We start from the raw sequence: 57,671 nt of genomic DNA, 5'->3' as shown, positions 1-57,671 counted from the left end.
CCGAGCTGGTGTACGCCACGCTATGGGTAAAACCGCAGATCCCGCAAACCCGATCGGACAGGAAGGTGACTTCGTTGTAACCCATGCGCGTTTCTGCCAGCTTCTCCATACCGCGGTGGACATAAAACAGGCGATAGTCGGCATCAATAATGTCTTCACCGTCGACGAACAGGCGGAAATGGCCGGGTTCATCGGAGGTAATGTGCAACGGGCCAATCGGTACCACGTTGGCCTTGTCGCCCGCTTCACTGACGAATGGATAGGTTTCAACATCAGTGGTGGGTGCCGGGCGCTGCCGATAATCCATCGCGTCTTTCCGCAGCGGGTAGAGATCGTCTGGCCAGTCATCGGGTAACACTAACCGCCGTTCATCCGGCAACCCCACCGGGCGCAGGCCATACATATCACGCACCTCACGCTCGCCCCAGACCGCGGCCGGGACACGCGGCGTAACCGAAGGGAACTCCAACGTTTGGGCATCCACTTCGGCTCGAACCGTGACCCAGCATTTCACCCCTTGCTCCATCGACAGCACGTAATACAACGCATAGTTGCCGCACAGTGTGCGTTCATCGTTGCCAAACAGCACCGAAAGCCAGCCACCTTGCTGGTAATACAGCCATTCCACCACCTCCGGTAGCGCATTCAGTTTCACCGTTACCGTCAGTTGATCGGCGGTTTGCCATTCGGCGCACAGCACGGCCGTGGGGAATTGCTGTTGCAGCGCCGCCAGATAATCTCCGCCCAAATGTTCAGTCATCATGTTGTTCCTTTAGTTGATTTAGCCGACGACCAGCCAGGACACCAGCGCCAGAAAAGCCAGACTGAAGCCCGCCCACGTGGTGCGAGGGGTGTTGAGAAAACGCAGACGCGCTACGCTGTTTTCAATGAGGGCGATCGCCACCACGGCCAGCAGCAGTTTGCACAGTGCTAGCAGCAACGCTGTCGCTAACGCAGGGAAGGTCAAACTACTGGCTTGCCCCCAGGGCACAAACACCCCGATAAACAGTTGCAATACCACCAGTTGTTTCAGGCTGATGCCCCATTTAACAATGCCGAGTGCCGCACCGGCGTATTCGGTTAGCGGGCCTTCTTGCAGCTCCTGCTCGGCCTCGGCCATGTCAAAGGGCAGTTTGCCCATTTCGATAAAGGTGGCGAAACCACAGGCCAGCATGGCGAATAGCAGCGGGACGCTGGCCGATATCGGCCATGTGGCGACGCATTGGCTGATGCCGCCAAGTTGGGTGGTGCCGGCAACCAGCGCCGCTACCCACAGGCCTAGCAGCAAGATGGGCTCCACCAGGATGCCCAATACCGCTTCGCGGCTGGCACCGATTGCGGTGAAAGGGCTGCCGGTATCCAGCCCGGCGATAGCAAACACGAAACGCACCACGGCAAACAGATAAATGAGCGTGATGACATCACCGATTGCCGGTAGCGGAGAAGCACGCAGCAACATCGGCAACGCGCAGGCAATCACCAACAGAACGGCGGTTAACAGATAAGGCATGGCGCGGAAGGCCAAGCCTGCCCCCGCAGGCACCAGCGACTGACGTTTGAGTAATTTGGCTATATCACGGTATTCCTGTAATACGCCGGGGCCTCGTCGACTGTGGATGCGGGCGCGTAACTGGCGACTGACACCAGCCAACAGTGGTGCGACAGCCAGCAGCAGCAACGCTTGCAGAATGCCGAGTAATAAAGTGGCAATAGTCATTGGGGTCTCCTTAGGCTAGCGCCACGATCAACAGCACGGCTAACTCGATGGCGGCAATGCGGCGACAAAAAGTGGTGATGGGGGCCCGGTGTAAGGCGCGTTGTAATACCTCGGGTTGCCATGTCTTTCTCAGTGCAAACAGCGGGGCAAACATCACCCGCAGCGGTTGTGCAAAACCGCTGGCGGTGATCGCCATGGACGCTTCGTAGTTATAACCACAGGCCCAAGCAGAGCCCGCCGAGCGAGTTGCCAGACGCTTGCCGTGGTAAACGGAGGCAATCAACAGCGGCAATAACGGCATTGCCAATAACAAAATGGCGAACAGCGGTGGTGAAACCAGCGGGGTGGGCAGTGGAGCATTGGGGGTAAACGACGCCGCCAACTTAGCGAACACAGGGATCAGCCACGGTGCGCCGATACCGCATAACAGGCAGAGCAAAGCCGGCAAGCCGTGACTGAGTGTGGGCGACAACCTGGCCGGACGGGCGGTAGCGGCGGCCTCACTGCGTGGTGCACCGAGGCAGGCTACGCCAAACACTTTGCTGACGCACATCACCGCCAATGCGCCGGTGATGGCCAATACCACCGCCAAAAGAGGGCCTAACAGGCGACCGAGAAAGGCTGGTGCGGCGCTAAATTGGAACAAACCTTGATAGATCAACCACTCGCTGGCGAAACCGTTAAGCGGCGGTAACGCCGCCATCGACACCAGACCGATCAGCAACGCAATCGCAGTCCACGGCATTTGGCGTGCTAGCCCGCCCATTTTTTCTATGTCCTTCAGCCCGGTTTGCTGTTCGATAACGCCGGCGGAAAGCATGAGCGCAGATTTGAACAGGCTGTGATTGAACAAATGGAATAGGCCGCCCACCAAGGCCAGGGTGGTCAAAGTGGGTAATTGCAATGTCAGCCCAACCATCGCGCCGCCGATACCCAGCAAAATGATGCCGATATTCTCCAGCGTGTGGTAAGCCAACAGCCGTCGCAGATCATGCTCCATCAACGCGTACAGCCCGCCGAATAACGCGGTAACGGCCGCCAGCAGCAAGACCAGCAATCCCCACCACAGTGGCGGTGCTCCCAGCACATCCATGCCGATTTTGATCACGCCGAGCAGCCCAACCTTCATCAATGCGCAAGAGAGCAGTGAAGCAGCGGGCGCGGGCGCACTGCTATGCGCCTGCGGAACCCAGCCATGTAACGGCATGATGCCGGCATAAATGCCGAAACCGGCCAGCGCCAGCAAAAATACGCCGTCGCGCAGGGCGGCGGGCAGCACCGTTGTGCGCATTGCGCTAAATTGCAGGCTATGAATTTGGCTGTAGATCAATGCGAAAGCGGCGACCAACAGCAGCGTACCGAGCCGCATCAGCACATAGTGGCTGTGGCTTGCCTGCTGGTTTTTCGCGTCGTGCCGCCCGGCTATCAGAAAGTAACTACACAAGGCGGCCAGTTCGAGTAATAACACCATAGCCAGCGCGTTATCCGCCATGACGGCAGCGTTCAGTGTCGCCGGTAATAATAGGATCAGGCTGCCCTGACGGGCGCGGGATCGTGTCTTGAGCGTTGCTAGCCATGGGCAAAGGTACAGGCTAACGAACAGGTTACTGAGTGACAGAGTGAGTAGCAGCAACGCATTCAGGCCACTGATCTCTACCGCGTAAAGCAACCCCGGCAGGTTGGCATGATGAGGGGGGCTGAACAACCACGGTAGCGCCGCCGCGCTGGCGGCCAGTGACACCAGCACGCTGCCACAGGCACATACGCGGGCGCACAGGCGTGGCCAGATCGCCAGCAACCAACACAGCGCGGCCAGCAGTAGTGACCCGCACAGTGATAGCGTCAGCAACAGTAAAGGATCGGGCAGAAACGCGATGATCATCAGTTTGGTTCCTTGTGGTCGGCGGGAGTGCGGATAAACGGAATATCGGCGGCTAATGCCTGCATCGCATGGCGGCGTTTCTGTTCGCTGGCGTGCTGTATATCCTCATCGGCAACCAAGCGGATAGCCTGGGTTGGGCAGGTGCGAATACAGGCGGGGCCGTCTGGGCTGAATGCGCACAGATCGCACTTCACCGCGACCGCCCGCACGCCCGGCTGCCAATCAATAAACGCGCTAACGGAACGTGCCGCGGTCGGCGGTGGCGGGGCTAGAGCCGTTTGGCAATCGCTGGGGATCGCCAGCGGCGCGCTGCCGCTAAAACCAATCGCGCCAAACGGGCAGGCGATACCGCACAGTTTGCAACTGATGCATAAACTTTCGTTTAGCACGATCGCGTCATCCTGATGGCGAATCGCGTTTACCGGGCAAACCTGCGCGCAGGGCGCGTCTTCACATTGGTGGCACATGACCGGTGCAGAATCGCGCGCATTGCGCATTACCTGCAAACGCGGTAACGCCTGCAAACCGACGCGGCGATGTTCCTCTGCACAGCTGGCCATACAGGTGTTACACCCAATGCATAATTTGGCATCCGCAATAAGAAAGCGGTTCATGCAGACTCCTTGTGATTTCGTCACTTTTGACGAAATCGACAGTAAAAGTGACGTTTCGACAGTGAATGTCATTAATCAAATCGCGTTATTCAGGCGGGAAGAGTAATTTTCTTCAATGCGTCATAAATGGCGCGATCGCCCTTTAAGGAATCGAACAGGCATTGATAAATAACGGCGAGGATATTCAGGTAATGCTCCAGCACGGCCGCCCGGTCACGATTATTTATTTGCCCATCAATCAGGCCGGTTTCATCCAATGTGGCGTGAGCAAACGGGGCAAAGTTTTCTTCTTCATTTGCCGCCGCCAAATTAATGCTGTAGCAAATATCGCGGCTGTAGAAACCCTCACTTAACTGGATGCGAATAATGAAATGATTAAATAACAGGAAACGAATGTCCTGCTCTTGCCCGCAGATAAACTCATGATTAATCTTCTGTTTGGTGGTGGTCACCGCTTTAATCAATGTGCTGTGGTAATTCTGCCACTGCATCATTAAACGGTTATTTTTGCTGGCGATATAATCCGCCTGACTTGTCAGTTCATTTATTGTGCTCATGTGTGTCACCCGGTATGTCGAAATAACCTACGTGACGCCAATAGGGCATAAATCGTGCCAAGCTTGTTTCCGCTGCGCTTAATTCCTTTAAATTCAATTAACAATAAATGTCATGACGGCGTAAGCGTTGGGCGTTATTAGCGCGCTGACTGTCGATGTCATCGTCAGTCGTCACATTTGACGCCAGATTGCTGGCATCGTATTTGCAAGGATGTTTCCAGTTGGGCGTTTTATTGTCGTTATCGGAGACAACATGCACGAAATAACACTGTGCCATTACGCGTTGGAAATTATGCAGCAACATGCGCAACAGCAGCAGGCGCGGCGCATTACCGCCGTGTGGCTGGAGGTGGGCGCTTATTCTTGCGTTGAAGCACAGGCGCTGCAGTTTTGTTTCGACATGGTGTGCCGCGGCACCTTGGCAGAAGGTTGCAGGCTGCATTTACAGCAACAGCAGGCGCAAAGCTGGTGCCATGATTGCCAGTGTGAGGTGACGCTATTGCTGCCGCAGGTGCGCATTTGCCCGCATTGCGAAGGGCATAACTTGCGGATACAGGCCGATGACGGCATTCAGATAAAACGCTTGGAAATCGAATAGCTAACGAGGGAAATACTATGTGTAGCACTTGCGGTTGCGCTCACGGCGAGTTGACCATTGAGGGGGAAGTATCCTCCACCCGCATCCCATTTCGCCCACGTCACACGGTTACCGGCGATCTGCATTACGGCTTTGGTGTGGCTGGTACCCACGCGCCGGGGCTTAGCCAGCGAAGGATGCTGGAAATTGAAACCAATGTACTGGCGAAGAATGACCATTTGGCGGCGCATAACCGCGAGCAGTTCTGTGCGCAACAGATAGTGGCGTTGAATCTGGTGTCGAGCCCCGGCTCCGGTAAAACTACCTTACTGACGCAAACGCTGTTGCGTTTGCGTGACAGTGTAACTTATGCCGTCATTGAGGGTGACCAGCAAACCACCCGTGATGCTGAGCGTATCCGCGCCACCGGTGTGGCGGCGATTCAGGTTAACACCGGCAAAGGCTGTCATCTGGATGCGCAAATGGTGCATGACGCCGCGCACCGGCTGGCGTTGCAACCGCACAGCCTGCTGTTTATTGAAAACGTCGGCAATCTGGTGTGCCCGGCCGGGTTTGACCTCGGCGAGCGGCATAAAGTTGCGGTATTGTCGGTGACCGAAGGGGAAGATAAACCTTTGAAATACCCACATATGTTCGCTGCTGCCCGGCTGATGTTGTTGAATAAAATCGATCTGCTGCCGTATCTGGACTTCGATGTCGATGCCTGCATTGCCAATGCCCGGCGGGTGAATCCCAATATAGAGGTCATCACGCTGTCTGCCACCCACGGCGACGGCATGGAGGACTGGTTGAGTTGGTTGGAGGCGCAGCGATGTGCATAGGCATTCCGGGTCGGATTGTCGCATTGGATGCTCAGCAACCGCAGCACGCGTGGGCGGAGGTCTGTGGTGCACGGCGCGAAATCAATATTGCATTAGTGTGCCCATGTGACCAACCGCGTGACGCGCTCATGGGAAGTTGGGTCTTGATCCATGTCGGGTTCGCCATGAGCCGGTTAGATGAACAGGAAGCGGCCGATATGCTAGCGACACTGCAAGCGATGGGTGAAGTAGAAAATGATGTCGCCATGTTTATGGCTGGAGAAGGTCATCATGAAATACGTTGATGAATATCGCGATCCGCAGCGGGTGAAAACGCTGTTGCAACACATCGCACGCCGGGCGGCCATGCTACCGTTCAGCGCAGCACGTCCGTTGCAACTGATGGAGGTATGCGGTGGTCACACTCACGCTATTTTTCGTTTTGGGCTGGATAAACTATTGCCACCGCAGGTGGAGTTTATTCATGGGCCCGGCTGCCCGGTGTGCGTGTTGCCGATGGGGCGAATCGATGCCTGCCATGAAATTGCCGCTAGACCCAACGTGATATTTTGCACGTTTGGCGATGCGCTGCGGGTGCCTGGCAAACAGGGTTCACTGCTGCAAGCGCGTGAGCAGGGTGCCGATGTGCGGGTGGTGTATTCCCCGTTGGATGCGTTACATCTGGCGCGGATGAATCCGCAGCGGCAGGTGGTGTTCTTCGCGCTGGGTTTTGAAACCACCATGCCGGTGACCGCGGTTACGCTACAACAGGCGCGGCTGGAAGGCATTGAGAATTTCAGCGTGTTCTGCCAACACATCAGCCTGATCCCCACGCTGCGCAGCCTGTTACAACAGCCGGAGGTACGCATTGACGGCTTCTTGGCACCGGGCCACGTCAGCATGGTGATAGGTACCGAACCGTATGGTTTTATCAGCGAGATACATCAAAAACCGGTGGTCGTGACAGGTTTTGAACCGCTGGATATTTTGCAGGGCGTAATGATGTTGATTGAACAGTTTTGTGACGATCGGCGCTGCACAGAAAACCAATACCGCCGGGTGGTACCGCATCATGGCAACCCGTTAGCGCAGCAGGCCATGGAGGAGGTGTTTGTGGTTGGCGGTGGTAGCGAATGGCGCGGGTTAGGCACCATTGCCGACTCCGCGATTACGCTAACCGCCGACTATGCCGATTTTGACGCCGAGCGGCGCTTTCACCCACGACAACAGCAAGTGGCGGACGATCCGCGCGCCTGTTGTGGCTCGGTGCTAACCGGCCGCTGTAAGCCGCGGGAGTGCCCGCTGTTTGGCACCACCTGCACCCCACAGAATGCATTTGGCGCGCTGATGGTCTCCTCCGAAGGGGCCTGCGCCGCGTGGTATCAATATCGTCGAGAAACAGAGGAAACCGCCGCATGAATCAGGTGATCACCATGGCACATGGCAGCGGCGGTAGAGCAACCCAGCAGCTGCTGGAATCGCTTTTTTTGCCCGCTTTCGCTAACCCTCAGTTGGCGCAACGTGAAGATCAGGCGCGCATCCCGCTGGCGGCGTTAATCCCGCAGGGCGATCGGCTGGCCTTTACCACCGACAGCTACGTCATCGACCCGCTGTTTTTCCCCGGTGGCGACATTGGCAAGCTCGCGGTGTGCGGCACCGCCAATGATTTGGCTGTCAGCGGCGCCACACCGCGTTACTTATCCTGCGGCTTTATTCTGGAAGAAGGATTGCCGCTGCCGATATTACAGCGCGTGGTAGCGTCAATGGCGGCCACGGCGCGTCAGGCCAACATACAGATCGTCACCGGCGATACCAAAGTCGTGCAGCGCGGTGCCGCAGATAAGCTGTTTATTAACACCGCGGGCATTGGCGTGATCCCACAAACCGTGTCATGGGCGGCCCAATCTATCCAGCCTGATGACGCGATCATCGTCAGCGGCACCCTCGGCGACCATGGGGCGACGCTGCTTAATTTACGTGAACAGCTCGGTATGGCGATGGGCATTACCAGCGATTGCGCGGTGTTAACGCCGTTAATTGCCCCGTTGCGGAATATTGACGGCGTTCATGCGTTACGTGATGCCACGCGCGGCGGGGTAAATGCCATTTTACATGAATACGCTGCCGCCAGCGGCTTAGGCATCGACGTCGACGAACAGTGCTTACCGGTCAAGGCAGAAGTGCGTGGCGTCTGCGAACTGCTGGGGTTAGATGCCATTAACTTCGCCAATGAGGGCAAATTGGTGTTGGCCGTGACGCAGGCCGCGGTGCCTGCGGTATTGGCCGCATTGCGGGCTCACCCATTGGGAACCGATGCTGCGGTGATTGGACGGGTCACGCAAGCAGGGAAGCCGGTGCGGTTACGCGGCGCGTTTGGTGTCACGCGGCTACTTGATCTGCCCCATGCCGAGCCTTTACCGCGAATTTGTTGATCCGAACGGGGGAAGCAGCCGCCAACCGGCGTTAAACTTTGCGATACAGCTCACATAAAAATATAAAACGCCATCCTCTCCTCCAACGCGGCCGAATTGCACTGAGGCAACCGATAGACATCACTCACGTCTATCGGTTGCCAGTAAGCAAGGCGCTGTGACGCAGCTAGGAGAGATAACCCGATGCTTTAACCGGCAGAGTGATAGCCAATGTCGAACGCAAGTAGAGAAAAACAGCAACTGTTAGAAATTACCCGTTTATTACTCAGCCAGCACAGCTTTAGCGATCTATTGGTACAGTTGAAAGACATCGTACAGCGCTGGCGGCTAGCGGAGGAGGTTACGTTACTGCTGTTGCATCCGCACAGCGCACGGGTCAGTTACCACGGCCAGGATGTGCATGGGCAGCCGTTAACTTATCAAGACGAGACGCTGTTGGCGAACGGGCCAATCGCCCATTTACGCACCCAACCGCAACCGTTGCGCATGACATCCCTCGAATTGCAGCAGAGATATCCGCAGATGACGGCGCTGGCCTTGCATCCGCCATTGAGCCATTACTGCCTTGCACCGCTGTATACCGGCGGGCAGCTGCTCGGTGGCTGTGAACTGCTGCGCAATAATGACAAACCGTTCAGTGACGCAGCGCTTAGCCAGTTGACTGGTCTGATGGAGTTGACCTCGCTGGCGGTAGAGCAGATCCAACTGCGTGAAACCGCAGAGCAGCAGCAACGCCAGCTACGCCACGAGCGAGATGACTATCGCGTACTGGTGGATGTGACCAACGCGGTTTTGTCCAAGCTGGATCTGGATGACCTGATCGGCGAGATTTCAACCGAGATCCACCGTTTTTTCAAAACGGATGCCATCAGCATTGTCTTGCCGGGGGATCGTGACGATCGGGTGACGATCTACGCCACCCATTACCTGAAGAACAACGTTGCTGAACGCCAGCAATATAATGTTCCGCTAGCTGGAACGCTGTCGGAGAAAGTGATGCAGAGTGGCGAAATGTTGCTGCTGAATCTAAAACATTCCGATTCGCTGGCAGAGTATGAACGGCAACTGTTTGATTTATGGCATGAACAGATCCAAACGCTATGCGTGCTGCCCCTGACTTTCGGCCAAAAAACGCTGGGCGTGCTGAAATTGGCGCAATGTCAGCCTGATAATTTTAATGCTGCAAATTTGCGTGTCTTGCAACAGATTGCCGAGCGTATCGCCATCGCGGTGGATAATGCCTTGGTTTACCAGGAAATCAACCGACTGAAAGAGAGTCTGGTGCATGAGAATCTCTATCTCACCGAGCAAATTAACGATAATAGTCCTGATTTTAGCGAGATTGTTGGCCGCAGTCTGGTGATGTCTAGCGTGCTGAAACAGGTGGAAATGGTCGCGAAAAGCGATTGCTCCGTGCTGATCCTTGGCGAAACCGGTACGGGCAAGGAGTTGATCGCTCGCGCTATTCACAACTTGAGTGAGCGACGCGATCAGCGAATGGTGAAGATGAATTGTGCGGTGATGCCTGCCGGGCTGCTGGAAAGTGACCTCTTCGGTCATGAGAAAGGGGCGTTCACCGGGGCGACGGCCCAGCGCATGGGGCGTTTTGAACTGGCTGATAAAGGGTCACTGTTTTTGGATGAAGTCGGGGAAATCCCGGTCGAGTTACAACCCAAATTACTTCGGGTGCTGCAAGAGCGGGAATTTGAACGGGTAGGCGGCAATAAACTGATCTCCGTCGACGTACGTTTGATTGCGGCAACGAACCGCGATCTGCAACAAATGGTTGCTGACCGTGAGTTTCGTAGCGATCTCTATTATCGGCTGAATGTGTTCCCGATCGTGATTCCGCCATTACGCGAGCGACCGGAAGATATTCCGCAGTTGGTGAAGTTTCTCACTTATAAAATTGCGCGCCGCATGAAGCGCACCATCGACAGTATTCCGGCAGAAACGCTGCGCCAGCTCAGCCAAATGCCGTGGCCGGGCAACGTACGTGAGTTGGAAAATGTGATTGAACGTGCGGTGTTACTGACGCGCGGTACGGTGCTTAATCTGCAACTGCCAGAACTGCATTATTCACAACCCACCACGCCCTTGATGACCGCGCCGCCATCGCAGCCGACGCAAGAGGATGAATATCACCGTATTGTGCGCGTGTTGAAAGAAACCAACGGCGTGGTGGCCGGCCCGCGTGGCGCAGCGCAAAAGTTGGGATTAAAGCGCACCACCTTACTTTCGCGGATGAAGAAAATGGGGATCGCCGCCCGCTGATTTACGGGCGGGTGCGATGTATTGCCGGATCTATAAGGATCAAAAAATAGTGGTAGGGCGCATTAATGCCGGGGGCAGTATCAGTGCGATCACCGGGGAATGTAATACCTCCCGGCAAACCCTACTCCGGGTAAAAGCAGAACAGCAATAATCCTGAATGTAAATACAGCGCCAAAGCATTTTGGCCGAGCAGTCCGTTGTGTGCCAGGAGCGGACATTACACCTGTTAAGCTGTATCAATTTAATTTGGTAGACATACCCAATAAATGACATTTAGATTACAAGATACAAACTTGCCTAGTTTCTTTTAACATTAAATAAACGTTGAGATATAGAATACATGCTCAATCCTTTGAAAGGGTGGCTTGACCGGCGTCAGCCTATACCAGAGCGTTTTTATACCCCGGGACACATAGATGTCCCCACCCCAGATTGGTCCTGTTGGATTTCAATCGAGGAATGCGAACCCCTTCACTTGGTAATGAGTATGCAGTGGTTGAGCCTTAAAGACGCCAGAGCAAATACCCAGTCCTACTTAGATAGTGCTAGTGAACTCATTAGGGGACTTGAAGGCGGATGGCTTGACAGATGGGAGCAGGAAGAAATCTTAACTGAATTGGGTGAAGCCCCCTTACCATCACTACCCATCTACCTGATATCTTGTGGTGATGGAGATGATGAAGAACTGGTCTATGTTGGAAAGACAAAAAATACATCGCGCTTCAATGGTGGTCATAGCGCAGCATTGAAGTTACATGCACCTGAGTACCAAAGTAAGTCAAAACATATCTACAGATGCACCGCTTGGTTTTATATTGATAACGAATATATTTCTCTTGATTGGATACAGCCTGAACATGTAGCACTTGATATTTTAGATAGTATTGAGTCACAGTTGATTTATTGGCTGCAGCCTTCACTTAATACGCACAAAAAAAAGAGAAATCTTGCAAGGTGGGAATTTTACATCCACATGCAAAATTTAATATGCGGTGGATTCATGAACGATAAGTTCATTTAATTTAATACTCTACCATTGATTTTGTGGGCAACTGAGAACTATCACGATGATTATAATCGGAAATTGCGTACATGGCTGGAATAGGAGATAATCACTTCTTGGGATGATTTTAGAGAACTGTGATGCGTAACCTGAATTTTCGCTCTGCAACAGACTTTGAAGATTTTTGTTGTTGGTGGATGACAGAAATCGTAAGTAAAAGTGTAGGTAGCAACGTGAGTTTCGCTTGTTTTGGTTCACCAGGCCAGGCGCAGGGCGGAGTTGATATTATAAGTTGGCCTATAAACACACTACCAGTGGTGGCACAATGCAAATGGTATTCACGCCCTTTTACCTTGGAAAACTTAGGAGTTGAGCTGAAAAAAACTGATACTTATCCTCACCCGATACGGCACTATTTTTTACTGACGACTGCGAGTCCACATACTTCAATTCAGAATGCAATGCCTGATGGCTATCTGACACATACTCGTAAAGATGGCACCTCATTTAAAGTTCATATTCGTTACTGGAGCCAGCTAGAGAATATTAATTTTTTGCCGCTCTTTGCACGGCAGCGTTATTTCCCTGAAGTACAATTTACGTCAGTAATTCAGTTAGATCCAAACGCTATGGGGGAACAGTTTGCCCATCTAAAACAGCTTTTAGAACAGAAACTGCCTGTAGCTCATTTAGACTGGCTAGAGAAATGGGATTTCAGTAGTGGCTATGTGAATAGCACTGATTTTGATCCGTTCCACGAACTGGTATATGACTATCATTTGGTTAAGTCATCTTTTGACAATAGTGATAACGTTTTTCTGGATACACCCCTACGACTGAAAATGTATCAATGCCTACCAGCAGGGAACGGTTTCTTTCAAGCACTTGTCGCGTTTCGTGACAGCGTCTCATCGCACGTAATCGGTGATTCAATTAATGGGAATCAATCTCTGTCCGTTCTCGGCCTGCCAAACAGACATACAATTACTCGGCAGTGGATAAGCAATGCAGAGTATCTCGCAAAAAAATATCGGGACATAGCCCTCTAACAAAAGTCCAACGTGATCTCTTCCCTGATTTCTGATTATTGGGAAGAGACCAAAACCCGGAAGTCCCAAAAAGTGAGGGACTACTGTGAGTAACCCGGTAAACCGAACAATTCTCTTTTAGAGATCCTCTGGCATGTGGATTAGGTTACCCTGTAAGCGAACTTCTGCTCCTCGCTCAAAGCAGCCACCAACTCTCCATGTATGTGAAGCTGCGGCAGTATTACCGAGCGGATGCGGTTATATCGATATTGAACTCATCAGTTCGGCTAGCAGGAATGTCAAATATCATTACTCTCCCCGTCGTCTAAGGCTGGGGGAGACAAGCAACGCCTTACAAAATCCCCTTTTGGCTAAACGTGATGCGGGTTGCCTCATTCAAATCCATGTTTTTCATTTCCTCCGGCGTTACCCAGGCGATTTCCTGGAACTCCTCATTGAACGTCACGTCACGGTTAGCACTGATACAGTCAAAGATGAGGTAAATCATGTAAATTTCTTCGGTAGTTTTATCGGCATAGGTCTTCACCCGGATGTCATCACGAAACGTCCATGGCTTGATGTCGATAATCTCCAGATTGCCGCCCAATTCTTCGGTCAGTTCACGTTTCAAGGCTGCTTCCATCGTTTCTCCGGGTTCCATTCCGCCGCCAGATAGCGCCCATTGCCCGGGAAAAACGCCGCGATCGGACGCCATCTTACACAGCAAGTAGGCCCCTTCATTTTGAATGATTGGGCATACAATAATCCGTTGACGCATATGGCCTCCGATACCTTTAATTAATGGGTGAAACGCTGATGGTGCTCGACTGACGATTGATTAAGCCCTTATGCTAGCGTAACCGCGTCACCCGTGGTGTGAGCGAGTGATAAATATTGTGGTATCAGACAACGTTCTGCCAGGAGAGAGACTGATGTTGCAGGAAATCACCTTACGGCCGATGGCCGAAAGCGATTTGCCCGGCGCTTTTGCGTTATCGCAGCAGGTTGGTTGGCCTCATCGTTTGGATGATTGGCGACAAGCTTGGCGCTTAGGGGAAGGCGTAGTAGCAATGAAGGCAGGGAAGGTGATCGGCAGCACATTGTGTTGGCGTTGGGGCGCGACACGTGCCACGATTGGGCTGGTCATCGTTGATCGTGCTAGCCAGGGGCAGGGAATAGGCAAACGTTTAATGACCACGCTGCTGTCGTCGTTGAAGGGCTACCATGTTCGCTTAAATGCCACGGCAGAAGGGCGTGCGCTCTATTCTGGGTTAGGGTTTAACAAAATTGGCACGGTTTATCAGCATCAAAGCCGAGCGCTACCGGCGATCGCGCCGTTGCCGTTAGCTCCGGGTTGCCATCTGCGAATGGCTGATCAAGCGGATAGGGAAATGCTGCTGGCGTTAGACAGCGCGGCGAATGGTGTGCATCGCCCGGCGTTGCTGCAAGCATTGTTGAATGAGGGAGAAAACACGCAACTGCTGATGCGTGATGATCGGCCGCTGGGGTTTGCCAGCGTACGCCGTTTTGGACATGGTTATACCATCGGGCCGGTGGTGGCCGATACGGTTGAAAGCGCGCAGTGCCTGATTAATCACCTGCTGTTGCCGTTGAGCGGTCAGTTTGTACGTATTGACGTCGACGCGCGTAGCGGGCTGAGCGAAGGGTTAATTACCGCAGGCTTGCTTCAGGTGGATGCGCCGGTCGCCATGATACGTGGTACGCAGTTTACCCCGCAGGCCGCGCAGCCTCGCGGTTTTGCCCTGGTTTCGCAGGCTATGGGGTAAGTTGATGACGTCATACAGCAAAGCTGGTGGCTGAATCTGGCCGGTTCGACACGGCGCTGCCATAATAGCGAGTAAGTGATTCACATCCTGATACGGGGCGATAAAATGAAATTAGCACTGCTGGGCGGCGCGCTGTTATTAGCAACAACGTCTGCGGCATTAGCGCAAGAAGATTGTGGCGCTAAAAACAATCAGATGGAAATGAACCAGTGCGCCAGCGAGGCGTATAAACACGCGGATGCGGAATTAAACCGCGTATATAAACAAGTACAAGCGCGGCTGAAAACAGATGCATCAACGGGTAAGTTGTTGATCAACGCGCAACGTGCCTGGATTGGTTACCGTGATGCGGAGTGTAAACTTTCTGCGTCTGGCACCGAGGGCGGCTCGATTTATTCCTTTCTGCTTAGTTCATGCCTGACCGATGCCACCCAGCGCCGCATTGACGATCTCAAAGGGTATCTAAAATGCGAAGAGGGCGATCTTGCTTGCCCGGTTCCGTCGGCAGATTAGTATCATTGAGTATATATAAAATAGTAGCTCGCAATTTAAAATTGCGAGCATGGTGCTTGTTTTTTTATGGCTCGTTCTTTCAAATAAAGCCTGGTTTATTTTTTGATAACGCAGCTAAAACATCGGGTAAGCACAATTTAAACCAAGGTGCATAGTAACCGGGTTCGGTCTTAATCGATGATAAAAGACCATCCAGCGGCATATGGATGAAAGCATCGACTTCTTCAACATTAGGTATCGGATTAGCGTTACTAAAACCAATGAATATATGCGTCAATTCATGTTCGCTTAATCCACCACCGACATCTACGCAATAGCGTAAAGTTAGAATTTTTTGGAGTGGACATGACATGCCCATTTCTTCTTGTAACCTACGGGAGGCAGCCTTGTGACTCTCTTCTCCAGGATAGGGATGGCTGCAGCAGGTATTACCCCATAAACCAGCTGCGTGATATTTATTTAAAGCACGCCGTTGCAGAAGTAATTCTCCTTGGGTATTAAAAATATAGACAGAAATAGCACGGTGTAGTCGAGCTTGCTGATGTGCAGCCAATTTCTCCATCGTGCCTTGTGGTATATCATTTTCATCAACGAGTATTACTTCAATCATTTTATTGCCTTGTTGAAGATATAATAGGGTTTTATTTTATAAGTTTACTGATGTCGAGTTAACGGTGTTAATGGTAACTGGTATGTTACAAGAGAAAAAAGACCACGTACGGCAGGTTCATATCTACTGATAAGTTTAGTCAGGGCGATGGTACCAGTAACAGCAAAATGTGACACTTTTACCTCAGAACCAGAGGTGAAATGGAGACGGCTTTGCAGATTGCGCAGTGTTAGTACGGCTAATCCTATACTCCATAGGCAAAAAAGCCGTATGCCGACATGTCTGGATGACACAATCAGCGCATAATCAATAGCACGCCTCAAGTGTGCATGGGCAATCCCGATGAGTTCGGACATTGCTAATGTATAATTATTCTTTTGCGTACCCGAATGGAGTTCTTCAAGTTTAATGCCATAACGAATGAATATTTCACGTGGTAGCCAACAAACACCATGAGCGCGGTCTTCCCACTGATCTTTTAGAATATTTGTCATTTGTAGCCCTTGGCCAAATGATATGGCAAGAGACATAAGCTTTTTGCAATGGCATGAGAGTAAAGGATCATAGTCAATAAACAATTTGGTGAGCATTTCACCAACCACGCCAGCGACACAGTAGCAATACTGATCTAAATCCTGCAGGGTCTTTAGCCCAGTTAAACCAACCACGGACTGGAATTCATGCATGCCTTTAGACATGATTGTCAGGCATTCAATAATAGCAGCGTGTTGAGTGGGATTGAGATGTTGCGTAACCTCCAATATTAATGGAAGTCGTGACAACAGTTCCTTTTCACTTTGCGAAGTAGCCGATGTTAATTGGTTTTTTAGTTTGTTGATAAATTCTGTTGCATCAGCTTTTCCGGTTACTACATCGATAAAATTTTCCTCATAAATAATTTTTTGTTCGATAGATAATCCTGGTTCATCCTCGATCGTATCAGCAATTCGGCATAACAGGTAAGCATTGGTTACTACTGTACGTAAGGGGGTAGGCAATTGAGGAATAGTTAGAGCAAAGGTTCGCGATACTCTTGGTAATATATCTTGTTGATAACGGTACATATCAATATGAGAGGTTTTCAGATTATCAATTAGCGTCATAGGAATACCTCATAATCTTCAGGCTATAAAGTCGCAAACTAGCCTGTCAAAGGCTTGGTTACGTATTTGGTTTGACATATTCGAAGTATTATAATTCGGAGCGAAGAGGCTCAGGGTTTAAAGACACCAAAACCTCGTTCAGGTTTACGCCCCAATCGTGCCATCATTCCTTCTTTTAAAAACTGTGCTACGGCTTGTATTAGATTTGTCATAAGATGGAACCGTTCACGTCTAGGCATCGCTTTAAAAAGCGACAATATACTGAGGTCTCGCGAAAGAACCCGTGCAAAGGTGAGTAGGTCATGCGGTTCGGCTCGTAAGGTAAAAATACGCTCGCAAATGATGGGATCTATTTTACGAAACAGGCCAATGAATCCATCAAGCTGTTCCACCGTACCGTAAGAAAGGAAGCGCGTTACAACAGTATTCATGAAAAACTCCGCGTGTTTGGAATGTTTCTTGGCTAAACTGCGTAGTGATGCTTTATCAAGACGATTTTCATCAAGAAGCCGACTGAGTTGCTGGGCATAAGACGCATAGTTTTTAAGCACAAAGCTTGCTCCCCAGCCGCATGGTGTTGTCCATAACCCAGCATCGCCGATAAAATCAACATGATTCTGAGCCCGGCTACGGAAAAGATCACCAGAAGGATAACAACCAAATTTGAGTTCCTTAATCTGAACATTCTTGAATGCTTGAGCAGCAGGTTCATGCTTTAATATATTGAGGAACTCTGCTTTTGCGCGTTCCAATGAGATTTTATAGGGGCGTAAATAAAGCACTAAAGGAAAACTGGTTCGTTCATCAAAAATTTCATACTCAAAAATAGGACGACCACGATGTACTGGCGTAGAAGGATCGGCATTACTATCGGCAAATGTTTGCCAGAGCATGTAATCGCCAACTACCAGCGGATGTCCAGCTGTTGGTTCGCGAACGATATCTCCTTCAGGATGTTGGCAGATAGCGCCAAACACCGTCCACCAGTAAACATGTTTTTGTTTTTCGTTATAAGCTTTTAGAATATCAGAATCATGACCACTGGCATCCAGTAGTAACCTACTTTTGTATAATTTACTGCTGTAGCCTGAGGGATCTTTAATCAAAAATCGCACTTCTACGCCATCATCAATAACACGATGATCTTGATAGATATGCCCATTTTTAATATGTGAGCCATTCTTCTGGTCGATAATTTTTTGTTCCCAGTGGGCAATAAGCTTATATTCGTCAAGGTAAGGATAACGATCTGCCAAGGGTACTTTGGCAAACTGCTTGCTTTGCCAGTTTAAATCATATTTCTCGGGTTCATTGGCATTTGGCCCACTATAAGTTTTGGCTAAAAAACGCATGACTCCATTTGCTTTACGGCAGTGAACAATATCTGGGTTGTCATAGAGACAGTCATGAGGACAAAACCATGACTTCCTGATCTTACCTGGAGTATTCTTTGTTGTAATTTCTTCCTCCGTTGATTTTTGCATTCGAGCTTGACCGCGTTCTGGTTCGATTCGCGCATCCACTAACAGTACGCGATATTTTTTAGCAAGCTCGGAAGCAACAGATAACCCTGCAGGCCCAGCGCCAACGATAATGACATCATATATTGATTTCTGTGATTTTGTATCAGCGTTGACATGTTGCAGAGTTAATTTTTCTTTCATGCTTATCTCGCGATTCTTATTCAACTGATGAACAATAAACTATAGAATCTAATATGCTCATTGCCAAATACAACGTGCATTTTTTCTTTTAAGATAAATTGTAGATACCAGTACTTGAGTAAAATATTTATTTACTGATATTTTAGTTGGTTAGCTCTTATCCTGTAAGGTATCGACATTTTTAAACATGCTGAAACATTTCTGCCACATCATTAGCAACCTTTTCATGGGGCGCATGCCGCAATCGCGTTATCCTTGACCACTTTCCAATCCCTTGTTTTTTATTTGGGGAAGGTGCAGTCAGACAGGTAACTCTCCACCCATGGCATTATTAAAAGAAAAATTTCGTGACCATCCCGCCGAGGAAATGCTGTTTATCCGCCGCGCGAGCGTCGCGTTACTGCTGGTGGTGGTGTGCTTTAGTATTCTGATTTATAACTTGTATCGCTTGCAGATTAAGCAGCACGATTTTTACCAAACGCGCTCTAATCAGAACGACATCAAAATGTTACCGATTGCACCGAGCCGGGGGCTAATTTTCGATCGCAACGGTATACCGTTGGTGCGCAATATCACGCTCTACCGGATTAAGGTCACGCCAAGCAAAATTGCTGACATGAGCGGGTTGCTTAGCGCATTAACGCCGATTGTCGACTTGACCCCCGACGATATCACCGCTTTCCGTGATGAAATGCGTCACACCAGCCGCTATAAGCCGGTTACGTTAAAAGAGGAATTGAGTGAAGCCGAAGTGGCACGTTTCTCTGTCAACCAATTCCATTTTAACGGTGTCAGCGTCGAGGGCTATCAGCAGCGGCAATATCCCTATGGGGCGCAGTTAGCGCACGTCGTCGGTTATGTTTCCAAAATCAATGATAGCGACCTAAAGCGACTGAATGACGCGGGTGAGCGAGAAAACTACGCGGCCGATCGCAATATTGGTAAGCAAGGTATTGAGCGTTACTATGAGTCGGCGTTGCACGGTAGTACGGGGTATCAAGAAGTCGAAGTGGATAATCACGGTCGTATTATACGGCTGCTAAAAGAGCAGCCGCCTCGCGCCGGTAAAAACATCTACCTGACGTTAGATCTGCATTTACAACAATACATCGAATCACTACTGAAGGGGCAACGCGCCGCGGTGGTGGTGGAAGACCCACGTGATGGCAGCATACTGGCGATGGTGTCCAGCCCAAGCTATGATCCGAATCCATTCGTTAAAGGTATCAGCTACAAAGCCTATAACGCGCTGCTGGCGAATCCTAATCTTCCTTTGATCAATCGCGCGACGCAAGGGTTATATCCGCCCGCCTCGACGGTGAAACCGTATATGGCGTTATCGGCACTGTTCGCCGGGGTGATCACACCCGACACCACGTTCTTTGGCGCACCGAGTTGGACGCTACCCGGCACTCATCGCCGCTATCGTGATTGGTTGAAGAGCGGTCACGGTATGCTTAATGTCACCAAAGCGATAGAAGAGTCTGCCGATACTTTCTTCTACCAGGTGGCATTCGATCTGGGTATTGACCGTATACATTCATGGCTCAGCCAGTTCGGTTATGGTCAACCGACCGGTATTGATCTGCATGAAGAGTACAACGGTGTTCTGCCAAGCCGCGATTGGAAAAAGCGCGTTCACAAGCAGGTCTGGTATCAAGGCGATACCATTTCTGTCGGGATTGGTCAGGGCTACTGGATCGCGACCCCCATTCAGATGGTGAAAGCGCTAACGACGCTACTTAATAACGGCCACGTAAAAAACCCGCACCTGTTGTACTCCATGCAGCGCGGCAAGCGGATCAGTCGCTATCAGCCACCGATACAGACTCCGCAAGTTGGCGATCCCCAATCGCCGTATTGGGATATTGTGCGTGACGGTATGTATGGCATGGCCAACCGACCCAACGGCACCGGTTATAAATTATTCCACACGGCGCCTTATCAAATCGCGGCTAAATCCGGCACCTCTCAGGTATTTGGCTTGAAAGAAAATCAAGTTTATAACGCCAAAAAAATCCCTGTACGTTTGCGGGACCATATTTTCTACACCTTATTTGCCCCTTATCAGCACCCGAGAGTGGCGATGTCGTTGATTTTGGAAAACGGCGGGGGGAATGGCGTGGTGGCTGGGCCAACGGCGCGCGCGATCCTCGATTACATTTTTGATCCGGCCAATGCGCCTCCGGCAGGTGAACCGGAAAAAGTGAAAGTTTCATTGAGTGAGAGTGCCGATGTGCAACCGTAAACGTGTTTGGTGGTACTTTCTTACAAACTGCAATGATACGCCAGACTTTGTACGGGTAGACTTTATCGACCAATAATCACAATAAAAACGAAAGGTTAATAGTGGCACCATCATCTAAAAAAAGCGGTAAAAACTATTCTTCGCTGCGATTTGGTTGGATCTGCGCCGGGATCATTGCGTGTTTGCTGCTGCTGATGCTGAGAGTGGGTTATCTACAACTGATGGAGCATCAGCAATTAGCCAATCAGGCGGATCAGCGTTCGGTTCGCACGCAGGTGCTCCGAAGTAATCGCGGAATGATTACCGATCGCAATAATCAAGCCTTGGCGGTCAGCGTTTCCTCGAAAGACATCATACTTGACCCGAAACATATTATTGCCAGCCATACTCATACCGGCGATGAGCGTTGGCAACGCTTGGCAAATGTGCTGGAAATGCCGTTGGCTGATATCCAGCTCTTGATCCAGCACAATGCGCGCAAACGGTTCGTCTATCTGGCCCGTAAAGTGGAGGACGATAAAGCCGATTACATCAAAAAACTGCATCTGACGGGTGTCAGTAGCGAGCAAGATTTTAGCCGCTTTTACCCAATGGGGCAGGATGCCGCGGGGCTGATTGGCATCGTTGGTCAAGATAATCAGGGTTTAGAAGGTATCGAGCGGGGATTCAATCCTCTGTTACAAGGCAAGAACGGCGTACGGGTTTATCAAAAAGACGCTAACGGTGCGGTGATCAATGTTCTAAAGAATATCGAACCGGTACAGCCGCCCAATATCACGCTGAGTATCGACAAGTTTATCCAGTATGTCCTGTTTGCCCATATCCGTGATGGCGTGGTGGCTAATCAGGCCGATTCCGGCTGCGCGGTATTAGTGAAAATCGACACGGGTGAGGTGCTGGGTATGGCGAGCTATCCCACATTTAACCCCAACAACTACAGCAATACGCCGTCGAAAAATATCCGCAACGTGTGCAGCAGCGACAGTTTTGAGCCGGGTTCTACCGTTAAACCAATCGTGGTGATGGTGGGATTGAATCGTCATCTTATTCAGCCAGATACCGTTCTGGATACCACGCCATACCGCGTGAATGGTCATCTGATCCGAGATGTGGGGCACTGGTCGAAGTTGAGCATTACCGGCGTGCTACAAAAATCCAGTGACATTGCGGTATCGCATATCGCCTTGGCGATGCCTGCAACGGTGTTGCCTGAAGTCTATCAACGCTTTGGCCTGGGTAAACCGACCGAACTGGGTATTGGCAATGAAAGTAGCGGTTATCTGCCGCAGCATCGGCAACGTTGGGCTGACATCGAACGTGCGACTTTCTCGTTTGGATATGGCCTGCGGGTGACACCGCTACAAATGGCGCGTGAATATGCTGCGATCGGCGCGTTGGGTATTTACCGCCCGTTATCGATCACCAAAGTGACGCCGCCGGTGGTTGGGCAACGCGTTATGCCAGAAGCGGTGGTGAAATCCGTCGTGCACATGATGGAAAGTGATGCCTTACCAGGGGGAAGCGGGGTGAGCGCCGCCGTGCCGGGTTACCGTTTAGCGATTAAAACCGGTACTGCCGAAAAACTGGGCGACAGCGGTAAATATGACGGTGGTTACGTCAATTACACCGCCGGTGTTGCGCCAGCCAGCGATCCACAAGTCGCGCTGGTGGTAATGATCAATAACCCGAAAGCGGGTAAACACTTTGGCGGCTCGGTGGCGGGGCCGGTATTTGGAAAAATCATGGCACAAGTGCTTGAACATATGAATATTTTGCCGGATGCGCAGCCGCTGAATGTCATATCACGCATTAAAGGTTAACGTGATAAGCAAGCGGGGGCATGCATGCTAGCGCATGGCGGTGTTTATCTTTTAGCCCGCATGTGCAAAAAATGATAGCCATAAAATTCGACTAACCGTTTTAATTGAAGGGATATTTATGAAAATAGGGAATAAAACCAACGTTCGCATACTGATGTGGTCAACGATAGTTGGCGGATTCATTAGCTCGTTAGTTAAGTCGGGGACGGAAGCCAATATGCCACCGCGGGTGGCGGGGGAAATGTCGCCCCCTGCGCTGAATATTGACGCCTGGCTCGGATGGCTAGGGGTTAATTCCCACTCGCTGGATTACGTTTACCAAGGCATAACCATCCCCGGTGCAGTGATGCTTTATCACTGGCTGTTCAGCTTCGCCTTTGCGTTCTTATACGTGTTTATCTCTGCGCTGACACCTAAAATCAGGCTTTGGTACGGTGCGGCATACGGTATTGTTATTACGCTGGTCATGCATGGCCTGTTAATTCCCGCCTTGGGGTTCCGGCATCCTGCCTACCTTAGCGAGGGGAATGGATGGTTGTGGAACTTAAATGGGTATGAGTTTTGGAGTGAACTTATCGGCCATATTTGTTGGTCTGTATCCATTGAAATCAGTCTTATCGCGGTGCTGGCGATATTTTCAAAACCCATAAAGGGCGTATGGGCAAAATAATTCATGTATAGCCCCGGTTTTTCGCGGCTATACATGATCTTGAAATTACCGGAGCGGACATAACAGGCCGAAGGGTTAGCGGCCTGTTTGGTGACCAATAACGCCGCCCAATGCAGCGCCGCCTAATGTGCCCAACGTGCTGCCATCGGTTAATACTGCGCCACCCAGCGCACCGATACCGGCACCTACAGCGGTATTACGTTCGCGGTGAGACATATGGCCACAGGCCGTCACCGATAACGTTGCAATAATTAACACAGCCATGCCAGCGGTACGTTTAATGTTCATATTTTTTTCCTGGTAGTATTGAGGCATTAATCAATAATGCATCGTTGCGACGGACTTGATAAAAGTTGTGATGAATGTATTTCGCCGCACAGAAATAACATAGGGTAATAGTCTTAATTTTCTGTTTCGTCTGGTGCAACGGGGTATAAAGATAGCAGTCGCACGAAAAGCTTACGCTATGTGGCCTGTTGATTGACTTTCATCGCGCCCCTATTCACTATGTGTCTGTTCCGTCACAAAAGTGTCATTCTCAAGCGCTAACAAAAACCCCTTTTAGCAGGTGCCGACGTGTCTAGCTCAACCCGTTTTGCCGTTGCGATTCACATACTGACCCATATTACGTTGTTCCGTGGGCAGGCGGTGCGCTCGGAAGATATTGCGCGAAGTGTGAATACCAACCCGACAGTCGTGCGACGCATTCTTGGTGCACTGGCAGACGCGGGTCTAACCCATTCGCAAATGGGGCAAGGTGGCGGGGCATTATTAGCAAAATCAGCCGGTGATATTAGCCTACTTGATATCTATCACGCGGTGGAGGAACAGCCGTACTTTCCGTTGCATCGCTCGAAACCTAACGACGCCTGCTATATCGGCCATGCCATTATCCCCGTATTGAAGCATGAATTTGCGTGCATTAGCCAACAGATGGAGGCCACTCTGGCACAAACGTCAATGGCGGATATTGTCAGCCAAGTTGAAACCTGTGCGGGTTATCCCTTTGTGCCGTGTGAGTTTGCTAATCTGCCTGATCATCACCATTAATTCACGCACTGAATACGCTGCTATTAAAAAGCATTTTTTTGCATTGATCTAATGTGACTGTGTCAGTTACATTGTTCCACGCTTATTTGTGACCACTTTAGTCACAGATAAGCCAGGCTTAATCTATCAAGAAAAATCTCAGAGATGATTGTCTCTACGGGAGGGGATTTTTCAGCGCTAAATGCGGAGTGAACAGTGATTGAAATAGTAGAAAGCATAGCCATGGTGCTTATTATGGTGCCGGTGATGGTTGCCGTATTGCTTGGCGCAATTTATGGTCTCGGCGAAGTGTTTAACCTGATTTCAAATGTAGGTAAGAAGAAACACGACCGTGCGGCTAACACTGCGACGGCACAGCCTAAACCGGCCGAGCTGGCGAATAAATAATAAAAAAGTCTAATCGTTGCAAGAAGGGCGGCGTCCTTTTTGCAACCCGGTGGACTCTCAACCCGTCACATGATTTGACGCTACTCATTAATTTCCCACGTTGTCGTATTTGTACCAAAAGGGAATGGTGAAGCATTAACGTTTTTATATCGTCATACAGCCTCTCGTACGGCACGCCACCGAAAGAATTGAACGGATTATGGCATAGGCATCCGGCGTATCGTGGTGCATATTGTTGGTAAACTCGTTGTACATACACAACCCGACAGACCATTTTCAGCCGAAAACGATCAATTTTTGCTGTTCAGGGGCTGCCTTCTGGGGGCTTCAACCCGCCATAATATTTTGTTGGATAAAATCGTCGATATCCTCTTTCGTCTGCTTCACTAAACTTTCAGAGGGTAAGGTTAACAGGTGTTCCCCGTAACCGAATAGCATGGCGTCCAGCTGCCGCGCTACGCGTTGCGCATCAACAATGCGAAACGTATGCTCGTCCATACCAGACTGGATAATGTTCGTCAGCACCTGATGCCACTCATCCAGAAAAGTCTGCAGTAGACTCGCGTAGGCGTCGTCATAAGTTGAAAGTAGCCATAAAGAACCATATAGCTTTCGGGTTGGGTCAGGGGCGTCGGAAATCATGCCATCAATAAATTCCTGTAGTTTCTGGCTGGCGGATAAAGGCGCAATAATGGTGCGAAACTCTTCCAGCTCGTCGTTCATAAAGTTTGTTACTGCCGTGAGACTCAAGGACCGCCAGTCTTTAAAATAGTGATAAATATGGCTGCGAGATAGGCCTAAATATTCTGTCAGATCGCGCGTTGTGACCTTTTCAATACCTTTCTCGATAAACAATTCAACAACAGCCTTAAGAATTTTATCTCTCATTAACTCAGACTTGGTTTTCATCCTTCACCTCCATTGACTTTGAGCGATTGCTCAAATAGCATGTGTTGATTGTTGAGCGATTGCTCTATTTTAACAGAAGTGTCACTGATGAACACTGAAAGAATACCGGTGCCTTCCACAAGCGGAAGAGCCTCTGGCACCTTGAAACTACTGGCCAGTCGCTACCGCAAAAAACTGTTCTTTACTTTTTTGCTGGTGGTTGCTGAAAACGTCACCTATTTGTTGTACCCGATTCTTGCCGGCGTCTCCATTAACGCCATACTGTCCGGCCAGACATTAAACGCCGTGCTTTATGGGGTGATGATCCTCTTTATCTGGTGCCTGGGGGCGGTGCGCAGAAGTGTGGATACCCGAACTTTTGCCAAAATTTATGCTGCCTTGGCTGTCTCTGTGACCATGTCGCAACGTAAAAATAATCTTAATCATTCAACCGTTGCAGCACGCGTGGTGTTATCGAGAGAGTTCGTTGATTTCTTTGAATTGCACTTACCTATGCTCATCACTTCGCTAGTTTCGTTGATCGGTGCGGCGGTGATGTTACTGGTTCTCGAATTCTGGGCGGGTATTGCCTGCCTGGCCATTCTGGCTTTCTTGGCTTGTTTCTTGCCCGGCTTTGCCCGGAAAAACGAAACGCTATATAACAAGCTCAATAATCGTCTTGAAAAGGAGGTTGATTTTGTTACTAAGGCTACAACGTTATCTTTAAAGCGACATTATTCTACTCTCGCTAAATTACGTATACGCCTCTCTGATCGTGAAGCTATCGGGTATCTGTCGATTGGTGTGCTGGTCGCCATGTTGTTTAGCCTGACTATTATCTGGATGACGCAGTCGACCACGATCAGTGCTGGGCATATTTACGCTGTGATGACCTATATGTGGATGTTTGCTACCAGCCTTGATGATGGCCCACAGCTGCTGGAGAAATATTCGCAGCTTAAGGATATAGGCAAACGGGTAAGCACTGAAACAGAGGATGAAGAGTGATGGCTCCCTGCCTGTCACTGGCGGAAGCCATGCTGTCTGTTTTTTAACCATTCAGAAAACAATACGGATTAACTCTAATGTCTCAGTTTTTTATCGAGAGACCCGTCTTCGCCTGGGTTATCGCATTATTTATTATTCTCACTGGCGTTCTGGCAATTCCTAAACTCCCGGTGGCTCAATATCCCGCGGTGGCACCGCCTACCGTGTCGATATCGGTGAGTTATCCCGGCGCCACGCCGGAAACGATGAACACATCGGTTGTCTCTTTACTTGAACGTGAAATTTCAGGTGTTGATGACTTGCTGTATTTTGAGTCAACCAGCGATACGTCGGGCTCGGCATCTATTACGGTGACATTTAAGCCAGGAACCGACATCAAACTTGCCCAGATGGATATTCAAAACCAAATCAAAGTGGTTGAACCGCGGCTTCCACAAGCGGTGCGGCAGAATGGCGTGAGCGTAGAAGCGGCAAACTCAGGCTTTCTGATGATGGTAGGATTGAAATCGCCTTCCAGGACGTATCAAGAAGCTGATTTGAGCGATTATTTTTCCCGCAATGTTAGCGATGAACTACGTCGTGTTCCTGGCGTAGGTAAAGTCCAGTTGTTCGGTGCGGAAAAAGCCATGCGCATCTGGCTAGATCCGCTCAAAATGTACACTTTTAAGCTGTCAGTTAATGAGGTGATCGCTGCACTCAGCCAGCAAAATGTGCGGGTTTCACCAGGGCGTATTGGCGATGAGCCTGCGGCATCTGGTCAGCAGGTGACTTATCCACTGATGGTGAAAGGACAGCTCGCGTCGATAGAGGAGTTCCGCAATATTACAATTAGAGCGGATAGCAGCGGTGCTCGATTAAAGCTGGCGGATATCGCCCGGATCGAGTCCGGTCTGCAAAGTTATGCCTTTGCGATACGTGAAAATGGTTTGCCCGCGACGGCGGCGGCGATCCAGCTCGCACCAGGGGCTAATGCAATCAGTACGGCAGCAGGCATTCATGCACGGCTTGCCGAGCTTTCTGCCAACTTGCCGCAAGGAATGGCGTTCTCGGTACCCTTTGATACGGCCCCCTTTGTCAAATTGTCGATTGAGAAAGTCATCCATACTTTTATTGAAGCGATGGTTTTGGTCTTCTTGGTGATGCTGCTATTCCTGCACAAAATCCGCTGTACGCTGATCCCCGCTATTGTGGCACCCGTGGCGTTACTGGGCACCTTCACCGTCATGCTGCTATGCGGTTTTTCTATCAACGTACTGACCATGTTTGGCATGGTGTTAGCTATCGGCATCATTGTCGATGATGCGATCGTAGTGGTGGAAAATGTCGAACACCTGATGGAAGAGAACAAATTATTACCCCAGCAGGCTACGCGTGAGGCAATGAAAGAAATTACCCCAGCCATTATCGGTATTACTCTGGTGTTGACTGCCGTATTTATCCCTATGGGGTTCGCCAGTGGATCGGTGGGTGTTATTTATCGGCAGTTTACACTCTCTATGGCCGTGTCGATCCTATTTTCGGCATTTTTGGCACTGACGCTGACCCCGGCACTCTGTGCTTCTTTACTAAAGCCACAGAGTCATAAAGAGGGGCACAAAAAAGGTTTTCCACGTTGGTTCAACCGTCATTTCAATGCCTTCTCAATCCGTTATGAATCAGGGCTGCGATATGTGCTGAAGCGTTCTGGAAGGATGCTACTGCTGTACATTGCTCTTTGCGGTTTACTGCTGATTGCTCTGAAAAATCTGCCTTCATCATTTTTGCCGGATGAAGACCAAGGCTACTTTATGTCCTCCATTCAGTTGCCTTCGGATGCCACGATGGAGCGGACACGCAAAGTCGTGCAGCACGTAGAGGATGTCATCGCGACGCGTAAAGCTGTTGAGAGCAACGTTACGATCCTTGGGTTTGGTTTTTCCGGATCGGGACCCAACACGGCAATGGCGTTTACTACATTAAAGGATTGGCAACACCGAAACGGCGCGACGGCTCAGAGTGAGGCAAATTTTGTGCAAACTGCTTTGGAGGCGGTCTCTGACGCCACTACGCTGAGCCTGTTACCCCCTGCGATCTCTGATATGGGAACGTCATCAGGCTTTACGCTGTATATCGAAGACCGGGCAGGGAAAGGTTACCCTGCGTTGAAAGCGGCAACCGAAAAGCTCATCGCACTTGCTAGCAAAAGTTCAGTGTTAGCGGATGTCTACATTGACGGACTTCCAGAGGGGGTAAGTGTGTCGCTGGATGTAGACAGGGAAAAAGCCGAAGCCTTCGGCGTGTCATTTGATGAAATTAATCAGACGCTCTCTACCGCTTCGGGTTCTTATTATGTCAATGACTACACGGACAACGGCCGCGTTCGGCAGGTTATCGTCCAGGCTGACACCGCTTACAGAATGCAACTGACTGACTTACTGAAAGTGTCAGTCAAAAACAAAACGGGTGGAATGGTACCTCTTTCTGCTTTCGTAACACCGTCTTGGGTTCAGGCCCCACAACAATTAAATCGCTATCAAGGCTATCCCGCAATAAGGGTGACGGGCAGCGCCGCGCCGGGGCTGTCGAGCGGCAGCGCTATGGCGGAAATGGATCGCCTTGTGAGCGTATTACCCCAAGGATTCATCGCCGAGTGGGCGGGCAGTTCACTACAGGAAAGAGAATCCGCTTCTCAACTTCCAGCGCTTATTTTGTTATCTATCTTGGTGGTGTTTATGGTGCTGGCAGCACTCTATGAAAGCTGGTCAATCCCCTTTGCGGTCATGTTAGTCGTTCCGTTGGGGCTGATAGGGTCGGTGTGTGCGGTAATGGTTGCCGGTATGTCGAATGACATTTTTTTAGGGTAGGAATGATAACCATCATTGGGCTTTCGACCAAAAATGCCATATTGATCGTCGAATTCGCCCGACAATTACGCTCACAGGGTATGGATATGGTCACCGCGACCTTGCAGGCAGCGAGACAACGCTTACGGCCAATTATGATGACTTCGCTGGCCTTTACGCTGGGAGTGGTGCCTCTAATGCTTGCCAGTGGAGCCAGTGACAGAACCCAGCATGCCATTGGAACCGGGGTCTTTGGCGGTATGATAAGCGGGACTTTATTGGCAATATTTTTTGTGCCTGTATTTTTTGTTTTGGTCACCCGTATGTGTAAGAAATAAGGGCTTAGGCTAGTCCAAAGGGTCAGGGCACTAATCAGGTTAGTGCCCATAGCACTATTTTAAGTAGCGACGAGTCAGCCAAAGGCGTACGGGCACAACAAAACGCTCTTGGAACAGAAGACAAATCAATATGGTCAATGTCAGGTACAGTAGATAACCAGGCGTGGATAATTGCACGTTGCCAGCGGCGGCGATGCAAGCTTGCCAATCGTTCACACACAGGGAAGGTGCGCCGCGTATCAATTGCTCTACGGTACGGAACAGATTAAATAAAGGGACGTGCAGAGCAAATATTGACAGTGACGTAGCACCAAGCCGTGGCGACCAGTGTTCTAACCAGCGATTATTCTGCGGTAAGTGCAACAGTGCACATAACACCACCAAAATACACTGGGCTGGCAGCAGTAACCCATTGTGCAGTAAGAAATACCAGTGGCGTCCTTCGGTGCGAGTGATCAACAACATCGCCACCACAAAACAGCCTGCCACAAACAGGGCGGCGGCAGTCCGCCAGAAGATGCGTTGGCAAATCGCGGTATGGCGATAACGGGTAAATAACGCGTAACTGATAATACCGGCAAGAAATTCAGGCAAACGTAATAACGGGTTACGTTGTAACAAACCGGTATAAGGCATACCGTAAAGATGTTGCCAAACGGCCCAGACGGGTGGAAGCAAATAGAGTGCCCACAGTAGCATAAAGATTAATTTCGGCCAGCGTGACGACATCAGCCGTGGCGCTAACACCGGGAAAGTAAGATAGAAAAAGAAGAGGGTAGAGATAGACCAAAGCGGTGCATTAAATGTCAGGAAGTAGGGATTCCAAGCCTGCAACATAAACACCTGGAGCACCAAATTAAGTATCAGCTCTGGGTTGGTCATATAGTGTCGTAAAAGTTCACGCGCTTCAGACGACAATTGTTCATTAGTGTCATAAATCACGAAGCGCGGGCTGGCTGCCGCGCCTTCCGGCGGAATGGCCAACCATTGCATCAAAGCAACGACACCGATGGCTGATAAAAGAGCAACAATATGAATTGGATAGAGGTTGAACAACCGTTTTGCCCAAAAACGCTTGGTCGACTCGCGCATTTTACCGTCACGACTGTAGACGTGAGTCAGCAAAAAGCCGGATAACACAAAGAAAGTACTGGTCGCGAAGAATCCCATCCCACTGAGTTCAGACAAGAAAGGGATTGATTTAGCCTGCGGATAGACATGCAACGTATGATAAATCATGATGTAACATCCCAACAGGAAACGTAGCCACTCCAGGCCGATAAAATGTTCTGTCCTTTGGGTGGTTTTATCCATCTTTTCACCGAGTTATCTAGTACGTAGTTAGTGACCGATAGTATACCTGAACGATAATGATTTACAGATTGGAACATTTACCGCGCAAAGTTTAATTCAAATAGCGGGCAACATTACGGCGATAGCACAGCGGGCATTTGGAAAGTGTAAAAGGTCGCCCGCTCATCCTGAGCGAGAATCGAAAGTAGGCGTTGCGCTTTTAGGTATGGCGTACGAACGCCGCTTCGGCGCAGACGTCCGTAAGGGATGGGCGTAGAACCCCACACTGTCAGTGCAGAAAGCGCTCATACAGTCGATCGCCGAATAACATGATGGCGATCCCGCTCAGCATGACCAGCATGCCACATAATTTCAGCACAGAAACCGGCCGCCGGATGGCGCCCATTAGACCAAAGGCGCTGGGCGGTGTGGACCTCACCAGCCCTGCCGGGAAAATGACCATGTAGGTGATCTCGGCGGTGGCAGAGTTTGAGCGCGACCTGCTCATTGAGCGCACACACTTTGGTATTGCACGGGCCAGAGCATCAGGGAAACGCTTTGGACGCCCCTCCGCACTGAATGATGAACAGAAGCAATTAGTCCTGAACGCCTCAATATGGGGATGACTGTGAGTGCTGTGGCTCGTGAATTCAGCACCACCCAACAGACTATTCTCAGGGTAAAAGCAGCCGGTTCAGAGAGTTAGATCGCCGCATCTTACAAAATTTTACTTTTGTGTTCCCTTCCGGAAACGGCGATAAAATGTCCGCCAGTGTATGATAGCCCCGTATTTAACCCGATAAACCAAAAGGATTTGCTATGTCGAAGCCGGAAAACGGCCCGCAGCTCCCGGCCATCCGCTGGCCGGTACCGAAAAACAACCGGGGCGGGGAGTTCAGTAATCTCGAAGAAATGCTCGCGCATCTGGAGGGCGAGGCCGCCGGGCACTGGCTTATTGGCCGCAATGGTATGTGGCACGGAGGCATTCACATCAGTGATACCACCACGCCATGGTGTGCGCTCAGCGGTCAGGCGATGAATGAGGCCGTGGATTTTCCGGTGCCGTTTAAGGGGGAGCAGGCCGTGCGCTGCATGGCGGACGGTGAGGTAGTGGCGTACCGGATTAACCGGGATTACCTCAGCGTGCCGTGGTACTGGGGGGATTTACGCTACTCAGGGTCTTTTGTGCTTATTCACCACCGTGTTCAGCCAGGGGAAACGGCAGAGAGTGGGCTGACTTTTTACACCCTGTATATGCACCTCGCGCCCTGGCTGGCCTACCCGGAGCAGGACAGTACGGCGCTCAGGGTGGCAGAAGGAGAGCACCTGAAGGCGTATGTAGATGAATCCCGGCAGTGGGTGGCGACAGAGCTGCCGCCCGGCACGCGGGTGACATGGGACAGGGCGGTGAGCGCCGACACGATGACCGGGAGCAACGGGCGGCAATATGCGCACGTCACGCTGGCCGAGCCGGTTGCGGGCAGCATGAGCCTGAAAGCCGGAGACCGGGTATGGACTGTATGCGATAAAGGGAATCTGATTCCAGTCCGCGACAGCGCCACCCGTCCGGCGTGGTGGTCGCCGTTCCTGCCGCCGTCACGTGAAACCATGCAGTTTGATACGGTGGTGTGTCCGACGCCTTACCCGATTAAGGCCGGGGATCCGGTGGGGCATCTGGGCTGGTTTCAGGTCCCCAGCGAGGACGGGCATGAAAAACGCTATCAGGTGCATATTGAATGTCTGACCACGGACGACCTGCCGCACTTCCTGAGCAACTCGGAAGGCGTGGGGCGCGACAAGCCTGCCTTTGCCCGCTGCCCGAAGGGGATCCCGGTATACCTGCAATTCAGCGGCGGGGAAATACAGAAGGGGCTGATAACCACGCAGACCGAAACGGTGATGGCGCTGTCCGGTCAGGCTGTGACGGACAAAGAGGGTAAACGCTACTGCCCGGATGGGGCGTCGCGCGGGCTGCTGGCGGAGTCGGATGTGCAGCTGCTGTCTCGGTATGACCTAGCGGGTCGGGGTTTTGAGAGCACGGAGGACAGCCCGGCGAGCTTTGATCATCTCGACGGGAAGACGCAGCCGAAAGGGCTGGTGAAGACGATTTTTGAGCGTTTTTTCAGCGTGGCGGACAACGACGGGAAACCCTACAGCAAGGCGGTGGCGTTCAACTACCAGCAACTGCTGGACAAGATTGACGGCACTAAATACACCTGGTATTACCCGGAACAGTACCGGCGGGCGGTGCAGACCCCGTCAATGCGCGATCATCTGTACAGATTGTGCGTGAAGCACCCCAGTGACTGGTATTACTCATCGGAGGCTCCGATCTGGAAATCGTTCTTATCCCCCACGATGAAGAAGGAATCACCGGAATGGTATGCCTACACGGTGAAGGTTCTTACGGACACGCGCTGGATGAACCGTGTGGCGGGGATGGTGGAAAATCCGTGGCATATGCACCCGCTGGTTTTTCTCGATGCTATTAAATCTCAAGTTAAAACTTTAGAAGGTAAGTTGACTTACAACGCTGAAGGAAATGATATTTCATCATCTATATATTATAGCCGGGTTATTCACTGGCCTGGAAATGATCTTTCAGGGGTAACTCTTGGCCGTGGTTATGATATGGGGGATCGTTCTGAGAGTGATATTTATAATGATATGATTGCATCAGGAATACCTAATATTCAGGCCGTTAAAATATCAAAATGCGCAGGACTTAAAGGATTTTCTGCTCGTGATTATGTAAGTGCTCATAAAAAGGATATAGGGGAGATAACATTGCAGCAGCAAGAGTCTCTCTTTTCTATTATTTACCCTAAATATGTTGAGCGGGCTATTGCTAATTATAAAAAGTGGACTAGTGGTGTTTCCAGTGCGAAACAATGGGAAAGCTTGGATACATCTATCCAAGAAGTGTTGGTCGACTTCGTTTACCAAGGTTTTACCAAAGGACCTAAGCCTATGCTTGCAGGTTCAAATGATAGTAAACAAGAGTTAATTGATTACATACAAAACACACCTGCAATTTCACAATACGAACTAGGTAGACATAGAGTTGATTATTTGGAGGGTAGATAATGAAACGAGCCTTAGCTATTATTTTACTGTATTCGTCATTTTCACATAGTGCAAATGTTTGTCATAATGTAACAACATCTGATCAGGTTGCTTTGTGCTCGAAAAGTAAAAAGGATTCAGCTGATAAATATTTAAACGAACAATATTCAATGTTGCTATCTAAAGTTAATTCTGCATATATGAATGATGAATATTTAAAGCAGGAGCTCGTAAATAGCATTAAAATTTCCCAAAGGGATTGGATCAAATTTAGGGATTCTAATTGTAAGTTATACTCATTCCAAATAGATAACAAAAGCTCGGCATATCAAACGACCGTGAATGAGTGTGTTGCAAAAATGTCAGAAACCAGAGGGAAGGAGTTGGCTGAGCTTTCTGGCAACATGTAAGGAATGAAAATAAAATTTAAAAGGATCTTCTTGAGATCCTTTTTTTTACGCTGTGACCCTGATCCGTCCTAAATAGCGTTGACACGTTTTCCCCTCTCAATCAGGAGAACGTGATGAGCCAATATGTTAAACGTACGCAACGCGACCACTCTCTATCCTTTAAATTGGCCGTTGTTGAGCAGGTCGAAAAAGGCGAAATGACTTGCCGTCAGGCTACGGACCGTTATGGTATCCAGGGCAACGCAACTGTGTTTAACTGGCTGCGCAAGTACGGCCAACTTGATTGGCTTGCTTCCCCTGCGATTAAAAAGAGAGGAGTTGCCATAAGGCGGCTGGTTACATCATCGACGTAAACCAGTGCGGTGCAGGCAGGGGCACGATCCTCAAACCAGCGGTGATCACAGCCGTCAATCTGTATCAATTCGCCGGTACAAGCTCGGCGATAACGAGGTTGCTGGATCTTTGATGCTCTATGTCTGCGGGGGATCCAGAAACCAGCATTAACCATCAATTTTCTGACGGTTTCTTTAGCAAGATGAACGTTGTGTACTTCTGAGAGTTTTTCACAAGCTAGCGTAGGCCCGAAATCCACGTAATGTTCACGAATGATATTCAGCGCGTGAGCAGCGAGTCCTTCAGATAGCTGATTATTGCTTGGCTTTCCGCGCCGACGACTGGTGAGTCCAAGAGGCCCATCATTATGATAACGTGACACTGTCTATCGGATAAACCAAGCCGCTTTGCGGCCATTTGCGTTGTGAGGCGACGATTAACAACGTCCTGAATAATTTTGAGTCTATTGACTTCGTCCAAGGTGAAAAAATCCGCTTTGTGTGTCGCCATGAGGATCCCTTAATGATGAGACTGCACGCCGGACATCTTAACTTAGCCATAAGCGGACATTACAACTTTACCACTACAACTTTGGTGCGCATAATGTATATTATGTTAAATAGAATTAAGTACGCCGTTACCTTATCAAACCGCCATCTCCCCGCGTGGATTATCCAGTACTGGTTTAACAAGATGCAGTTTTTTCTCTACCTTCCCTCGCCTAGTCCACCGATTTTTTGCGTACGTTACTGAGGGCAAACTCACCACATACCCGCTCGATAAAAAACGTATTCACTCGGCCTTTTTTTCGCAGAGTGATGATCTCGCCAATCTCGCTAAGTTGTTGGCAGCCTGCGTTGGATTGAGGGTCTAAGCAATGACAAATGTTTTGTGCAGATTCTAACAAACCTTGGGGTGACGTTTAGTCGTTGATTTCGCCTTTCACCTGACATTGGCGGTGACACTTTAACGAAAACAAACCCGTACACGTATGTGTATGGGCTGAACGGTTAACCAGCGAGTTTGCTTATCTGGCTAAACCACCGTTCTGATCAGATTGCGCTACGTAAAATCTGATAAATGTTGGCACCGTTTACCTTACAGAATTCACCAAAATGCACCAGTGAACGATACTAAAAGGAATAAAAATCCATCATTATTGATGATGGCTGACGAAAAATTTAGTCTGAGTCCTCTTTCTACGGTAATTCGGTTCACTCACTCATTCAGATGAGCCTGGAAAACTGACTGTTCGCTTGATTCGCATGGTGCCAAAAAAGTTTACATGCAGCCTTCTGGCTGCATGTAAGTAGCTGAATAATTGCTATTTATTATCAACCTGAATGATTGCGCCGCTGCTATCCGCCGATATCAAGGTAATAAGCTTACCAGAAAGCGAATCGTACAAAGAATGGCCTGGCATCAGTGGCGCATCTTTCATACCTAAAGCACTATTTGGTGTGGCATCGATCAACGTATTCGTAAGAGTATTGCCCGTGCTTTTCGCAATACGCACAGTTATCCCATTAACGAATGGACTCTCTTTTGCCCAGTTTTCAAAACCAGACTGAGGCTGCCTGAACTCGAGTACCAGCACTGAACCATCAGATCGTTGAATACGATAACCTTGCGGACCGCCTTGCTGCCAAAGAGGCATTAACTTATATGTTCCTGGCGTTCTAATCAGCGGAACATCATTATTTTCCAACCAGCCAGCAAAAAGTTGGTAACTTACAGGGTATAATTTTCCGCCGCCACCGCCCATCGTATCTGTGGCATCCTCCCCGCCACCTGAAACACAGTGATTATTGATTTCTACGACGCCATTGTTTATTGGGCATTTACGTAAGGTTGTTGAGTGCTTCAGCCCAATATTGTGTCCAAATTCGTGCGACCACATCCAGTATTTATACCCTACACTGTTGGAGAGTATCCAATTGCCAGGTGTAGCTGCATGCCCTTCCCACTTGCACGCGGAAGATCGGGTGATATCAACAAACAGATAATCATAATTATTAGGTTCAATGCCCTTTTCTCGTGCAGCGTGACGTGCATTTTCAAGAATAGTACCAGCATTACATGAAGAAGGACGTGCACCAATATTAATATTGCTTAGGAATGTACCGTCGATAGTCAGCTTTTCATTTGATGCCAGTTTCAAATAATGCTGTAAAGATGAAGAATCATCGCCATCACCGAATACTGCTTTTCTAATGCGCTCTGGTTCTGTAGGTGATTCGCCATTGAAGTGGGTGGCCATTAATAGTACTTTTTTATTACCAATTAATGGTTTTTTTAACGATGATGGCTCACCGCTAAAATTCCATCGGGATCTCGGTTCATTATTTTTCGCCGACATTTTAATGGCATCAGTATTTACATCAAAGTCTAATGTTTCATATTTCCCCAGATCATTATTGTATTTATTACCTAATTTTATACTTCCATCAGCATTATAATTAATCGTCCAAAGCCTCATCGAGGTATAGCCATCACCACTGCATGTACTAAGCTTTACCATTCGTGCACCGTCGTGGCTGAATGTGCGTAAGCAACTGTTTTTAAATTCTTGATTATGAATAAAGTAGTGATTGGCCGGTGATGCAACAATACTCCAATTTTGTGATGTAGAACCGTCGCAAGCCAAAAGCGCCACCTCAGCGCTATCTTTCACCGGAGTTAAACAGTAACTCTCACCTTTACTCTGATTTTTTAATGTTCCGTAGTCGATTGCCTGTGATGCAATAGAACCATATGATAAAAGAGCCAATGCTGTTGATAGTGTAATTTGTGAAGTTTTCATCAAAACATCCTTATGTAATTAAATTTTACTAGCAATATTAATCCCAAAAAACAATATGGTTTTTCCATAAATAATAAAATGGGCGAGTTTGCATAATGCCATTATAATTTTTTCAAAAAATTAAATAATATAAAGTAAATATGAAAGCCATGTACTTGACTATAAATGGCCGCTAAATACGAAGTGAAATCTATACTGAAAAAATAATGATGTCAAAGCGTGGTGATTCTTATTTGTTGTGTGAGGATATAAACAACGCGAGAAAATAATTTTGATAACAGCCGTCTCAAATAGTGGGCTGCGGAACCCGTAGAATCAATCGTGGATTGTATTGTGAATCCTTTGCAATGCCCATAAATATTGCTACGAACCAGATTTAAGTGACGGCGTCACGCAGTTTCCTAGGTCAGCGCCCTGCCGAAAATGTATCCATATCAGCCTAATCACCTAATTTGTAAGCAAAAAAATCAAGTATCGGTTTGAGAAATTAATCATTGAGTACAAACTCAAAAAGTCCTATATTGGCCGCGCTTTTTACATAGTACTTACTTTCTTTTATTAAATTATTCAACTATGGCGTAACCCCGTCTTAGTTGTAGGAGAGATATGATGACGGATAAAGTCCGTATTGATACTTTAGGTGCAGATACATTAAACGAAAGCAATGAAACCTATTTGGCAAGACAAGCTGAATTTGAATCAAACGTAAGAAGTTACCCGCGAAAGTTGCCATTAGCCATTGCAAAAGCGCAAGGTGTTTGGATCTCCGATGTTGAGAATAATCAATACCTTGACTGTCTTGCTGGTGCAGGCACGCTCGCGTTGGGTCACAATCATCCTGACGTCATAAAAAGCATCCAAAATGTCATTACTAGCGGCTTGCCGTTACATACTCTTGATCTGACCACTCCACTTAAAGATCGCTTCTCTGATTACCTGTTGTCTCTGTTACCTGGTCAAGGCAAAGAATATTGCCTGCAGTTCTGCGGCCCATCCGGCGCAGATGCGGTTGAGGCCGCGCTCAAACTGGCAAAAAAACACACGGGTCGCACTGGCGTAATCAGTTTCTCCGGTGGTTACCACGGCATGACGCATGGCGCACTGGCAGTCACGGGGAATCTGTCCCCTAAAGACGCCATCAACGGTATCATGCCGGAAGTGCAATTTATGCCCTATCCTCATCAGTATCGCTGCCCGCTGGGTATCGGTGGCGAAGCCGGTGTAAAAGCGTTGACCTATTACTTTGAAAATCTGATTAATGATGTTGAAAGCGGCGTTCGCAAGCCTGCTGCGGTCATTCTTGAAGCGGTTCAAGGTGAAGGGGGCGTTAACCCTGCGCCGGCAGAATGGCTACAACGCATTCGTAAGGTGACTCAAGAGCACGGGATTTTACTGATCATTGATGAAGTTCAGGCTGGTTTTGCCCGAACGGGTAAACTGTTTGCCTTTGAACACGCGGGTATTGAGCCGGATATTATTGTGATGTCCAAAGCGGTTGGTGGTGGTTTGCCATTAGCGGTATTGGGCATCAAAAAGCAATTTGACGCGTGGGAACCCGGCCATCACACAGGTACTTTCCGTGGTAATCAATTGGCGATGGCTACCGGCCTGACCACCTTGCAGTATCTTAAACAGTACCAAATTGCGGATAAAGTGGCGTCACAAGGCGAATGGTTGAAAAATCAACTCGCCAATTTACAACAGCGCTATCCGGTGATTGGCCATGTACGTGGTCTGGGGTTGATGATCGGTATTGAGATTGTAAATCCTCATGGGGCTCAGGATCACATGGGCTGCTATCCTGCAGACGGTGAACTTTCCGCGCTATTGCAGAAAAAATGCTTTGAAGCCGGTCTCATTCTCGAGCGCGGAGGCCGTCATGGTTGCGTACTGCGCCTGCTGCCATCTTTGCTGATCACCAATGAAGAGCTACATATCTTCTTAGACAAGTTTGAAACCGCCCTGCTTTCTGCTGGCGTTAAACCTGTCAACGTGGAGTAATTAATGTCCAAGTTTAACCCTATTCTGTCAGGCTCGCCGCAAAGCGCCGAAGCCTATCAGCAAGCAATCGCTCAGAGTAGCCAGGCTGTGGTGCAATGGTTGCAGCAGCCGCAAATGTATCAGGGCAAAACCGTGGCGGAGCTACGCGAACGTATACGTCTGGAATTTAATCCTCAAGGATTAGGTAACGAGGCGGCGATTGAGCGTGCAGTGGAATATTTCTTGAAAGACAGCCTGTCGGTGCATCACCCGCAGTGTGTCGCGCATTTGCACTGCCCGAGCCTGGTTATCAGTCAGGCGGCAGAGGTGCTGATCAATGCCACCAACCAAAGTATGGACTCTTGGGATCAAAGCCCGTCGGCTACCCTGATTGAGATGAAACTGATCGAATGGTTGCGTACTCAAGTGGGCTATCAGCCGGGCGATGCGGGCGTCTTCACTAGCGGTGGCACCCAAAGTAACCTGATGGGGTTGATGCTGGCGCGCGATGCGTTCTTCGCCCGTCAGGGGCACTCTGTCCAACAAGATGGTTTGGTCGGTAATCTGCGGAAAATCAAAGTACTGTGTTCCGAAAATGCCCACTTCTCGGTGCAAAAGAACATGGCGCTGCTGGGCTTAGGTTACCAATCTGTCACGCTGGTCAAAACCGATCGCTTTGCCCGCATGGATGTGCATGATTTGGCAGAAAAAGTGGCACAGGCACAGGCCAATGGTGAGCAGATTCTGGCTATCGTCGCCACCGCCGGTACCACCGATGCTGGCGCAATCGACCCATTACGAGCGATTGCCAGCGTGGCCGCGGAACATCAGATCTGGTTACATGTTGATGCTGCCTGGGGTGGTGCCCTGTTATTGTCAGAAAAATATCGTGATTATTTGGATGGCATTGAGTTGGTTGATTCCGTCACGCTGGATTTCCATAAGCAGTTTTTCCAGACTATTAGCTGTGGCGCTTTCTTATTGAAAGAAGCACGTCATTACGAGCTCATGCGTTATCAGGCGGCTTACTTAAACTCTGAATTTGATGAAGCCCAAGGTGTCCCCAACCTGGTATCTAAATCGTTACAAACCACGCGCCGGTTTGATGCATTAAAACTGTGGATGGGATTGGAAGCGTTAGGGCAAAAACACTACGCAGAGATCATTGATCATGGCGTGACGTTGTCACGCGAAGTGGCCGCCTATGTCACCGATCAGGCTGATTTTGAATTAGTGATGCAACCGCAATTAGCCAGTGTTCTGTTCCGCTATCGTCCAGAACAGCCGACCCAACACAGTGAAGGCGCCGTCGCTTTGCTCAATCAAAAGATTGGCGATGCCTTATTAGCATCGGGGCGTGCCAACGTTGGCGTCACTGAGTTTAACGGCGTGACCTGTTTGAAACTGACGTTATTGAACCCAACGGTGAGCCTGGAAGATGTTAAAGTCTTGCTGATGTTGGTTGAGCGCACGGCTAAAGAGATTTTAGCGGCGTAACCGCATCGTTACCGTGAAAAAGCCGATAACCATTTACGTTATCGGCTTTTTTTGTATGCAGTTAAAAACCGTCGGCTATGCCGGAGGATCTTGACTTGCTGATATCACCGTTACGCGGCAGGTAATGAAACCCAATAGCCCGGCCGGTAAGGTAACGGTAGGAAGCGCTCATGGAATTCGCGGAAAGTCGCATCGGGATCCAAGTCTTTGAATAACTCCGGATGTAACCATTTAGCGATCGCCTGAATGGCGATAAACTGATACGGACTGTCGTAAAACTGGTGCCAAATAGCATGTACGTTGCCATTATGTGCGACGGCTAAGGTTTTGAATACAGCGCGTTGCATCAGTGCCTGCAAACGGCTTTTCGCTTTCACCACATCGGCTCCTGGGCCCACTCCAACCCATTTTCCCACGGTATTATAGTTTTTCCAGTTAGCGCCGGTGACGATGACCACCTCTGGATTACTGGCGATGATTTGCTCTGGATTGAGCGAGCCAAACGTACCGGGAATTAATCCTTTGGCGATATTTTGCCCACCGGTTATTTCAACCATGCGGCCAAAGTTCTCATCGCCAAATGACATGCAGCATTCCTCGTCATAGCCCCCGGCACGGTCAATCATCACGCGCGGGCGGTGCCCGTGAAAATTCGCCAAACGCGACGTTACAATATCAATCTGCTGTTGCCGAAAGCGGATAATCTGCTCAGCACGCTGTGGCTTGCCGACTATCTGCCCCATAATATGGATACTTTTTTCTGCGTTTTCGAACGGTTTTTCCCGAAAATCGATAAAAACGACGGGTATGCCCAATTTGTCTAGCTTCTCGATTAACCCGCCTTCATCGGTGGCCGCTTTGGATTCCAAGTTCATCAGCACCAAATCCGGCTTCAAAGTTAATGCTTGTTCCACATTAAACGTGCCGTCTTTGGCTCCACCAAACGTCGGTAGCTGTTTTATTTGCGGGTATTTGTCCTCATAGGCTTTATAACCGTCATAATCCGCTTTGTGGAAATCGTCACGCCAACCGACTACGCGTTTGAAAGGTGCATCAGTATCAAATGCCGCGAGTAGATACATTTGTCGCCCTTCGCCCAAAATAATGCGTTGTGCGACCCCGGGCAGTGTGACCTTACGGCCACTAACGTCAGTTATCTCGATCGGAGCTGCCGTTGCAGAAAACAACGTCAGCACACCAATCATCCCCAAAAATATCCGCCATACCTTCATTATTGTCACCCTTACAAATGATAATGATTTTTTTTATCATAAAGCGCGAACAATATGGCGTAACTCACGGCATTTGAAAAGGGACAAATTTACGCAGCCGCTTACCAAATGCGATAAACATGACCATTGTCGATACCTTCAATACTGCGCCGGTAGGCCAACGCGACTCGATTAACCGGAGCGCTTTCAAAACCTGGGAAGTAAGCGGCATATTTATCAAGTGACTCCGTCAATACCGTTGGGCTAACCGCATTGATCCGTAAACCTGGCAATTCACTGGCTGCTGCCAACACAAAACTTTCCAACGCGCCATTCACCACCGTGGCATTCACACCGCTACGGATTGGCTGTTGTGCCAAAATACCGGTCGTCAGCGTGAACGATCCGCCGGCGGTAAGATAATCTTTGCCGATCAACACCAGTTGAACCTGCCCCATTAGCTTGTCTTGCAGACCAGAATTAAATTGAGTTGATGTCATGTCAGCTAGAGGGCCAAAATGTACCCCTCCGGTGGCTGCGACAATAGCATCAACTTTGCCACTGCGAGCAAATAGCGTGCGAATGCTGCTTTCTTGGGTTAAATCAACCTGTAGGTCTCCCCGCGTTTTACCGACGCAGATAATTTCGTGGTCGCTCTTCAGTTCTTTCACAATCCCGCGACCGAGGGTGCCACTGGCACCAATCACCATTATTTTCATTTTTTCTCTCCAATGCAGTTAAACTCCATCGCATAATGATACTGTTCAATCAGCTGATAAATGGCTAAATAATTCGCTCATTCCAAACTAAAAGTTAGCAATTATGAATAAATTACGCTGTATGGAAGTTTTCCTTGTCGTTGTTGAAAGTGGAAATTTCACTGACGCGGCCAAACGGCTGGATATTTCAGCCGTTATGGTCGGTAAGTTAATCGCTCAACTTGAAAGCGAGCTACAAACGCGTTTACTTCAGCGTAATACGCGGCGTCAGCACCTGACAGAAGCAGGGAAAGTTTGGTATCAGGAAAGCGCTGCGGTGATTGCTGGGTTACGCAACGCCGAAAGCCGCATCGAGAGTTTGCGGCAATTTCCAGCAGGCAGTCTGCGCATCACGGCACCCAAAACTTTGGGCAGTTGTGTGATGGCGACATTGTGCAGCGAATTCCAACGACAATTTCCTGACGTTTATCTCGAATTGGAGTTGAGCGATCATTTCGCGGATGTGATCGCAGAAGGATTTGATTTTGCTGTCCGTGTCGGCCAACTGCCCCCAGACAGCCCACTTGTCGCCCATCGGCTTGGCAGTTATCACATGGTCATTGCCGCAGCCCCGAGCTATTTGGCCACGCATCCGGCTCCGCAACACATCAATGAGCTGCCACTACATCGCTGTCTGCGCAATACGTTATGGAATAAACAAAATAATTGGCGTAGTGGTGATCTCCCTTTATGGCCGGAAAATACGGTGTTCAATTGTAATGATGGCCAGGCATTGAGAAAAGCGGCGCTGGCCGGCGCCGGACTGATTATGCAACCACACTTGCTATTAGCAGAGGATATAGCGCAAGGCAGATTGGTCAGCCTGCTAGAGCATGTTTTACCCTCACCACGCCCTATCCACTTGCTATGGCGGCAGGATTTACGTACCAGTGCCAAGCATCGTAGTTTTATCGATTGGATGCGCCAACACGCGCCGGAACAATTAGCCTAGCGCTCAGGCCGAGTGACTCCGGCCTGAAACCTTATTCAACGTCAATGGTGAACGCCCCTCTTTCCGGGCCTGCTCCCACAACGAGCACGGCGATGCGATCGCCAGAATGGAGCCGATTCTGTTGCAGATCATCATGAATCAGTTTCAAGGTGCTCGGAATCACCAGATTGCCATAGCGACGGGCGTTGGTGCTGAACTTGGCGCGATCAACATCATTTTCCTGGCAGTATTGTTCAATATAATTTTCGACCATATTGGGGCTGGCTTGATGCGTATAAATTCGTGCGACTTCCTGGTGATAATGACGGTTGTATTGTGCTAAACCCAAGTGGTTTAGTTTCATGCCCTTCGCGTAGTAGCGCTTGGTTTGGTCGCCCGCCATGGCATAGCACGCCAACTCCTCGTTATTATCGATCCCTGGGGGGTTGAGTGCTCCGCCGCCAGGATAGTGAATCAGGGGATCGTCAAACCCGGCCTCATCACCAAATGACAACGAATCGCGGCTATACAGGCTATAGCCTTCGGCTTCTTCGTGGTGTCGTAATACGACTGCGGCAATACCATCAGAAAACAGCGCTGGCGAAGCCCATAGCGAGTCGCGCAGCGGATGCGTTTTGTTATAACGATAAATCGGCGAAACCATGTACAGGCTAGATACTTCATAGGTCACGACCAGAATATTTTTTGCTTTCAAACGGGCGGCTAACGATAAGGCGCGCGCCATACCCGCGCAACCCGCGGCCAACTGTAAAGGTGGGATATGATCGGGAATACCTAACGCACGCAATAAGCGAAAGGAGTCATAATCCAGTTGAACTTCATAAGGGGTACTGCTGGCCACCATCACGACGTCGACATCATTTGGGGTGAGCCCGGCACTCAGCATGGCTTCCTTTGCGACGTTGACGACGTGATTAAAATCGCCAAATAAATCAGGATCCCAGCTTTTAGATTCCACCGGGCCAATGATTTTTTGGATATCCTCACCGGTTAAATATTGCCCTGGTTTCTTCCGGTGCGGAATTTTAAAGCTCTCTGCCCATTCATCCATCGGCACGACGCGTCCAACCAACGTGGATATCCCTGCCAGTTTATACTGGAAAGTTTGGCCTTGCTGTTCATCGCCCATCTTTGCCTCACTTGGTTTTTACCGTAGTCATAGTTGCCGATGCCATTTGAGAAACTTGCTGACGTTCCAAGTGTTCAAGAATGCGATCGGCGCAGGTCAGTAATGGGGTACCCGGGCCAAAAATGTCAGCCACCCCCACATCGAACAAAAAGGAATAATCGGCAGCGGGAATCACGCCACCTACGAATACGATAATATTGCCGCGGCCGGAAGCCGCTAACGCCGTCATTAACATCGGGATCAGCGTGTTGTGGCCTGCCACCAGAGATGAAACCCCAATAGCGTGGCAGTGGTAGGTACAGGCTTGCTGTACCACCTCTTCTGGCGTTTGGAATAATGCACTTAGCATCACCTCAAATCCCATGTCATGCAGGCCAGAAGCGACCACCTTTGCCCCGCGATCGTGTCCATCCTGCCCCATTTTGGCGATCAGAATTTTGGGGCGGGTTCCGAGTTGCCGAGTGAGTGCTTCAATACGCGTTTCCACCGGCTGCCATTTCGGATCATCCTTGAGGGCGGCACCATACACGTCGGCGACAAACTGAGGCTCAGCCTGATAACGCCCCCACACCTGCACCAGTGCTTCCGTCACTTCGCCGACGGTGGCGCGCAAGCGAATCGCCGCGATGGCGGCGGCCAATAAATTACCTTCGCTGCGAGCACACTCTGTCAGTGCGGCTAAAGCTCGCGTGACGTGTTGTTCATTGCGGTTCTGCCGTAGTGTGGTCAAGCGAGCGATTTGTTCAGCACGAACTTTACTGTTATCAATAAAGCGCACATCTTGCGCCCGCTCACCCGGCAGTTTGTATTTATTGACGCCGACGATAACTTTGTTGCCGGAATCGATCTTCGCTTGGGTGTTTGCTGAACAACGTTCAATTTGCTGCTTTATCCAGCCGTTTTCCAGTGCAATCAACATTCCCCCCATCTCACCGATTTCAGTCATGATCTTTCGCGCACCATCGGCTATCTCCATGGTGAGCGTTTCCATCATGTAGGAACCCGCCCAGGGATCAACCACATCACAAATGGCGGTTTCTTCCTGCAGGATTAATTGGGTATTACGGGCTAATCGAGCCGACTGGTCTGTCGGTAATCCCATCGCTTCATCGAATGCGTTGGTATGAAGCGATTGCGTTCCACCAAAAACGGCAGCCATGGCTTCAATGGTGGTGCGAACCACATTGTTCAACGGATCGTGTTCCGTTAGTGACCAGCCGGATGTTTGACAATGAGTGCGCAGCTTCAGGGATCTAGGGTGTTGAGCACCAAACGCCTGCATGATTTGGCACCACAGCAGACGAGCGGCACGTAACTTGGCGACATTGGCATAGAAGTCCATACCGATACCGAAAAAGAAGCTTAAACGGCCAGCAAAATTATCAATATTCAGGCCCCGATCGAGCGCCGCCTGTACATAGGCTTTGCCGTTCGCCAGCGTCAAAGCCAGCTCTAACATATCTGGCGCCCCGGCCTCCTGCATGTGATAACCAGAGATCGACAGCGCATTAAATTGTGGCATGTGTTCCGCGGTGTAAGCGAGTATATCGGTGACAATCCGCATAGATGGCGTTGGCGGATAAATATAGGTATTACGCACCATAAACTCTTTTAAAATATCGTTTTGGATGGTTCCCTTCAGTTGTTTTGCTGATACCCCGCTTTCTTCGGCTGCGACAATATACGCCGCCATAATGGGTAAAACTGCGCCGTTCATGGTCATTGAAACCGAAACATCACCGAGTGGTATGCCCTCAAACAGCGCTTTCATATCGTCTACAGAATCAATCGCTACGCCCGCCTTACCCACATCGCCTTCCACGTGCGGGTGATCTGAGTCGTATCCACGATGCGTCGCCAAGTCAAACGCTACGGAAATGCCCTGCATGCCGCTAGCAAGCGCTTTGCGATAAAAAGTATTGGACTCTTGGCTGGTAGAAAAACCGGCGTATTGTCTAATCGTCCACGGTTTTACTGTATACATGGTGGCGTTTGGCCCACGAATATAAGGGGGCTCGCCCGGTGAGGTATTGGTATAAGAAAACGTGCTGATATCGTCCTGACAATAAACGGGTTTTAGCAGCAGATTATAATCATGGCAGGAATAACGTTCACTCAGTGAGTCAAAATAATAAGAAGTATGAATGACGTTAGGTAGAATATGATTAGTCGCATATGTTTTTCGCATGACTCCCCCGCATTGATACAAATGGATTCAATACATGACCAGATCAACGCATAACTTTCCTGCTTTGGAATAGCTAAGCGCTATATCTGTTACGCTTCAAGCCACCGGCGTGGTCACCGCTTCGCCCCGAAGCACCTACCTAAGCAGGCATGCGGGGGGCGTCCGGTTATCACAGCCCTGTTGTTCGAATTATTTCTGGTATCAATATCCATTTTATCGAGCGGCCAAATCATAACGATGTGATGGTGTTAAATAAGCACGCAATAATATAGTTAGGATTATTATTATTCTTGGTGTTTTACTGTGCAGAATATTTATTTTGCTAATAACAATCTGCAAAATTAATCGGGCCACAGGCTGGTACAGAACGCTATATGCGTCATTTTTCGATATCAATAGACGTTCACGTTAGATTTGCTTTGTTTATAATGCCGAATTGGATAAAACTCATACTATCGTAAACTCTCCCACCATAATAATAGTTGCCAATTCCGGAAACGCAAATGACGGTATCGCGATGCCCTGCGCCGAATGACAGCGTCAAACCACGTTTAATAACGTCGATTTATAATCTTCCAATATTAATTATGCGTGCTTTAAACGCTGAGCCTGTAGAACAAGGTTGAAGAGGCGCAAACGCTTTCTCCCCGATCGTGATTTGCCAACCCTACAAAGAGCAAATGGGCAGTCAGCAATACAATACGTAGGGCAAATATAAGCAAAAAAAATGTGGGTTTTCAGGCCGATATAACCCCATAACCGGAAAGACAATTGGTGATAAATAAGCCATGCATTGCGCTAAGACAAAAAATAGCATTAAAAGTTCATTGTCAGGTATTGAGGTTAAATCCCCGTAACGGCGGGTATCACGCGTTGATAAACCGCGCCAATGCGTTATTTTCTGCATTTCCCATACCACCTTCACCTCTACCATATCTGTGAAATAAGTCTCATACTTACGCATCTTTATCGGCCTACCGGTCTATGAAGTCGGCAAGCGTGTCTTGTCACTAAAAACTTTGGCAAAAACAGCGTGCTTTTTGAGATTTGGCTTATTCTCAAATTTGAAGGTTTTAAATTCAGGGTGGAATAATTCTATGCAGAAAAACAGAACGTCATCGTTCCTCATCGTGATAACAGCGCTATTTGCCGCCCTCAGCGGTTTATACCTGTTAGGCGGAGGAATATGGTTAGCAAAACTGGGCGGTTCGCTTTACTACATCATAGCCGGTGTCGTGCTGCTGATAACCGCATGGCTGCTGTATTGTCGTCGTGCAACCGCACTACTACTGTATGCGGTGTTCTTATTAGGCACAGTCATCTGGGCGGTGTGGGAAGTTGGCACCGACTTTTGGGCGTTAACACCGCGTCTGGATGTCACCTTCTTCTTCGGCCTGTGGTTAGTTTTACCGTTCATTTACCGCAAACTGGTGGCCACCGGTAAGCTGGCGTACGCTTCGCTGAGCGCGGTGTTAGTGTTTACCGTTGCCGTATTAGCCTATGCGGTGTTTAACGATCCGCAAGAAATTCACGGTACACTCGACCCTGCGCAGACTCAAGCGTTAGTGGATCAAGCCGCTGCTGACGGTGCAGATTGGCCTGCCTATGGCCGTACTCAGGAAGGCACCCGCTATTCGCCGTTGAAACAAATCAACGACAAAAATGTGGCCCAATTAAAAGAGGCCTGGACTTTCCGTACCGGCGATGTAAAAACGGCTGACGATCCGGCTGAAATCACCAATGAAGTCACGCCGATCAAAATTGGCGATACGCTGTATCTTTGCACCGCGCACCAGAAACTGTTTGCCTTGGATGCCGCCACCGGTAAAGAGAAATGGCAGTTTGATCCTGAGCTGAAATACGACTCTTCATTCCAGCATATTACCTGTCGTGGTGTTTCTTATCACGAAGCCCCAAGTGTGGCACAAGGCGATGCTACAGATAGCTCTCCAGCGCAATGTGCGCGCCGCATTATTTTGCCAGTGAATGATGGTCGTTTGTTTGCGTTGGACGCGGCCACCGGTAAACGTTGCGCAGACTTCGCTAACAATGGCGAATTGAACTTACAAAGCAACATGCCTTACCCAACGCCGGGCCATTATGAGCCAACCTCACCGCCGGTCATTACCGACAGTGTGATCGTCATTGCCGGTGCCGTGATGGATAACTACTCGACTCGTGAGCCGTCTGGTGTGATTCGTGGTTTTGACATCAACAGCGGCAAACTGCTGTGGGCCTTCGATCCTGGCAGCGCTGAGCCAAACAAAATCCCAGCCGACGAACACCATTTCGTGCCTAACTCGCCCAACTCATGGGCACCTGCGGCCTATGATGCCAAGCTGGATATGGTTTATCTGCCGATGGGGGTTGCGACACCGGATATTTGGGGCGGTAACCGTACGCCTGACATGGAACGTTATGCCAGCAGCCTGTTAGCGCTGAATGCCAGTACCGGCAAATTGGTTTGGTCCTATCAGACTGTACACCATGATCTGTGGGATATGGATATTCCGGCGCAGCCTACGCTGGCCGATATCACCAACAAAGACGGCGAGAAAGTGCCGGTCGTTTATGTTCCCACCAAAACTGGCAATATTTTTGTGTTGAACCGTACCAACGGTGAACTGGTGGTGCCAGCGCCGGAGCGTCCAGTTCCGCAAGGTCCAGCCAAAGGTGATTTCTTGTCACCGACACAGCCGTTCTCTGAGCTGACTTTCCGCCCGGAAGAGAAACTGACGGGTGCTGACACATGGGGCGCGACCATCTATGATCAATTGGTCTGCCGCGTCATGTTCCATAGCCTGCGTTATGAGGGCACCTTCACCCCGCCATCGGAGCAAGGGACGCTGGTCTTCCCTGGCAACCTGGGTATGTTCGAATGGGGTGGCCTGGCGGTGGATACCGATCGTCAAGTGGCTATTGCCAACCCGATGGCTTTACCATTCGTCTCCAAGCTGATCCCCCGCGGCCCGGGCAACCCGATGGAGCCGGATGAAAATGCCAAAGGCACCGGTTCTGAAGTGGGTATTCAGCCGCAATACGGCGTGCCTTATGGTGTAACGCTGAATCCGTTCTTGTCACCTTTGGGTCTACCGTGCAAACAACCGGCCTGGGGTTACATTTCTGCGGTGGATTTGAAAACCAATAACATCGTCTGGAAGAAACGTATCGGCACCGTGCGTGACAGCTCCCCACTGCCATTGCCGTTCAAAATGGGCATGCCTATGCTGGGCGGGCCTGTCACCACGGCAGGTAACATCTTCTTCATTGGTGCGACGGCGGATAACTACCTGCGTGCATTCAATGTGAGCAACGGTGAAAAACTGTGGGAAGCGCGGTTGCCGGCCGGTGGCCAAGCGACGCCGATGACCTATGAGGTCAACGGGAAACAGTACGTGGTGATATCCGCAGGTGGTCACGGTTCATTTGGCACCAAGCTGGGCGACTACATTGTGGCTTACGCCCTGCCTGATGAGGCCACGCAGTAATCTCTTCGCGCGATAAACAGCGTCGCGTTCAATCCCATGGCCGCCATAAGGCGGCCATTTTTAATCATAAAGCCTATGACAAGCTTATCTTCGTTGCCTATTTTTGACGGCCATAATGACCTGTTGCTCAAGCTATGGCTCGAGCATGCCGACGATCCGGTCGCGGCATTCTACTCCACGGTTCACGACGGACACCTGGACTTTAAGCGGATGCAACGCGGCGGCTTTTGCGGCGGTTTGTTCGCCATATTTATCCCCCCGGTAAGCTATATCGCCCAGATACGTCATCAGCCTGAATCGCAGGTCTTGACCAGTTACGATCCGCTGGCGATCACCGAGGCGCAGATCGCCATCATGGTTCAGTTAGAGCAGGCATCTCAAGGCCAATTGCGTATTTGTCGGTCGGTCGCAGAAATAGAGCAGTGCCAACAAAACCGGCAAATCGCCGCAGTGCTGCATATTGAAGGAGCCGGGGCGCTAGACAGTGAATTGACGCAATTGGATCGGTTTTACGCCATGGGCATTCGCAGTATCGGGCCATTCTGGAACCAACCGAACGCCTTTGGCGAAGGCATTTGCGGGGCGTTCCCCGGTTCACCAGACAGCGGTCCTGGGATGACTGCCGCAGGAAAAGCCTTGATTCAAGCCTGTAATCAGCGACGTATCCTGGTGGACGTTTCCCACATGAATGAAAAAGCGTTCTGGGATACAGCCGCATTGAGCACGGCACCGCTGGTCGCGACCCACTCCAACGCGCATACGTTATGCCCCCAGCCGCGCAACCTGACCGATAGCCAGTTAGCGGCTATCGCCGAAAGTGGCGGTTTTGTCGGGGTTAATTTTGGCACGGCTTTCTTACGTGCGGATGGAAAACGCGATAGCGCAACCACCGATTTAACAGAGATTGTTAAACATTTTGAATTTTTAGTTACTAAACTGGGAGAGGATCACGTCGGATTTGGTTCTGACTTCGACGGCGTGAATGTTCCGCAGTCTCTAGGGGATGTCAGCGGGTTGCCCAGGCTGATGCAGGCGCTGTCACAGGCTGGCTTTAGTTCGTCGCAGTTAGAAAAGTTAGCCTGGCGTAATTGGCTAGCCGTATTAGCCAGCACCTGGGGCCAATAAAGCCAAACTTTTACCGTTTAAGGTTGCGATCTTCATCACATTTCTTCAACATCAGCGCCGTCAAATGTGAATAACATGCGTATTTGGCGAACATTAACGAGAGGAGTAACATATATGACTACTTGGACTAAACCTGACTTTGTTGACCTGCGTCTGGGCTTGGAAGTAACGCTATACATTTCCAACCGCTAATCGCCAATGCCCGCTTCGAGCGGGCATCTCTTTTGTGCTTCTTTTGGTTCAAACATGCAGATTAAAGTTCTCGGTTCGGCGGCAGGTGGCGGTTTTCCTCAATGGAATTGCAATTGTAAAAACTGTCAGGGCGTGCGTAATAACACCCTGAACACCACGGCTCGCACGCAATCTTCCATCGCCATCAGCGATGACGGTCTCCATTGGGTGCTGTGCAACGTTTCCCCTGACATTTGCCATCAATTGCGGGCGTCACCTGAGCTGAATAATCCCAACGTACTGCGGGGTACTGGCATCGGCGCGATTATCCTGACAGACAGCCAGATCGACCACAGCGCCGGTTTACTTAATTTACGCGAAGGGTGCCCACACGCTGTCTGGTGTACTCGCGAAGTGCATGACGATCTGAGCAGCGGTTTTCCCGTGTTCCCCATGTTGTCGCACTGGAATGGGGGCTTGATCCATCACCCTATCGTTCCGCTGACGTCGTTTCAGGTAGCGGTGTGTCACACGCTTCGCTTTACCGCCATTCCGCTATTAAGCAACGCGCCGCCCTATTCCCAATATCGCCACCGCCCGCTACCGGGTCATAACGTGGCGTTGTTTATCGAAGACACCGTGCGTGGATCCAGTTTGCTGTACGCACCGGGTCTTGGCGAACCCGATGAACAATTGCTGCCGTGGTTACAGCGGGCAGATTGTTTACTGATTGATGGAACGCTATGGCGCGACAATGAGTTAGCCAATACCGGTGTCGGCCGCAATACCGGCAAAGACATGGGGCATCTGGCGCTTGGCGAAGAGCAAGGATTAGCGGCCCTGCTGGCAACCCTGCCAGCCAAACGCAAGATACTGATTCACATTAATAACACCAATCCCATTCTTGATGAGGACTCTGCCGAACGCCACAGCCTGACACAGGCGGGTATTGAGGTGAGTTGGGATGGCATGAACATCGAGCTGTAGGTACAAACATGACACCACAACCGCTTTCCCCCGCTGAATTCGAGGCAGCCCTGCGTGCCAAAGGGGCGTATTACCACATCCATCACCCCTATCATATCGCGATGCATAACGGCGAAGCGACACGGGAACAAATTCAAGGCTGGGTCGCCAACCGTTTTTATTACCAGACCAGCATTCCGATTAAAGACGCCGCGATCATGGCTAATTGTCCGCAGCCTGAAACCCGCCGTAAATGGGTACAACGCATCCTCGATCATGATGGTTATGGTGGCAGCGAGGGCGGCATCGAAGCCTGGCTGCGCCTCGGCGAGGCGGTTGGCCTTTCGCGTGACATACTGTTGTCTGAACAACGGGTGTTGCCGGGCGTACGTTTTGCGGTTGATGCATATGTCAGCTTTGCCCGCCGCGCTTGCTGGCAAGAAGCCGCGTGCAGTTCACTGACTGAACTGTTTGCACCGCAAATTCATCAGGCACGTTTGGATAGCTGGCCGCAGCATTATCCTTGGATTGATGGCGAAGGCTACGACTATTTCCGCAGTCGTTTAAGCCAGGCTAATCGGGATGTTGAACACGGTTTAGCCTTGGCGCTGGACTATTGCGATACGGTTGAAAAGCAACAACGCATGCTGGAAATCCTGCAATTCAAGCTGGATATACTGTGGAGCATGTTAGACGCCATGAGCATGGCTTATACCTTTAATCGACCGCCCTATCACTCCGTGACTGACGCCAGAGTGTGGCATAACCAGAGGTTAGTGTGATGCGTATCAATCCAGCGCAAACGCCAGTTTTTCGTCGTGGCTATCGCCTGCAATGGGAGGCGGTGCAAAATAGCCACGTTATCCTCTACCCGGAGGGCATGGCTAAATTGAACGAGAGTGCCGCAGTCATTTTGCAATTGGTGGATGGTCACACCACGCTGCAAGGCATTATCGATCAACTGAACACGCGTTTCTCTGATGCGCCAGGGTTAGCCGATGATGTACTGACGTTCTTCCAGCGAGCTTACGAACAAAAATGGGTGATGTTCCGTGACTGATACCACTGCGACTCCGGCGGTCAACCCGCCGCTTTGGCTGTTGGCGGAGCTGACTTACCGTTGCCCGCTGCAATGCCCCTACTGCTCCAACCCGCTCGATTTTGCCGCGCAGGAAAAAGAGTTGACCACGGAGCAGTGGATTGCGGTATTTCGTCAGGCGCGGGCGATGGGCAGCGTGCAGTTGGGGTTTTCTGGCGGGGAACCGCTGGTACGTAAAGACTTGCCAGAGCTGATTGCTGCCGCCCGCGACCTTGGTTTTTACACCAATTTAATTACCTCCGGCATTGGATTGACGGAGAAAAAGCTACAAACCTTTGCTGACGCGGGTTTAGACCACATTCAGATCAGCTTTCAAGCCAGTGATGAAACGCTCAATGCCGCGTTGGCCGGCTCGGTCAAAGCCTTCCAGCAAAAACTGGCGATGGCGAAAGCGGTCAAGGCGCTCGGCTACCCGATGGTGCTCAATTTTGTGCTGCATCGTCATAATATCGAGCAAATCGATCGCATTATTGAGTTAGCGATCCAGCTAGAGGCCGATGATGTTGAGCTGGCAACCTGCCAGTTTTACGGTTGGGCGCATCTCAATCGTGAAGGCCTGCTACCGACGCGTGAGCAGATCGCCCGTGCCGAAGCGGTGGTGCACCACTACCGCGAGAAAATGGCTGACAGTGGCAATTTGGCGAACTTATTGTTCGTGACGCCAGATTACTACGAGGAGCGCCCAAAAGGTTGCATGGGCGGCTGGGGAGCCATATTCATGAGTGTCACCCCGGAGGGCATGGCGTTACCCTGTCACAGCGCGCGGCAATTGCCGATTAATTTCCCCTCGGTACTTGAGCATGATCTGTCGCATATCTGGTACCACTCTTTTGGTTTCAACCGCTATCGCGGCTACGATTGGATGCCCGAGCCCTGCCGCTCTTGCGCTGAAAAAGAGAAAGACTTCGGCGGTTGCCGCTGCCAAGCCTTTATGCTCACCGGGAATGCTGATAATGCCGATCCGGTCTGTGCAAAATCGGCCCATCACGGCACCATTTTGGCCGCTCGCGAAGCCGCTAACCGGACGCAAATCGGCATCGACCAATTGCGTTTTCGCAACCGTATTAACTCGCAGCTGATTTTCAAAGGCTAAATGATGGGGCGACAAACCGCGTCACTGCAACTCGCCAATGGGTTGCGAATCAATCTGCACAGCAATCCGGCCGACAGTCGCGCCGCCGCGCTGATACAGATTAACGCGGGCAGTTATCACGAGCCGCCGGCATGGCCGGGGCTGGCTCACTTACTGGAACACATGGTTTTTCGCGGGAGTGAACGTTTCCCGGATCAACAGCGTTTAATCAGTTGGATACCCTCCCTCGGGGGGCGACTGAACGCCACCACCGATGCAACCCAAACCGCCTATTTTTTTGAGCTTGACGGGCAACACCTTGCCGCTGGCGTTGAACGATTGATCGATATGTTGATCGCCCCGCTGCTGGCAGCCGATGACATCAGTCAGGAAGTGGGCGTGATTGATGCCGAGTACCGCCTACTGTGTACCGATAGCGACACCTTATGTGCCGCCGCTCAACGTCACGCGTTCCACGGCGTTGAGGCCATGCACCGCTTTCACGTCGGCAACCGGCTTACTTTCGCAGGCGATATTGCCGTGTTGCGCCACGCGATACAGCTGTTCCATCAGCGTTACTATCACGCCAGTAACATGGTGATTTGGCTACAGGGGCCGCAGCCGTTACCGGTGTTGCGTGCGATGGCAGAAACGCTCACGGCGGCGATACCGGCCGCAGAAGCTAACGCGTCGCCCCCGCCTACCCGATTAACCTCACAGGGCCATTACACGCTAATTTTGCCAGGTATCTCGCAACTCCGCTTTACCTTTGCGCTGACTTCTCCGCTACGTGCACCACGCGGTTGGTTACGTATGTTTGAGCATTTGCTGTATGACGAAGCACCAGGGAGTTTACTGGCTTGGCTGCGTGAACATGAATATTGCGATGACGTGCGGTTGCTAAATCAGCGCTGTGCGGAAGACAGTGAACTGCTCACGTTGGTCTTTCACGTGACATTCTTGGATCAACAGCGGATCGCAACGCTTGAATCCGTGCTGTTTAACTGGCTACACCAGTTGCAAACGCTAACCGATGACCAGCGTGCGCATTATTGTCAGCAGGCCAATCCAGTGTTTGCCAAGCTGGCTCCGCTTGAACAGCTGCGTGCCAATGCGTATGGTCTACCTGCGATCGGTAACACGGATGATTGGCAACATCGCCTGACTGGCTTGCTTGAGGCGCCGTTCAGCCGCTTGACGGTTCAGCCTGATGGCGATGCGGACAGTCGCTCGGTGCAAGGGTTTTCGCTACGGTTGAGGCCGTCAGCACCGATACCTCACATCGTGTGCAGACCACATTTCGACTTTTTCCCCACAGGCACGCCAGAGTGGTCGTTACCTGCGCTGCCGCGACAACGCGTCGCGCTCACGTCGGTTCAGCGTGATGATGCGCCTGCCGTATTATTATTGCGGCCAACACCCCAGACACCGCTTACCGATCGGCAGGGCTACCGTCTGCAATCGGCATTACGCCTGTTGGCCGCTGAGCTGGCACATCAACAAGGGCACTTGAGCGTGGAACGCTGGCAAGGCGTTTGGCTACTGCAACTTTCCGCTGATGACGCGCAACTCTGCCGCAGCGTCTATCAACTGAATCAGGCATTGTCTGCGATTCCCGCGGTGGTTGAACGCGATGCCGAACGCAGGTGGCAACGTGCGCAAAAACCACCCGGCGAGCTGGCTATTCGTCAGCTTTTGGCTGAGTTATCTAATGCGCTGTTGTCCTCTGCCACTGCTGAACCGGTTAAGTGGCAGGCCATGTTGTACGGCGGTAATCAGGCATTACATCATTCATTGGCTCATTTATTGAGCCAATTTCCTTCACCAATAATCCCGGCTGATGCGCTTTACGCCCCGAAAATCACCGGCCGCATCAGGCTGGCGACGAGCGGCGATGAGAACGCGTTGCTGCTGTTTTATCCCCTGCCAGAAAATACCCCGACGGCCCGTCTGGCGTTAAGATTGCTGGCGCAGCTTTATGCGCCGCGTTTTTTCCAACGCTTACGCGTCGAGCGTAATATTGGCTATGTGGTGCAATGCGCATTTCATCGCTGTGCCGATCGTGAAGGAATGCTGTTTGCATTACAGTCCCCCCATTTTAGCGTGGACGAACTGGAGCAGTTTACCGTTGAATTTTTGCAACAGATGCAGGTTGAGTTAGCGCAACTGTGTGAGAGTGACTTACAGCAGGCTAAGGCGGCGCTGAAACTCAGCCTAAAATGCGTAAGCCGCGATCCCATACAGCAATCGCGAGAGTGGCTCCTAGTTGCGCCGCCCGCAGTCAGCGAAATCAGTTTGCTCAACCGATCCACCTTGT

General features: G+C 50.3%; 46 protein-coding genes and 6 pseudogenes (2 of these 52 only partly in view). 33 read left to right on the top strand and 19 right to left on the bottom strand.

Annotated elements, in window-relative coordinates; all coding sequences use genetic code 11:
* The 5 genes from ACQKDS_RS08580 to hycA all read right to left on the bottom strand — a co-directional run.
* On the bottom strand, positions 1–763 hold the start of the coding sequence (locus ACQKDS_RS08580; RefSeq protein ID WP_399668035.1) for an NADH-quinone oxidoreductase subunit C. It extends 941 nt beyond the left edge of the window; the window shows 763 of its 1,704 coding nt (coding positions 1–763); the start codon lies at positions 761–763; the stop codon falls past the left edge of the window.
* An 18-nt stretch (positions 764–781) separates the two neighbouring features.
* Entirely contained in the window at positions 782–1,717 is a 936-nt protein-coding gene (locus tag ACQKDS_RS08575) for a respiratory chain complex I subunit 1 family protein (RefSeq protein ID WP_399668038.1), read from the bottom strand.
* 10 nt (positions 1,718–1,727) lie between these two features.
* The gene (locus tag ACQKDS_RS08570; protein WP_399668042.1) at positions 1,728–3,599 is read right to left on the bottom strand and encodes a proton-conducting transporter membrane subunit; all 1,872 of its coding nucleotides are present in this window, start codon (positions 3,597–3,599) and stop codon (positions 1,728–1,730) included.
* A complete protein-coding gene (locus ACQKDS_RS08565) occupies positions 3,599–4,213 on the bottom strand; it encodes a 4Fe-4S dicluster domain-containing protein (protein WP_399668045.1) in 615 nt (204 codons plus the stop codon). Before ACQKDS_RS08565 ends, ACQKDS_RS08570 begins: the two co-directional genes overlap by 1 nt.
* 89 nt (positions 4,214–4,302) lie before the next feature.
* Positions 4,303–4,770, bottom strand: coding sequence for a formate hydrogenlyase regulator HycA (hycA, locus tag ACQKDS_RS08560; protein WP_399668047.1), 468 nt, complete (start codon positions 4,768–4,770; stop codon positions 4,303–4,305).
* A gap of 253 nt (positions 4,771–5,023) precedes the next feature.
* Between hycA and hypA the strand changes: the two genes are divergently transcribed.
* The 9 genes and pseudogenes from hypA to ACQKDS_RS08515 all read left to right on the top strand — a co-directional run bounded on the left by hypA (position 5,024) and on the right by ACQKDS_RS08515 (position 12,926).
* Positions 5,024–5,368 carry a hydrogenase maturation nickel metallochaperone HypA gene (gene hypA, locus ACQKDS_RS08555; protein WP_399668050.1) on the top strand — a complete coding sequence of 115 codons (345 nt, stop codon included), beginning with the start codon at positions 5,024–5,026 and terminating at the stop codon, positions 5,366–5,368.
* A gap of 17 nt (positions 5,369–5,385) precedes the next feature.
* Positions 5,386–6,189, top strand: coding sequence for a hydrogenase nickel incorporation protein HypB (hypB, locus tag ACQKDS_RS08550; protein ID WP_399668052.1), 804 nt, complete (start codon positions 5,386–5,388; stop codon positions 6,187–6,189).
* A complete protein-coding gene (locus ACQKDS_RS08545) occupies positions 6,180–6,473 on the top strand; it encodes a HypC/HybG/HupF family hydrogenase formation chaperone (RefSeq protein WP_399668055.1) in 294 nt (97 codons plus the stop codon). The genes hypB and ACQKDS_RS08545 overlap by 10 nt, the downstream gene beginning before the upstream one ends.
* A complete protein-coding gene (hypD, locus tag ACQKDS_RS08540; RefSeq protein WP_399668057.1) occupies positions 6,460–7,587 on the top strand; it encodes a hydrogenase formation protein HypD in 1,128 nt (375 codons plus the stop codon). Before ACQKDS_RS08545 ends, hypD begins: the two co-directional genes overlap by 14 nt.
* Positions 7,584–8,600, top strand: a complete 1,017-nt coding sequence (gene hypE, locus ACQKDS_RS08535) for a hydrogenase expression/formation protein HypE (protein ID WP_399668059.1) — start codon at positions 7,584–7,586, stop codon at positions 8,598–8,600. The genes hypD and hypE overlap by 4 nt, the downstream gene beginning before the upstream one ends.
* Before the next feature lie 210 nt (positions 8,601–8,810).
* On the top strand, positions 8,811–10,874 hold the full coding sequence (gene flhA, locus ACQKDS_RS08530; RefSeq protein WP_399668062.1) for a formate hydrogenlyase transcriptional activator FlhA: 2,064 nt from the start codon (positions 8,811–8,813) through the stop codon (positions 10,872–10,874).
* A gap of 49 nt (positions 10,875–10,923) precedes the next feature.
* Positions 10,924–11,025: pseudogene (locus tag ACQKDS_RS08525) on the top strand (helix-turn-helix domain-containing protein); the annotation flags it as partial.
* Positions 11,026–11,214: 189 nt separating this feature from the next.
* A complete protein-coding gene (locus tag ACQKDS_RS08520; protein WP_399668064.1) occupies positions 11,215–11,895 on the top strand; it encodes a GIY-YIG nuclease family protein in 681 nt (226 codons plus the stop codon).
* Between the two features lie 122 nt (positions 11,896–12,017).
* Entirely contained in the window at positions 12,018–12,926 is a 909-nt protein-coding gene (locus ACQKDS_RS08515; RefSeq protein ID WP_399668067.1) for a hypothetical protein, read from the top strand.
* Between the two features lie 331 nt (positions 12,927–13,257).
* Here the strand turns inward: ACQKDS_RS08515 and nudI are convergent, their stop codons facing one another.
* Positions 13,258–13,683: a nucleoside triphosphatase NudI gene (nudI, locus tag ACQKDS_RS08510; RefSeq protein WP_399668070.1), complete on the bottom strand. Its 426-nt coding sequence runs from the start codon at positions 13,681–13,683 to the stop codon at positions 13,258–13,260.
* A 154-nt stretch (positions 13,684–13,837) separates the two neighbouring features.
* Here nudI and ACQKDS_RS08505 point away from each other — a divergent pair, with 154 nt between their 5' ends.
* Both ACQKDS_RS08505 and ACQKDS_RS08500 read left to right on the top strand, forming a co-directional pair.
* Positions 13,838–14,692 carry a GNAT family N-acetyltransferase gene (locus ACQKDS_RS08505; RefSeq protein ID WP_399668073.1) on the top strand — a complete coding sequence of 285 codons (855 nt, stop codon included), beginning with the start codon at positions 13,838–13,840 and terminating at the stop codon, positions 14,690–14,692.
* 105 nt (positions 14,693–14,797) lie between these two features.
* On the top strand, positions 14,798–15,205 hold the full coding sequence (locus ACQKDS_RS08500) for a lysozyme inhibitor LprI family protein (protein WP_399668076.1): 408 nt from the start codon (positions 14,798–14,800) through the stop codon (positions 15,203–15,205).
* A gap of 79 nt (positions 15,206–15,284) precedes the next feature.
* Here the strand turns inward: ACQKDS_RS08500 and idi are convergent, their stop codons facing one another.
* The 3 genes from idi to ACQKDS_RS08485 form a co-directional block, all read right to left on the bottom strand.
* On the bottom strand, positions 15,285–15,815 hold the full coding sequence (gene idi / locus ACQKDS_RS08495; RefSeq protein ID WP_399668078.1) for an isopentenyl-diphosphate Delta-isomerase: 531 nt from the start codon (positions 15,813–15,815) through the stop codon (positions 15,285–15,287).
* A 44-nt stretch (positions 15,816–15,859) separates the two neighbouring features.
* Positions 15,860–16,918, bottom strand: coding sequence for a phytoene/squalene synthase family protein (locus ACQKDS_RS08490; RefSeq protein ID WP_399668081.1), 1,059 nt, complete (start codon positions 16,916–16,918; stop codon positions 15,860–15,862).
* A 110-nt stretch (positions 16,919–17,028) separates the two neighbouring features.
* Entirely contained in the window at positions 17,029–18,582 is a 1,554-nt protein-coding gene (locus tag ACQKDS_RS08485; RefSeq protein ID WP_399668084.1) for an NAD(P)-binding protein, read from the bottom strand.
* Between the two features lie 322 nt (positions 18,583–18,904).
* Here ACQKDS_RS08485 and mrdA point away from each other — a divergent pair, with 322 nt between their 5' ends.
* The 3 genes from mrdA (at position 18,905) to ACQKDS_RS08470 (ending at position 23,320) form a co-directional block, all read left to right on the top strand.
* The gene (gene mrdA, locus ACQKDS_RS08480; protein WP_399668087.1) at positions 18,905–20,830 is read left to right on the top strand and encodes a penicillin-binding protein 2; all 1,926 of its coding nucleotides are present in this window, start codon (positions 18,905–18,907) and stop codon (positions 20,828–20,830) included.
* Between the two features lie 101 nt (positions 20,831–20,931).
* Entirely contained in the window at positions 20,932–22,650 is a 1,719-nt protein-coding gene (locus ACQKDS_RS08475) for a penicillin-binding transpeptidase domain-containing protein (protein ID WP_399668089.1), read from the top strand.
* Positions 22,651–22,768: 118 nt separating this feature from the next.
* The gene (locus ACQKDS_RS08470; protein WP_399668092.1) at positions 22,769–23,320 is read left to right on the top strand and encodes a YagU family protein; all 552 of its coding nucleotides are present in this window, start codon (positions 22,769–22,771) and stop codon (positions 23,318–23,320) included.
* A gap of 75 nt (positions 23,321–23,395) precedes the next feature.
* On the opposite strand, the gene ACQKDS_RS08465 is transcribed toward ACQKDS_RS08470, so the two are convergent.
* Entirely contained in the window at positions 23,396–23,584 is a 189-nt protein-coding gene (locus ACQKDS_RS08465; protein WP_399668691.1) for a glycine zipper 2TM domain-containing protein, read from the bottom strand.
* A gap of 312 nt (positions 23,585–23,896) precedes the next feature.
* On the opposite strand from ACQKDS_RS08465, the gene ACQKDS_RS08460 reads away from it, so the two are divergent.
* Positions 23,897–24,370 (top strand): Rrf2 family transcriptional regulator, encoded by a 474-nt coding sequence (locus tag ACQKDS_RS08460; RefSeq protein WP_399668094.1) that lies wholly within the window; start codon positions 23,897–23,899, stop codon positions 24,368–24,370.
* Positions 24,371–24,565: 195 nt separating this feature from the next.
* Entirely contained in the window at positions 24,566–24,757 is a 192-nt protein-coding gene (locus ACQKDS_RS08455) for an AcrZ family multidrug efflux pump-associated protein (protein ID WP_399668097.1), read from the top strand.
* A 327-nt stretch (positions 24,758–25,084) separates the two neighbouring features.
* Here the strand turns inward: ACQKDS_RS08455 and ACQKDS_RS08450 are convergent, their stop codons facing one another.
* On the bottom strand, positions 25,085–25,666 hold the full coding sequence (locus tag ACQKDS_RS08450) for a TetR/AcrR family transcriptional regulator (protein ID WP_399668100.1): 582 nt from the start codon (positions 25,664–25,666) through the stop codon (positions 25,085–25,087).
* 87 nt (positions 25,667–25,753) lie between these two features.
* Between ACQKDS_RS08450 and ACQKDS_RS08445 the strand changes: the two genes are divergently transcribed.
* Both ACQKDS_RS08445 and ACQKDS_RS08440 read left to right on the top strand, forming a co-directional pair.
* Entirely contained in the window at positions 25,754–26,653 is a 900-nt protein-coding gene (locus ACQKDS_RS08445; protein ID WP_399668103.1) for an ABC transporter six-transmembrane domain-containing protein, read from the top strand.
* Between the two features lie 77 nt (positions 26,654–26,730).
* Positions 26,731–29,813: pseudogene (locus ACQKDS_RS08440) on the top strand (multidrug efflux RND transporter permease subunit).
* Positions 29,814–29,867: 54 nt separating this feature from the next.
* Here the strand turns inward: ACQKDS_RS08440 and ACQKDS_RS08435 are convergent.
* Both ACQKDS_RS08435 and ACQKDS_RS08430 read right to left on the bottom strand, forming a co-directional pair.
* Positions 29,868–31,127 (bottom strand): acyltransferase family protein, encoded by a 1,260-nt coding sequence (locus ACQKDS_RS08435; RefSeq protein ID WP_399668106.1) that lies wholly within the window; start codon positions 31,125–31,127, stop codon positions 29,868–29,870.
* 268 nt (positions 31,128–31,395) lie between these two features.
* Positions 31,396–31,521: pseudogene (locus ACQKDS_RS08430) on the bottom strand (DMT family transporter); the annotation flags it as partial.
* A 1-nt stretch (position 31,522) separates the two neighbouring features.
* On the opposite strand from ACQKDS_RS08430, the pseudogene ACQKDS_RS08425 reads away from it, so the two are divergent.
* The 4 genes and pseudogenes from ACQKDS_RS08425 to ACQKDS_RS08410 all read left to right on the top strand — a co-directional run.
* Positions 31,523–31,812, top strand: a pseudogene (locus ACQKDS_RS08425) (helix-turn-helix domain-containing protein); the annotation flags it as partial.
* 113 nt (positions 31,813–31,925) lie between these two features.
* Positions 31,926–34,193: a hypothetical protein gene (locus tag ACQKDS_RS08420; RefSeq protein WP_399668108.1), complete on the top strand. Its 2,268-nt coding sequence runs from the start codon at positions 31,926–31,928 to the stop codon at positions 34,191–34,193.
* Positions 34,193–34,582: a lysozyme inhibitor LprI family protein gene (locus ACQKDS_RS08415; protein ID WP_399668111.1), complete on the top strand. Its 390-nt coding sequence runs from the start codon at positions 34,193–34,195 to the stop codon at positions 34,580–34,582. The genes ACQKDS_RS08420 and ACQKDS_RS08415 overlap by 1 nt, the downstream gene beginning before the upstream one ends.
* 113 nt (positions 34,583–34,695) lie before the next feature.
* A pseudogene (locus ACQKDS_RS08410) lies at positions 34,696–34,869 on the top strand (IS3 family transposase); the annotation flags it as partial.
* Between the two features lie 28 nt (positions 34,870–34,897).
* On the opposite strand, the pseudogene ACQKDS_RS08405 reads toward ACQKDS_RS08410, so the two are convergent.
* Positions 34,898–35,425, bottom strand: a pseudogene (locus ACQKDS_RS08405) (ISNCY family transposase); the annotation flags it as partial.
* 814 nt (positions 35,426–36,239) lie between these two features.
* The gene (locus ACQKDS_RS08400; RefSeq protein WP_399668113.1) at positions 36,240–37,718 is read right to left on the bottom strand and encodes a hypothetical protein; all 1,479 of its coding nucleotides are present in this window, start codon (positions 37,716–37,718) and stop codon (positions 36,240–36,242) included.
* Between the two features lie 609 nt (positions 37,719–38,327).
* Between ACQKDS_RS08400 and ACQKDS_RS08395 the strand changes: the two genes are divergently transcribed.
* Positions 38,328–39,719, top strand: a complete 1,392-nt coding sequence (locus tag ACQKDS_RS08395; RefSeq protein ID WP_399668694.1) for a diaminobutyrate--2-oxoglutarate transaminase — start codon at positions 38,328–38,330, stop codon at positions 39,717–39,719.
* A gap of 3 nt (positions 39,720–39,722) precedes the next feature.
* Complete coding sequence (locus ACQKDS_RS08390; protein WP_399668116.1) at positions 39,723–41,195, top strand: pyridoxal phosphate-dependent decarboxylase family protein; 1,473 nt, start codon at positions 39,723–39,725, stop codon at positions 41,193–41,195.
* Positions 41,196–41,305: 110 nt separating this feature from the next.
* On the opposite strand, the gene ACQKDS_RS08385 is transcribed toward ACQKDS_RS08390, so the two are convergent.
* On the bottom strand, positions 41,306–42,427 hold the full coding sequence (locus ACQKDS_RS08385) for an ABC transporter substrate-binding protein (protein ID WP_399668119.1): 1,122 nt from the start codon (positions 42,425–42,427) through the stop codon (positions 41,306–41,308).
* A gap of 101 nt (positions 42,428–42,528) precedes the next feature.
* Complete coding sequence (locus ACQKDS_RS08380) at positions 42,529–43,125, bottom strand: short chain dehydrogenase (RefSeq protein WP_399668122.1); 597 nt, start codon at positions 43,123–43,125, stop codon at positions 42,529–42,531.
* 103 nt (positions 43,126–43,228) lie between these two features.
* Here ACQKDS_RS08380 and ACQKDS_RS08375 point away from each other — a divergent pair, with 103 nt between their 5' ends.
* On the top strand, positions 43,229–44,116 hold the full coding sequence (locus ACQKDS_RS08375) for a LysR family transcriptional regulator (RefSeq protein ID WP_399668125.1): 888 nt from the start codon (positions 43,229–43,231) through the stop codon (positions 44,114–44,116).
* Positions 44,117–44,147: 31 nt separating this feature from the next.
* Here the strand turns inward: ACQKDS_RS08375 and ACQKDS_RS08370 are convergent, their stop codons facing one another.
* Positions 44,148–45,245: a 3-oxoacyl-[acyl-carrier-protein] synthase III C-terminal domain-containing protein gene (locus ACQKDS_RS08370; protein ID WP_399668127.1), complete on the bottom strand. Its 1,098-nt coding sequence runs from the start codon at positions 45,243–45,245 to the stop codon at positions 44,148–44,150.
* A 7-nt stretch (positions 45,246–45,252) separates the two neighbouring features.
* The gene (scpA, locus tag ACQKDS_RS08365; protein WP_399668130.1) at positions 45,253–47,433 is read right to left on the bottom strand and encodes a methylmalonyl-CoA mutase; all 2,181 of its coding nucleotides are present in this window, start codon (positions 47,431–47,433) and stop codon (positions 45,253–45,255) included.
* Positions 47,434–48,530: 1,097 nt separating this feature from the next.
* Between scpA and ACQKDS_RS08360 the strand changes: the two genes are divergently transcribed.
* From ACQKDS_RS08360 to pqqF, 8 genes are all read left to right on the top strand, one after another.
* Positions 48,531–50,921, top strand: a complete 2,391-nt coding sequence (locus tag ACQKDS_RS08360; protein ID WP_399668133.1) for a glucose/quinate/shikimate family membrane-bound PQQ-dependent dehydrogenase — start codon at positions 48,531–48,533, stop codon at positions 50,919–50,921.
* A 75-nt stretch (positions 50,922–50,996) separates the two neighbouring features.
* Positions 50,997–52,046 carry a dipeptidase gene (locus tag ACQKDS_RS08355; RefSeq protein ID WP_399668136.1) on the top strand — a complete coding sequence of 350 codons (1,050 nt, stop codon included), beginning with the start codon at positions 50,997–50,999 and terminating at the stop codon, positions 52,044–52,046.
* Between the two features lie 114 nt (positions 52,047–52,160).
* The gene (pqqA, locus tag ACQKDS_RS08350; protein ID WP_071883878.1) at positions 52,161–52,238 is read left to right on the top strand and encodes a pyrroloquinoline quinone precursor peptide PqqA; all 78 of its coding nucleotides are present in this window, start codon (positions 52,161–52,163) and stop codon (positions 52,236–52,238) included.
* Positions 52,239–52,292: 54 nt separating this feature from the next.
* Positions 52,293–53,204, top strand: a complete 912-nt coding sequence (gene pqqB / locus ACQKDS_RS08345) for a pyrroloquinoline quinone biosynthesis protein PqqB (RefSeq protein ID WP_399668139.1) — start codon at positions 52,293–52,295, stop codon at positions 53,202–53,204.
* An 8-nt stretch (positions 53,205–53,212) separates the two neighbouring features.
* Positions 53,213–53,965, top strand: a complete 753-nt coding sequence (gene pqqC, locus ACQKDS_RS08340) for a pyrroloquinoline-quinone synthase PqqC (protein WP_399668142.1) — start codon at positions 53,213–53,215, stop codon at positions 53,963–53,965.
* The gene (pqqD, locus tag ACQKDS_RS08335) at positions 53,965–54,243 is read left to right on the top strand and encodes a pyrroloquinoline quinone biosynthesis peptide chaperone PqqD (protein WP_399668145.1); all 279 of its coding nucleotides are present in this window, start codon (positions 53,965–53,967) and stop codon (positions 54,241–54,243) included. The genes pqqC and pqqD overlap by 1 nt, the downstream gene beginning before the upstream one ends.
* A complete protein-coding gene (pqqE, locus tag ACQKDS_RS08330; RefSeq protein WP_399668147.1) occupies positions 54,236–55,375 on the top strand; it encodes a pyrroloquinoline quinone biosynthesis protein PqqE in 1,140 nt (379 codons plus the stop codon). Before pqqD ends, pqqE begins: the two co-directional genes overlap by 8 nt.
* Positions 55,376–57,671, top strand: the 5' portion of a protein-coding gene (gene pqqF, locus ACQKDS_RS08325) for a pyrroloquinoline quinone biosynthesis protein PqqF (RefSeq protein ID WP_399668150.1). Its footprint extends 35 nt past the window's final position; 2,296 of the gene's 2,331 nt are visible here — the first part of the coding sequence; its start codon is at positions 55,376–55,378; its stop codon lies off the right edge, out of view. It abuts the gene before it with no gap.

It is taken from the genome of Serratia sp. NPDC078593 (assembly GCF_050268245.1).
Lineage (GTDB): Bacteria > Pseudomonadota > Gammaproteobacteria > Enterobacterales > Enterobacteriaceae > JBNNGK01.
Note: the sequence above shows the minus strand (reverse complement) of the source record. Positions and strands in the feature narration are given on the sequence as shown.

Coding starts and splice junctions, on each gene's coding strand:
- ACQKDS_RS08545 (WP_399668055.1), top strand. CDS start 6,180: ATGTGCATAGGCATTCCGGGTCGGATTGTCGCATTGGATGCTCAGCAA.
- ACQKDS_RS08400 (WP_399668113.1), bottom strand. CDS start 37,718: ATGAAAACTTCACAAATTACACTATCAACAGCATTGGCTCTTTTATCA.
- ACQKDS_RS08470 (WP_399668092.1), top strand. CDS start 22,769: ATGAAAATAGGGAATAAAACCAACGTTCGCATACTGATGTGGTCAACG.
- ACQKDS_RS08435 (WP_399668106.1), bottom strand. CDS start 31,127: ATGGATAAAACCACCCAAAGGACAGAACATTTTATCGGCCTGGAGTGG.
- ACQKDS_RS08415 (WP_399668111.1), top strand. CDS start 34,193: ATGAAACGAGCCTTAGCTATTATTTTACTGTATTCGTCATTTTCACAT.
- ACQKDS_RS08505 (WP_399668073.1), top strand. CDS start 13,838: ATGTTGCAGGAAATCACCTTACGGCCGATGGCCGAAAGCGATTTGCCC.
- ACQKDS_RS08485 (WP_399668084.1), bottom strand. CDS start 18,582: ATGAAAGAAAAATTAACTCTGCAACATGTCAACGCTGATACAAAATCA.
- pqqD (WP_399668145.1), top strand. CDS start 53,965: ATGCGTATCAATCCAGCGCAAACGCCAGTTTTTCGTCGTGGCTATCGC.
- ACQKDS_RS08375 (WP_399668125.1), top strand. CDS start 43,229: ATGAATAAATTACGCTGTATGGAAGTTTTCCTTGTCGTTGTTGAAAGT.
- ACQKDS_RS08385 (WP_399668119.1), bottom strand. CDS start 42,427: ATGAAGGTATGGCGGATATTTTTGGGGATGATTGGTGTGCTGACGTTG.
- nudI (WP_399668070.1), bottom strand. CDS start 13,683: ATGCGTCAACGGATTATTGTATGCCCAATCATTCAAAATGAAGGGGCC.
- ACQKDS_RS08370 (WP_399668127.1), bottom strand. CDS start 45,245: ATGGGCGATGAACAGCAAGGCCAAACTTTCCAGTATAAACTGGCAGGG.
- pqqB (WP_399668139.1), top strand. CDS start 52,293: ATGCAGATTAAAGTTCTCGGTTCGGCGGCAGGTGGCGGTTTTCCTCAA.
- hypA (WP_399668050.1), top strand. CDS start 5,024: ATGCACGAAATAACACTGTGCCATTACGCGTTGGAAATTATGCAGCAA.
- hypE (WP_399668059.1), top strand. CDS start 7,584: ATGAATCAGGTGATCACCATGGCACATGGCAGCGGCGGTAGAGCAACC.
- flhA (WP_399668062.1), top strand. CDS start 8,811: ATGTCGAACGCAAGTAGAGAAAAACAGCAACTGTTAGAAATTACCCGT.
- ACQKDS_RS08500 (WP_399668076.1), top strand. CDS start 14,798: ATGAAATTAGCACTGCTGGGCGGCGCGCTGTTATTAGCAACAACGTCT.
- hypD (WP_399668057.1), top strand. CDS start 6,460: ATGAAATACGTTGATGAATATCGCGATCCGCAGCGGGTGAAAACGCTG.
- ACQKDS_RS08515 (WP_399668067.1), top strand. CDS start 12,018: ATGCGTAACCTGAATTTTCGCTCTGCAACAGACTTTGAAGATTTTTGT.
- ACQKDS_RS08420 (WP_399668108.1), top strand. CDS start 31,926: ATGTCGAAGCCGGAAAACGGCCCGCAGCTCCCGGCCATCCGCTGGCCG.
- ACQKDS_RS08395 (WP_399668694.1), top strand. CDS start 38,328: ATGACGGATAAAGTCCGTATTGATACTTTAGGTGCAGATACATTAAAC.
- hypB (WP_399668052.1), top strand. CDS start 5,386: ATGTGTAGCACTTGCGGTTGCGCTCACGGCGAGTTGACCATTGAGGGG.
- ACQKDS_RS08355 (WP_399668136.1), top strand. CDS start 50,997: ATGACAAGCTTATCTTCGTTGCCTATTTTTGACGGCCATAATGACCTG.
- ACQKDS_RS08575 (WP_399668038.1), bottom strand. CDS start 1,717: ATGACTATTGCCACTTTATTACTCGGCATTCTGCAAGCGTTGCTGCTG.
- ACQKDS_RS08465 (WP_399668691.1), bottom strand. CDS start 23,584: ATGGCTGTGTTAATTATTGCAACGTTATCGGTGACGGCCTGTGGCCAT.
- ACQKDS_RS08450 (WP_399668100.1), bottom strand. CDS start 25,666: ATGAAAACCAAGTCTGAGTTAATGAGAGATAAAATTCTTAAGGCTGTT.
- ACQKDS_RS08445 (WP_399668103.1), top strand. CDS start 25,754: ATGAACACTGAAAGAATACCGGTGCCTTCCACAAGCGGAAGAGCCTCT.
- ACQKDS_RS08490 (WP_399668081.1), bottom strand. CDS start 16,918: ATGACGCTAATTGATAATCTGAAAACCTCTCATATTGATATGTACCGT.
- ACQKDS_RS08360 (WP_399668133.1), top strand. CDS start 48,531: ATGCAGAAAAACAGAACGTCATCGTTCCTCATCGTGATAACAGCGCTA.
- ACQKDS_RS08380 (WP_399668122.1), bottom strand. CDS start 43,125: ATGAAAATAATGGTGATTGGTGCCAGTGGCACCCTCGGTCGCGGGATT.
- pqqC (WP_399668142.1), top strand. CDS start 53,213: ATGACACCACAACCGCTTTCCCCCGCTGAATTCGAGGCAGCCCTGCGT.
- idi (WP_399668078.1), bottom strand. CDS start 15,815: ATGATTGAAGTAATACTCGTTGATGAAAATGATATACCACAAGGCACG.
- ACQKDS_RS08520 (WP_399668064.1), top strand. CDS start 11,215: ATGCTCAATCCTTTGAAAGGGTGGCTTGACCGGCGTCAGCCTATACCA.
- ACQKDS_RS08565 (WP_399668045.1), bottom strand. CDS start 4,213: ATGAACCGCTTTCTTATTGCGGATGCCAAATTATGCATTGGGTGTAAC.
- pqqA (WP_071883878.1), top strand. CDS start 52,161: ATGACTACTTGGACTAAACCTGACTTTGTTGACCTGCGTCTGGGCTTG.
- hycA (WP_399668047.1), bottom strand. CDS start 4,770: ATGAGCACAATAAATGAACTGACAAGTCAGGCGGATTATATCGCCAGC.
- scpA (WP_399668130.1), bottom strand. CDS start 47,433: ATGCGAAAAACATATGCGACTAATCATATTCTACCTAACGTCATTCAT.
- ACQKDS_RS08390 (WP_399668116.1), top strand. CDS start 39,723: ATGTCCAAGTTTAACCCTATTCTGTCAGGCTCGCCGCAAAGCGCCGAA.
- ACQKDS_RS08570 (WP_399668042.1), bottom strand. CDS start 3,599: ATGATCATCGCGTTTCTGCCCGATCCTTTACTGTTGCTGACGCTATCA.
- mrdA (WP_399668087.1), top strand. CDS start 18,905: ATGGCATTATTAAAAGAAAAATTTCGTGACCATCCCGCCGAGGAAATG.